Origin of the sequence: Pseudomonas sp. PSPC3-2, assembly GCF_049897085.1 — a bacterium.
GTDB lineage: Bacteria > Pseudomonadota > Gammaproteobacteria > Pseudomonadales > Pseudomonadaceae > Aquipseudomonas > Aquipseudomonas paraveronii.
Map to the genome: position 1 here is coordinate 1 of NZ_JAFCVO010000010.1, position 56,601 is coordinate 56,601.

Below are 56,601 nucleotides of genomic sequence, written 5' to 3' on the forward strand. Positions count from 1 at the left end.
CACCTTTTTGACCGCGCTCGGCTTCCAGTACCAGGTCAGCTATAGGGCCGCCTCGCCAATATCAAAAGCCAAATGAGATCTATCTGATCCATGGAGATCCAAATGTGGGAGGGGGCTTGCCCCCGATGGCGGTGGATCAGTTACAAACAAGCGGACTGACCCACCGCCATCGGGGGCAAGCCCCCTCCCAGAGGGGAATTCCTTCTACCTAGGGGTCTTCACAAAGCCGGGTTTTAGCCCGAATACCTCGACGCCCTGCGGCGTCGATTGCCCGGTGGTCACGGTCACACGTTCTACCGGCTTGTCCATCGCCGGCCGATATTCGACCGTCATGTCCGGCTGGATCGCCTGGCTCGGGATCACGATCGCCTGTGCATTGTTGTAAGTGACGATGGTCAGTCGCGCGCTCATCCCCAGCCGCACCCGCTGCAATTGCTGCGGGGTCAGCTTGGGGATCGACAGAGTCACCGGAAACTGCGCGCTGCCCTGGGTATCACCGGTAATCGCCAAGCCGCTGACCACACTCACCGAGCCGTTCAGCCGCTCGCCGTCGAAGCCATCGCCCATCACTTCCACCGCCTGGCCCTGGTGCAGTTGGTTGATGTCCAGCTCGGAGACTTTGGCGATGATTTTCAGCCGTTCGATATTGGCCAGGCCGAACAGCACCTGGCCCTGGCTGACCTTGCTGCCGGCCTGCACCGGGGCGTTGGTGTTGCCAGCGCCTTGTGCCGCGTTGCCGCTTCCGGGCGCGGGCACCACGATGCCGGAGAAGGGCGCCTTGACCTCCTTGCCTTCGAGCTGCTGATACAGGGCGTCGTACTTTACCGTGGCATTGGTCAGCTCCATATCCGCGATCTGTCGGTATTCGCCCTTGCCTTGCTCCAGTGCATGTTGCAGTTCATCGCGTGCGGCGATCAGGTCCAGCTGTTGTTGCTGGGTCTGTTGCTTGAGGTCGTCCAGTTCGTTGCGCGGGATGATGCCGCGCTGAAACAGGTTTTCGCTTTCGGTGAGTTTGCGCTGGGTGTTGCCGGCGCTCATTTGCGCGGTGCGCAGGCTGCGGCGCGCACGGCTGACGGTGGGGCTGTTGTCCCAGTCCTGCATGTCCTGCACGGTGCGCCGGGCCTTGAGTTGCGCGGAGAGCGCATCGCGCAGTTGCACTTCGAGCAGGGCCGGGTCCATGCGCAGCAACACTTGCCCGGCGTCGACCCGCTGGCCTTGCTCCACCAGGTTAGCCTGCACATTGCCGTCGAACGGCGCGGTGAGGATGAGGGTAGTGTCGGGCTCGATTTTGCCCACCAGGCCGATCTGGTGCACCAGCGCGTCAGGCTTCACCGCCAGCCACTGCTCGGTCGTGTTCAGCGGTTCGGCGGCGCTGCGATGGCTTTGCACGGCAATTCCCGCGCCCGCCAGCAGCACGATCAATCCAGCCGCCAGCAGGCGTTTTTGGTTAGTAGTCATTGAGGGCGATTTCCCAGCTTTCCAGCGTCATGCCCAGGGTCAGATCGAGCTGGGTCTGGGCGTTCAAATAAGCGATCAGCGCATTGAGGCGCGCGTTTTCGGCGTTGCGCAGGTCGGTTTCGAAACTCAGCACCTGGAAGTTGGTGGAGCGCCCGGCGCTGAGCTTTTCGCGCTCGATCTCGATCTTGCGCCGCGACAACTCCACGGCGCGCTGGGAGATTTCATACTGGCGCCAGCGCGTGCCGAGGTCGCGTACCACGTTATTCACGCTGCGTTCCAGTTCCTGGCGGGCGTCGGTGATGCGGATGGCCTGATCCTCCACATTTACCCGCGCCCGCACTTCGGCCTGGTGCGTGCTGATGTCGCCGATCGGGATTTGCACCTGCACCCCGGCGTAGCTGTCCCAACTGCGGTTGTTGCCGCTGCCGGCGTCGTTGTTGTAGTTGTCGCGTAACTGGTTCGCCCCGGCCACCAAGTCCACTTGCCAGCGCCCGGAGTCTTTGGCGATCACCAGGTTGAGGTCGGCCTGCTGGCTGCCGAGCAGGGCGGCGAGGTATTCCGGTTGCTGGTTCTGCGCCAGGTTGAACGCCTCGCGCTTGTCGACCTGCATGGGCTTGGCCTCCAGGGCCTCGGTGGCGCGGATCGGTGTCGACAGGTCGAGGGCCAGCAGGCGCAGCAAGGCCAGGCGGTTGCTGTCGAGTTGGTTCTGCGCTTCTTCCACGCCCAGTTGCTGGGTGGCGATGTCGGCTTCGGTCTGCACGATCTCGAACTCGGCCATGCGCCCGGCGCTGATCAGCGCCTTGTTCACGTCCAGTAAGGTGCCGGAGCGTTTCAGTGCGTCCTGGACGATGTTCAGTTGCTCCTGGGCGCGCAGCAATTCGCGGTAGGTGGCGATGATCTGGCTGATGGTTTGCGCCACGGTGGCCTTGAGGTTCAGGCGGTTGGCCTGCTCCGACAGGCGCGACAGGCGCAGCGGCGCGGTGGTCGCATCCCAGCCAGCGCCGCGCATCAGCGGTTGGATGAGCGCCAGGTCGAGGCCGTCGCTGCGGTAGCGACCGGCACGGTTGGCGTTATTCAGTTGCTGGGTCCAGGCCATGCTCAGGCGCGTGCCGTACTCACCCAGCAGGCTGGTGGCCGGTGCCACGTTGGCATTGCGTGCGTTGTCGGCGGAGCCGCGGGTGCTGCGGTAATAGCTATTGAGGCTGAGCTTGGGGTTGAACACGTCTTCGGCCACGCGCAGGTCGAACTTCTGCGCGACCCGCTGCAGGTAGGCGCTGCGAATCGCCGGGTTGTTGCGCAGGCCCAGGTATACCGCGTCGCCCAGGGTGAGGGCGGTGACCTGGGCATTCAGCGAGACGCCGCGATCGTAGCCACTGCGCGTGGTGCTGGGCGCTGCGGGGCGGATCACCACGTCGGCGGCGATACTCGGCAGGCTGAACAGGGCCAGGAGCAGCAGCAGGCGTTTATTCATCGCGCAACGCCTCCACCGGCTGCAACCGCGAGGCCGAGACCGCCGGGTAAATGCCAAAGAACAAGCCCACCAGCAATGTGCTGCCCACCCCCAGGGGTAGGGCGGCGACCGCCAGGGCAAAGGCCCAGCCCGACAGCCAGGCATAGAGCCAGGCGGCGGTCATGCCGAGCACCGCGCCGCACAGCGCACCGACGGCGGTGAGGGTGATGGCTTCGAGCAGGAACAGGTTGCGAATATCCCGTTGGCGCGCGCCGAGGGCCATGCGAATGCCGATCTCGCGGCGACGTTCGGAGACGTTCATCAGCATCACGTTCATCACCCCGACACCGCCGCCCACCAGGGAGATTGCGCCCAGTGCCAGCAGCAGGTAGGCGAAGGTGCGGGTTTGTCGGGTCATGCCGTCGATCATTTGCTGGGGCACCGTGATGTCGACGGTGTGCTCGGTCAATTGGCGTTGCAGCGCGGCAGCGGCGTCCCGTGCGATGCGTTCCATGTCCTGCCCTGGCGCGGCGCGAATGATCACGTTGCCGATTTGCGGGCTGGCGTAGATGCGGCGCATGCCGTCGGCGGGAATGAACAGCGATTCGTTGGCTTGCACCGGCATCAGCATCGCCCGGGGCTGGTTGTGCAGGATGCCAACCACCAGGAACAGGTAGTCGTTGATGCGCACGCGGTCGCCCAGTTTCAGCGGCTCACCGGGGGCACCAAGGGCTTGGGCGATCTGGTCACCGATCACGCCGTAGGTTTCATTGGCGTCGAACGCCGACAGGTAGCGCCCCTCGTGCAGCACCAGGCGCAGGGCGGCCGGGATATCCGGCGTGCTGCCGACGAAGTTGGCGTTGACACTGCGGCCGTGGAACACGACGGGGCCGCTGAACAGGCTCAGCGCGCCGATGTGCGCGATCCCGGGCACGGCCTGGCGCACGGCGTCGAGGTCGAGGCGCGAGCGCATCGGTGCGCGGCTGTCGCCTTTGGGCGGAAACTGCGCGATCAGGGTGTCGGTGCCCATTTCCTTGAAAATCAGCGCGGCGTCCACCGCCGCGTTATGGCCGATATTGATCAGCGCCACCACCGACGAACTGCCGATCACGATGCCCAGCAGCGCGAGGATCGAGCGTTTACCCAGGGTGCGCAGGCTGACGAATGCTTCATGCAGCAATTGGCTCAGGCTCTGCTCGACGCGCAGGCTCATGGGCGGCCGGCCTCGTGCACCACGCCGTTACGCACCAGGATTTTGCGCTCCAGGCGCTCGGCGATGTGCGCGTCGTGGGTGACGATGATCAGCGTGACCTGTTGCTCGCGGTTCAGCGCCAGGAGCAGGTCCATGATGTCCTGGGCGGTGCTGCTGTCGAGGTTGCCGGTGGGTTCGTCGGCCAGGATGACCGAGGGCTTGCCCACCAGCGCACGTGCAATCGCCACACGCTGGCGCTGGCCGCCGGAGAGGTCGGCGGGGCGGTGGTGGGCGCGCTCGGCCAGGCCGACCTGCTCGAGCATACGCAGCGCCTGTTCCACCGACTCATGGCGCGACACCCCGCGATAACTCAGAGGCAGGGCGACGTTGTCCAGGGCACTGAGGCGCGGCAGCAGGTTGAAACTCTGGAATACGAAGCCGATCTGCTGGTTGCGGATTGCCGCCAGTTCATCGGGGCTGGCACTGAAAATATCGTGGCCGGCAAAGCGGTACTGGCCGCCGTCGGGCAAGTCCAGCAGGCCGAGGATGTTGAGCAGGGTACTTTTGCCGGAGCCGGAGGCGCCGAGAATGCCGCAACTGTCGCCGCGGGCGATGGACAGGCACACATCATTGAGGATGGACAGGTGCTGACCGGCGAGCTGATAGCTTTTGCCGATGCCTTGCAGGGAGATCAAGCCTGGGTGCGCGGGGGTGTCTGTCATCATGACTACGCCTGCAGTCTCGACGCCGTCGTGCCGCCCCGGTAAAAATTTGTAACAAGTTCGGGGGTTGCCTGGAACGCGTCACGGACTGGTTTGATTTCTTGTTTTTAAAATATTGTTTGAATACTAACCGCGTTCAACCAGCTCCGCCAGCCATCGTTGTAGAGGGTTTTTACCCTTTGAAATAAATCTACCGGGGGCGAAATCGACGGCTCAAAAACCCGTTGGCGAGCTTCAACGAGCCGGGCTGCAAGGGCTTGCGATGCTATGGTGGCGTGTCACTGCTTGCTTTCGAACGATGGCCCCGGTATAAAAAATCAAATTTATTTTTAAAACAATATTTCCCGCGTGGAACTTTTATGGTCGTGAAGAAAGTCAGCTCTCCAAACATTACCAAGACTCGATTGCTGGATGCGACAGAGGCTCTCTTCATCAAATATGGTTATGACGCCGTTTTGTTACGGCAGATTACCGAACGTGCCCAGGTGAACCTGGCCGCCGTGAACTATCACTTCGGGGACAAGGATTCCCTGATGAAAACCCTGCTGATGCAGCGCCTTGAGCCGCTCAACGAGCAGCGCCTGGAATTGCTGGCACGCTGTGAAGCCGAATCCGACGGCCCCCTCGATTGCGACACGCTGCTCGGCGTACTGTTCGCTCCGGCCATGGGCCTGGAGCGCAGTGATCCGGCGAGCGGGGAAGGGCGTTCGTTCATTCGTTTCCTCGGGCGGGTCTACAGCGATACGTCGCCGTTTATCCAGGAATACCTCAAGGTGCATTACCAGCCGGTGTTCCAGCGCTTCTTCGAAGCCTTCGCCCTGGCCTTGCCGGACTTGCCGCGCAACGAACTGGGGGTACGCCTGCAGTTTGCCCTGAAGGCAATTTCCGGCGTGATGGCCGGTACCGAACTGCGCCTGTTGATGAACTCCATGAGCCTGGGCCGCCCGGCCACGGATGCCGAAGTGATGGCCAAGTTGATCACGCTGGTCTCGGCGGCGATTCGCGTGCCGCAGCAAAGCCCTGAGGCGCAAACGGCGTTGGCCAAGGTGCTCGACACCCAGCGCGCGATTCGCGAGCAAGCGACAGCGCCCGTCGGCAAGGCGGCGCGCTAGCCCGAATCCGGGGCAAAAAAAAGCCCGCTGGGGCGGCGGGCTTGATGTGCAACGTTTGTAACGGATGAGGCTTCACCCTACGGCTCGCCATGTGAATAAATCGTGAAAAATATGTAAGAGAAAGTGTGAAAGTGTTGTCGCGGGTAAACGCGTTAAAACCCCTGAGGATTAGATCTTCCAATGGCCAGCGCTTTTGGCCAACCGCTGGCGCATCTCATCCACATTCGCCGCCAATTGCACGGTCAACAACCGATACCCATCCAATGCACTGTAGACCGGCGCATCCAATGTCGGCTCGCTGGCAACGGCTTGGCTAGGCCGCTCCAACCGGGGTGTCACGCCAGACCTCAGCGCTCGCGCCATCCCCACCAATTGCACCCGAATCTGCCGGTGCTCGGCTTTCAACATCACCTGCATCCGCGCCATTGCCTGTTCGTCGCGAGGGTCCGGCCGGGTGTTGCCAAGAATCTCCAGGGTGCTGATGCACATGCGCAAATGCCGCTGGATCGTGTCCAGTTCGGTCATGGAGATCCGCACCTCCTTGGACACCGAGGGCATCAGCGAACGCAATTGCAGCATCGCCGTATTCACGCGGCTGAGCAGTTTGAGGTGTTCGTCGTCGGTGACCGATTGGCCGCTGATGATGCGGCTATAAATCGCGGCACAGTCGCGCAAGGCGCTGGCCAGGTTGTAGCGCCAGGAGTACACGGCATACAGCGGCAGAGCGAAGGAAAACGCCAGGGCCAACGCAATACCGATCAGGATGTCGACCGTGCGCCACAACCCGTCCGACAGCGGATTGTCGCCATGCCCGGCGACGATAAACACGGTGATCGCCGACAACAACGCGGTGTACCCGCCCTTGCCGATGGCGTGATAGGAGAAGAACCCGCACACCACCGACATTAACAGGTAGGTCAGCAGCGGCTGCCCCACATACGCCTCCTGCACCACCAGCAGCAAACCGACGCTGGCGCCGATCAGCGTACCGTAGGCGCGCTCCATGGCTTTCTTGCCGATATTGCCGTGGTGCTGCAGGCCGCCGATCACCACCAGCATGGTCACCGACGCCCACTCGCCGTGGGGCAGGTTGATGCCGGTGGTCAGCAGGATCGTCGCCAGCAAGCCGATGGACACGCGCACGGCGTGGATCAGCTTGGCGTGGCGATAGCGGCGGTAAGGGTCGAGCAGCGGGCGCAGTAAGCGCCGCGCAAACACAGGCAAATGCAGGTTAATCAACGGCAAGCCGTCCTCTAGAAAATGTAGTCAGTGGTCAAGAAGTTCGAGTCGCGGTTGCGCAGGATCTCGCTGAGCAGCGCCTTGTTATTGTCCTGGAACTTGGTCGCCACCAGGGTGCGGATCGAGAACACGCGCAAGGCGTCATGTACCGACAGCGTGCCTTCGGCCGAGTTCTTGCGGCCGTTGAAGGGGAACGCGTCCGGGCCACGCTGGCACTGTGCGTTGATATTGATGCGGCCGACCTGGTTGGCAAAGGCGTCCACCAGCCGTCCGATTTCGGCCGGGTCGGTGCCGAACAGGCTCAGTTGCTGGCCGAAATCCGAGTCCAGTACGTAATTGATCACTGTTTCCAGGTCACGGTAGGGCACGATCGGCACCACCGGGCCGAACTGTTCCTCGTGGTACACGCGCATCTGCGGGTTTACCGGGTACAGCACCGCCGGGTAGAAAAATGTACCGCGACTGACGCCGCCATTGGCATTCACCACGCGGGCGCCGTGTTGGGCCGCATCGGCCACCAGCGCGTTGAGGTAATCGACCTTGCCGGCTTCCGGCAGCGGCGTCAGTGCCACGCCGTCTTCCCACGGCATGCCGGGCTTCAATGTCGCCAACTTGGCGTTGAATTTCTGGATGAAGCTGTCGACCACGTCTTCATGCACAAACAGGATTTTCAACGCGGTGCAGCGCTGGCCGTTGAACGACAGTGAGCCGGTGACGGCTTCGCTGACGGCATTGTCCAGGTCGACCTGGGGCAGCACGATGCCTGGGTTCTTCGCGTCCAGGCCCAGCGCAGCACGCAGGCGGTGCGGACGTGGGTGCAGTTTTTTCAGGTCGCTGGCGGCCTTGTTGGTGCCGATGAACGCGAAAATATCGATCTTGCCGCTGGCCATCAGTGCGCTGACGGTTTCGCGGCCGCTGCCATAGATCACGTTGATCACCCCGGCCGGGAAGCTGTCGCGGAACGCTTCCAGCAGCGGGCGGATCAACAGCACGCCGAGCTTGGCCGGCTTGAATACCACGGTGTTGCCCATGATCAGCGCCGGGATCAGCGTGGTAAACGTCTCGTTCAACGGGTAGTTATAAGGCCCCATGCACAGCGCCACGCCCATCGGTACGCGGCGGATCTGGCCGAGCGTGTCCTGTTCCAGCTCGAAGCGGCTGCTGCGACGGTCGAGTTCCTTGAGGGCATTGATGGTGTCGGTGATGTAGTCGCAGGTGCGGTCGAACTCTTTCTGCGAGTCCTTGAGGTTTTTGCCGATTTCCCACATCAGCAGCTTGACCACCGCATCACGCTGTTCGCGCATGCGCCGCAAAAACGCTTCGACGTGCCGGATGCGGTCAACCACGCGCATTGTCGGCCATTCACCCTGGCCACGGTCATAGGCGCGCACGGCGGCGTCGAGGGCGGTGAGGGCGGTGTCGGCATCCAGCAGCGGCGTGCTGCCGATGTTCACGCGTTCGTCCCCCAGTTGCACCGGGCTGAGGACCTGGGCCAAGGGGCCGTTCCAGACCTGCAACTGGCCGTCGACCAGGTAATCACGCTGTTCGATGGGCGCGGCCAGGCGAAATTGCTCTGGAATATCGGCGGCACGGGTGGGAAACAGTTGGGCGAGCAGGTTATCGGTGGTCATGTTGCTACCCCTGGAATAGTTGCAAAACATGACTAGAGAGTCACCCAACAACGGGTTCTGTGGCAAGGCTTGCGCGCTTTCTTGTACGCACGGCGGCGCGTGGCGGGTAAACTGCGCGGCTTACTTGAAGGAGTTCACATGAGTCAGTACCAGCCGGGCATTCTTGCCGCACCGGTGCCTTTGCAGGCACGCCATCTGTTTTTTGCCGTGGACTCCCTGGCCGCTGTCCCTGCCGCGTTGGACGCACTGGTGCAGTGGGCGGATTCGGCGGCAGTGGTCGGCCTGGGTGAGCCGCTGGTCAACGCACTGGGCGCGCAGATTGAAGGGCTGCGCGCCTTTCCTGCCGTCAGCGGGCCGGGCGCGCATAACCCCTCCACCCAGCAGGCGTTGTGGGTGTGGCTGCATGGCGTGGATCGCGGTGAATTGCTCTTGCGTAGCCGTGCGCTCGAGAAAGCCCTGGCCCCGGCGTTCCGCCTGGTGCAGTCGACCGAAGGCTTCCGCTACAAGAGCGGTTTTGACCTGACCGATTACGAAGACGGCACCGAAAACCCCCACGACGATGCCGCCGTCGAAGCCGCACTGACCGACAGCGGCGCCAGCTTCGCCGCGATCCAGCAATGGCAGCACGACCTCGATGGTTTCGCCGCGTTGCCTGCCCAGGAACGCGACCACATCATCGGTCGCCGCCATGGCGACAACGAAGAACTGGAAGATGCGCCCGAATCCGCCCACACCAAACGCACCGCCCAGGAAAGCTTCACCCCGGAAGCGTTTGTGGTCCGCCGCTCGATGCCGTGGGCGGAAAACGGCCAGGCCGGCTTGATGTTCCTCGCGTTCGGGCATTCCTTCGATGCGTTTGAAGCACAACTGCGCCGCATGAGTGGGTTGGAAGACGGTATCGTCGACGGCCTGTACCGCATCAGCACACCGTTGACCGGCGGCTATTACTGGTGCCCGCCGCTCAAGGACGGGCGCCTGGACCTCAGCACCGTGTTGATGTAATCACGCCTCAGGCCTGGCACTTGCCTGCGTCGGCGATTCTGTCGGTCGCGGGCTGGCACTGGCTGTACCTGATCAATGTGCCGCTGGGGTTGCTGGCGCCGATGTTGGGCCTACGCACATTGCCGGTCATTTCCATGGCTGCGCATACCTTCGATCGCCTTGCAGGTCCCTGGCCAGCGGCCTGCGGTTGTTGCCTTATGACAAAAAGGTTTAATGGATCGTTGTAAAAAGCCATTCGAGAAGGCTACGGTGGCGACCTGAATATTTCGGGATGTTTCAGATTTATGTCAAGCCAGGCCCAACGCACTGCCGACATTACCTCCCGCCGCGCCGCGCTGACCTTGGCTTTATGCCTACCCAGTGATGTGTTGCTTTATCTGCTGCTGCCTATGGAATCCCAGGCGTTCGGTATCACGTTGGCCCAGGCCGGGGTGCTGCTGGCGGCCAACCGACTGGTGCGGATTTTCGGTTACCGGCATGTGCTTAATTTCTATGCCCGCCACGGCGATCGTCTGACCTGCATGATCGCCGCCGGTGCCGCGATGCTGTGTGCCCTGGGTAACTCGATGCTGTCGGGCTTCGCTGCATTGTTGGGGTTGCGGCTGGTCTGGGGCCTGTGTTTTGCGGCGTTGAACCTGTCGACCCAAGTGCTGGCGACCGCCGAGCCGACGGGCGCCGCGCGCCGGGCGGGGCGCTCGCGGGCATTGATCGCCCTCGGGCCGATGCTTGCATTGCCACTCGGGGGCTGGCTGACCTTATCGGTCGGGCCGCGTCCGATCTTTCTGATTCTCGCCGCGTGCTGCCTGCTGGGCTTGTGGATGGCGCGGGGGTTGCCTACTGTCGGCCACGATTTGCACAGCAGTCCGGGGCGCCGTTTCAAGTGGCCCGACAGTGTCGCGCTGTGGTCGTTTATCGAAGGTGTGGCGCTGGATGGGCTGTTTATCTTTGGCCTGTCGATCCAGGCACAGAAACTCCTCGGTGGCGACGCAGTGTTGATCGCCGGTGGCTTGATGGCTTTGCGTTATGTCTCGGAAATGCTCTTGAGCCCGTTGGGCGGTCGCGCGGCGCAACGCTTCGGTGCAACGTCGATGCTGTTGCTGTTTTCATTCCTGAGCGCGTTGGCCCTGGCGGCTTTCGGCAGTTATTGGGTGATCGTCGGCGCGGCTGCAGTGCTGGTGTTGCGGGCGTTGCAATTGCCCCTGGTGACGACCTTGGTGGCCGAGCGCAACCCCGGTTCGATGCGCGTGTCGGCATTGGCCTCCAACGCGGTGTGGCGCGATATTGGCGCCGGCCTCGGGCCGCTGCTGGCGGGGCTGTTACTGCCGGTCGCCGCAGCTCCTTGGGTGTTTGGCCTGGCGGGCGCAGCGATAGCCGTCAGCGCCGTGTTTTGCTGGCGGGCAAAGCGTTCCAACTGACAATGAGAGGTAGAGTGTGAGCCGACAAGAAGACTTCGTGCGCGTGCTGGATGACGCCTACCGACACTGGACCGGCCAGGGCTTGCCGGCCCCCGAGCATCTGGACGCACAGCAACGCCTGAGCTGGCTGCACGCTGATGCGCCCTACAGCCTGCTGGCCCATGACGGCGCGGCGGACCCGCGGTTTACCTACGCCAATGCGTGCGCCCTGCAGTGCTTCAAATACCCGCGCGAGACCTTCATCGGCATGCCGTCACGCTTCAGTGCGTCGGAACTTGACCGCGCCGCGCGCCAGGTATTGCTGGAGCACGTCAGCGCCAACGGCATCGCCGATGGCTACAGCGGCTGGCGGGTGGATGCGCATCAGCAGCCGTTCATGATCCATGCCGGTGTGGTGTGGACGTTGCTCGATGCCGCCGGCCTGCCGTGTGGGCAGGCGGCGCTGTTCTGGCCGGATGCGCAGCGCATTGGGGTGTTGGCTTAAGCGCCTTTGAAACTGACCAGCCAGGACGGGTCGAAACGGGTTTGCTCGGTATCGAGCCCCAACGCTTGCATCTTCGCCTTATGTGCCTCGATCTCGCCGACCAACTGCGCCTGGGCGCTGGAGTTGGCGTCCAGCTCATGCATCTGCGTCAACCCTAGGTGATAGAAACGCAGGACCTTGAGCGCCATCGGGTCATTGGCCTGCACGCGGTCGGTGACCTTGTGCATCACGTTGGTCACGCGCATCAGGTTGCGCTTGAGCTGCCAGCCATACACCGCCGGCGCCAGCCATGGCTGGGTCCAGAACGGGCCGCGTACCAGGGCGAGGGTGATCAACACCCCGGCAAACACCCCACCCACGTTGTAGCGAAAGTTGTCGCCGCCAGCTTCGCCGAACAGCATCACCGCCAGGCTCGACAACAGCATCGCCAGGGCCACGAACAACACAGCCACGATTAACGTACTGCGGCGGGTCTGCTGGCGGTAGGTGATGGGGTCGCAGGGTTTGAGCTCGAACATCCGGGGGGAATCTCCTTGGCGTTTGTAGGGGATAGAGCAGGGCGGCATCTTCTCATGCTTGACGACGCGGTGTGCGCTAAACAAGTTGAACGATGGTTGATGCGGCGTTCTCTAAATCGGTGTAGGCCACAATCCCCATGGGGTCTAACGCCTTTTTAACCAGACAGAAACACGCAATCCGCTCTGCTTCACTTCATCTGAAAAGCTCAATTGGATGCGTGCTCCGGTACGATCCGCGATCGCCATGACGATGGATAAACCCAGCCCGGAACCCGTTTCGTCGGTACCCAGGCTGCGGTAAAACGGGTCGAATACTAGAAGTTGTTCCGCAACGCTGATGCCCGGCCCCGAATCCTTGATTTCGATAATGACTGTCCCCCGATCCAATCCGACCTTAAGGTCGACACGGCCACCAGAAGGGGTATAGCGAATGGCGTTGTCGACCAGGTTCTTGAGGAGGATGAACAGGTCCATCTCGTTGATGATGATCTGAACATCCATGAGACTTTCAACACCGATATCAATGTTCTTGTGCTCTGCCAATGGCAGCAAGTTCTCCAGCACCCGGCGAAAAACGGCATGTATGGATACCGATGCTTGTGGTCGCTCGGTAATCGATTGTGCGGCTGCCAAGGCCAGCAGTTGTTCGATCAGTTTTCTGCTGCGCTCGATCCCCTGAGCCAATGGCAAAAAGCGTTCTGCGGCGTCGGCTGACATTTGCGTAGCCTTCAATCGCTCCGCTTGGAGTGACAGCGCCGTCATTGGCGATCGTAATTCGTGGGCTGCGTCGGCAATGAAACGCCGTTGTGCTTCCATGGCCTGCTCGACGCGCTTGAGCAATCGATTGATCGCCACAACGAAAGGCCGGATCTCCGTCGGCAGGTGACTCTCGTTGATAGGATGCAACGCCTGTTTATCGCGCTGATCGATTTCTGCCGAAAGCGTCGCGATCGGACGGAACAGCTTGCGCACCAAGTCGCCCACCACCACCAGCAGCACCGGAAAGAGAATGAGGAAGGGCAAAAGACTGCGCCACGCGCTTTCGCGTGCTTCCTTGTCGCGCACGTCTGCTTCTTGGGCTACCGCGATACGTCGGCCTTCAGCAGTGGTTCTGACCAGTACCCGAAACTGTTCGCCCGCGATGGTCAACGTCGATAAACCATCGGCCAGCGTTGTGGGAAAGGGCAGGGGTATGACGGCGTCGTTATTGCCGCTCGCTTTCTCGCTGTCGGCCAGGTATTGCACGATGACCTTGGCGTCGTCGTCGTCGCTGACGATCGGGTCTGCGCTGGGATACTGCAGCGTCATGTGCTGTCGATCAAACAATGCCGCTACTTGACGTAGGACGTCGTCCTGCATTTCGTGCGCCTCATCGAAGGCGGAGACAAACGCGAATGCACCGGCCAGGACGGCGACGATCAGGATGGCGAGTGACAGCGTTATAGAGAGCCTTAACTGTACCGAGTCCCTCAAGCGCCTTTTGAAACCATCCATCCCATACCCCTGACGTTTTTAATGACGTGGCTGCCCAGCTTGCGTCTCAATGAATGGATAAGAAACTCTACTGCGTTGCTTTCCACTTCATTGCCCCAGCCGTAAATACGGTCCTCGAGTTCGCTGCGAGACAGAATGGCGCCAGGCCTTATCAAAAGTGCCTGCAATAGCGCGAATTCTCGACTGGAGAGTTGCACGTCGGTGGTTTCGGCGGTGGTTGCTTGCTTAGAGACGAGATTTAACGACACCGTTCCGTTATTCAGTACCGATTGAGCATTACCGCCCCGGCGGCGCAATACCGCGCGCATGCGCGCCAACAACTCGGCCATCGGGAACGGTTTGAGCAAGAAGTCATCAGCGCCGCCATCGAGGCCACGCAAGCGATCGTCGAGGTCATCCCGTGCGGTGATAATGATCAATGGAACGGGGTTGTTACGCGCACGAATGGCGTCCAGCACATCAAGCCCGTCTTTGCCGGGAAGACCCAGGTCGAGCAGCACCAGATCATAGGTCTGGGTGTCCAGAGCCGCCAAGGCGGTGAGGCCGTTTTTCACCCAGTCGGTGGCGTAGCTCGCATCGTTGAGCGCACCCTCGATGGCATCACCAATCATCAGGTCATTTTCGACCAGTAAAGTCCGCATGCACGCTCCGGCAGAAAAAGGCGCGACGCTCACAACCATCGCCGCTGTATTGAAGCACTTGAACCGGTGTTTGTCCGCCACCGGTTCCGTGCATGCTCACGGTTTGCCTTTCATCGAATCGAAGGTTTTGAGCAGATCACCCATTGCCGCCGTGCATTCGTTTTGCTTCGCAGGATTGCTTCGCAGCGCATCGAGTGCATGGTCTATTGCTTTGTCGAGTACATGCCAATCGCTGGCCGCACGCGGTTTGATGCCTGCTTCGGCGGAGTCCCAGGCGGTTTCCAGATCCTTGATGCGGGCCTTGGCACCGGGCAGGTCGTTCTTCTCGACGAGCGCGGCAACGTCGACGGCGATTGCCCGGAACTCGCTCAGGTCACCCAGTTTTGAGCCTGCCTGAGCAGGCACGCTGACAGACGTGGTGGGTGCGCCGGTGCCGGGTTTGTCGGCGGGTTTCGAGCAGCCGGCCATGCTGCCGAGCAGCACCAGAGACGAGATGATCGCTACGTGGCGAAGAGCTGTTTGGAACGAGCGCATGTTGATTCCTTTGAGAGATGTCTGAACGGTTATTGAGTGACGGTTTTACGATTGCCGAGGCTGATTTGCGCGACGGCCACCAACAGCACGATGACCGTCAGGAAGATGGCGCTGGTCCAGGCCGCGCCCATACCCAAACCACCATAGGTCTTGGCTTGGGTCAGCAAGTCACCGAGGGAAGCTCCGAACGGGCGGGTCAGGATGTAGGCGATCCAGAACGTCAGCACTGCATTGGCCCTTAGGCGCCAGGCCAGCAGCGTCGCGCCAATCAGTGCGCCGAAAATCACGCTGCCGACGGTGAAACCCAACCCCAGCGCTTCAGTGGCCAGGTCCCCGGCGGCGGTGCCTAGGGCAAAGGTGCAGAGTACGGTGGTCCAGTAAAAAAACTCGCGCCGTGGGGTGTCGATGTCGCGGATCGACAGGCTGTGCTCCACGCGGTACCAGAGCAGGAAATTGATCGCCAACAGGACCGAGAAGACCGCCGTGCTGACGTACAGACTGATGTCGAGCATGTCGGTCATGATGTCAGTGATCTGCGTGCCAACGACGCTCACCAGCACCACGGTCAACCAGTAGATCCAAGGCGAATAAGCTGTTTTACGCATCTGAAAAAATACTGCGCCCGCCAGTAACAGCGCCATGCCAATGCTGGTCCAGCCCGCGCCGAAACCTGCATCTACTGCCAGGAAGTCAGCGCCGGTTTCACCCACGGTCGTCGACAGAATCTTGATGACCCAGAAAGACAGTGTCACTTCGGGCACTTTATTGAGCCATCCGGCTTTTATGTGATTCATGTGCGAGTAGCCTCTGCTGATCTGCGCTGAACTTGCGTAGAGGGGAAGATACGCAGAGACACTTAGCTGAGACTGAGGGGCTGTGGTGGAAGTCGGGACACAAAGCACTACATGAGTATGAAAGCCGTAATAAAAAGCGCCGACATCGCTGTCAGCGCTTAGACGTTGCAATGGCTTGCGATGTGTTTTTGCAGCGCAAGGTGTCGGTGTTCGAAAGCCTCCGCCTGCTAGACCTCCTGTACCTATCCACAAAACTATGTGCCATTAGGGTACAGGTCGCATTGAAGGGGCTTTTGCTTATTTGGGCGGTGTCCAGGTGACGTCGCTGATGCCGTACTTCTCGGCCCAGGGCCGGGTGGTTTTTTTCACTTGTTCATGGCCGACCCGACCAATGCGGCTGACGTGCGCAATATCGGCATCAACCGCTGCCCAGTGCCAGGCCTCGGCGTTATTCATCACTTCGGCACGCACTACGAAGGACTTCGGTTGACCGTGCAGTTGGTAGGTAATGGTGTAGATTTTTGCGGTAATCATGTTGCCTCCCTGTCTTGTTATAGATGGATAGGAAAGCGTTCAAAAAGGTTCATTCAAAATGACAAATTACTGCGCCGGGCGTCATAGTGAGGCCTTCGCCACGCGCCCAAGGATCGCGTTATGTCCCGCCTGACCCATAGCCAGCTGTACCTGCAACGCCTGGGCTACGATGCACCGCCGCCGCCGACCCTGCAAACCTTGCAAGACCTGCAATTGCGGCATGTGTGTACGTTCGCCTTTGAAAGCCTGTCGACCCTGCTGCACTTGCCAGTGCCGATCGACCTGCCCAGTGTCGAGCAAAAAGTGTTGCTCGATGGCCGTGGTGGGTATTGCTATGAACTGAATCAACTGTTCCTGGAACTGCTGCAAGAACTGGGCTTCGACGCACGCGGTATCACCGGACGGGTTGTGATGGGCGGGCCGCCGGACGCACACACCGCGCGCACCCATCGCCTGAGTCTGGTGACGGTGGACGGTGTGCGCTATATCTGCGACGTCGGCTTTGGCGGCATGGTGGCGAGCAGCCCGTTACGCCTGGACAGCGAAGCGATCCAGGCGACTGCCCACGAACCCTATCGCCTGACCTGCAAGCAAGGCAGCTACACCTTGTGGGCCCAGGTCGGCGGGGAGTGGCGTGGCTTATATGTGTTCGACCTGCTGGTGCAGGCAGACATCGACTATGAAATCGGTAACTGGTATGTCTCCACGCATGCGGGTTCGCCGTTTCTCGGTCAGTTGAAAGTGGCGCTGTTAGCGCCGGGTAAGCGTCATACCTTGAACAACGGCCACTACGCGGTGCACTCCCTGGAAGGTCCGAGCGAAAAACGTGCGATAGCGAGTGCCGATGAACTGCTTGATTTGCTGCGCGGCACCTTTGGCCTTCGCCTGCCGGTGCATCAGCGACTTCGCGAAACGCTCGATGGTTTAGTGTTGGCCGATCTTTAGAATCTTTGAGATAGCGTGTTCTCTGCCCCATAAATGCAAAAACGGCACCCAAAGGTGCCGTTTTTGTTTACCACATACCGCTAAGCGATCAAACGCCCAGTACCGCGTGCTGCACCAGCGTGAGCAACGGTTGTGGGTACACGCCGAGGAAGAAGGCGAGCAGGGCGATAGCCAGCAGCATCACGCCGCCGGCTTTCTGTTCCCAGTGCAGCTCAGCATCCACACGGCGCAGGTTTGGCTCGATCAGGAACAGGGTGACCATCACGCGCAGGTAGTAGAACACGCCGATGGCGCTACCCAAGATGAGTGAGGCAACCAGCCACCATTGATGCGCTTCAACCCCGGTCGCGATGATGTAGAACTTGCCGATAAAGCCCGCAGTGAGCGGGATACCAGCCAGGGACAGCATCATCAGGGTCAACACGGCGGTCAGGTACGGACGGCGCCAGAACAGGCCGCGATACTCGTACAGGGCGTCGGCGTCACGGCCTTTGTAAGGCGAGGACATCAGGGTGATGACCCCGAAGGCGCCGAGGCTGGTGATCACGTAGGTGACCAGGTACACGCCGATCGCTTCCAGGGCCAGACCTTTGCTCGCCACCAGGGCGATCAGCAGGTAGCCGAAGTGGGCGATGGACGAGTAGCCCAGCAGACGCTTGAGGTTGTTCTGGGTTAGCGCCAGCAGGTTACCGAACAGGATCGATGCAACGGCGATCACGCTCAGTACGTCGCTCAACACGCCGGTATTGGCCGCCGGGGAGATCTGGAACAGACGCACCACCACCGCAAACACCGCCACTTTCGTCGCCGTGGCCAGGAACGCAGCCACCGGCGCCGGAGCGCCTTCGTACACGTCCGGCGTCCACAGGTGGAAAGGCACCAGCGACAGTTTGAAGGCCAGACCGATCAGCATCATCGCCAGGCCCAGTTGGGCGATCGGCGCAGGCATGCTAGTGGCCGCCAGGGCGTGGCCGATACCGGTGAAGCTCAGGCTGCCGGCTTCGGCGTAGAGCAGGGCCATACCAAACAACAGGAACGCGGAACCGGCGGCCGACAGCACCATGTACTTGATGCCGGCTTCCAGGGAACGCTTGTTGAAGAAGGCGTAGGCCACCAGGCCGTAGGTCGGGATCGACAGCAGTTCCAGGCCGATGAACAAGCCCGCCAGGTGCTGCGCGCTGACCAGCACGATACCGCCGGCTGCAGCCAGCAGGATCAGCAGGTACAGCTCTTCGCGGTTGCCCGGGTAGCCGGTGCCGCCCTCGCCGAGGTAGGCGTGGGCGAGGGTGACGCAGGCCAGGGTGGCGACGAGGATCAACGCGATATACAGCAGCGCGAAGTCATCGATCATCATCAGCGGGGTCACCGCCAGGGGTGCGACCTTGAGTGCCGGGATGATCGACAGCAAAGCCAGGTTCAAACCCGCGCAGGACAGCAGGAAGGTTTGCGCGTGATTGCGACGCCAGGCGATCGCCAGCATCACCACCACAATGGTGAGACTGGTGATCAGCAGCGGCGCAAGCGCGATAAAGTGTTGGATCGTGAATTCCATAGCGCTCTTACCGGGCCGAAGCGAGTTGAGAGAAGGCGGTGCCGAACCACTGCTGCACGCCATGCATCGTTGCGGCAGAAGTGTCCAGGAACGGTTGTGGGTACACGCCGATGTAGATCAGCAGGACCGCCAGACCGAGCACCATGATCAGTTCGCGAGTATCCATCCCGTGCAGGACGGTGTCGGATTTGGCCGCACCGAAGTACGCACGGTGGATCATGATCAGCGAGTAAACCGAACCGAATACCAGGCCGGAAGTGGCGATGGCGCTGATCCACGGCGTTTGTGCGAAGGTACCCATCAGGATCAGGAACTCGCCGATGAAGTTACCGGTGCCCGGCAAGCCCAGGGACGCGGCGGCAAAGAACAGGCTGATCGCCGGTAGGTAGGCGATGCGCGACCACACGCCACCCATCTCACGCATGTCACGGGTGTGCAGGCGTTCGTACAACTGGCCGCTGAGGATAAACAGCGCGGCGGCCGAAATACCGTGGGCCAACATCTGGATCACGGCGCCTTGCAATGCCAGTTGGCTGCCGGAGTAGATGCCGATCAGTACGAAACCCATGTGGGAAACGGACGAGAAGGCAATCAGGCGCTTGATGTCGGTTTGCGCGAAGGCCAGGAACGCACCGTAGAAGATCCCGATCAGACCCAGGGTCATGGCGATCGGCGCAAACTCGGCCGAGGCATTCGGGAACAACGGCAGCGCGAAACGCAGCAGGCCGTAGGCCGCCGTCTTCAACAGGATACCTGCCAGGTCCACGGAACCGGCGGTCGGCGCCTGGGCGTGAGCATCCGGCAGCCAGGAGTGGAACGGCACCACCGGCAGCTTCACCGCGAAGGCGATGAAGAAGCCCAGCATCAGGATGTACTCGGTGGTCAGGGACATCTTGGTTTTCAACAGGTCGGCGTAGTTGAAGGTAATCACGCCAGTGCTGTTGAAGTTGACCAATACCAGACCCAGGATCGCCACCAACATGATCAGGCCGGAAGCCTGGGTGAAGATGAAGAACTTGGTCGCCGCGTAGATCCGGGTTTTCTTGCCGTCCGAAGAACTATGACCCCAGAGCGCGATGAGGAAGTACATCGGCACCAGCATCATTTCCCAGAAGAAGAAGAACATGAACAGGTCGAGGGCGAGGAACACGCCGACCACGCCGCCCAGGATCCACATCAGGTTCAGGTGGAAGAAGCCCACGTGACGCTGAATCTCTTTCCAGGAGCAAAGTACCGAGAGGACACCCAGCAGGCCGGTCAGCAGGATCATCAGCAACGACAGGCCGTCGAGGGCCAGGTGTACGTTGATGCCGAAGCGCTGAATCCAGACGTGCTTGAACTCGAGCGCCCAGGTCGGATCGGCGCCAGGCGCCGGAGCAAATGAATAGTCGCCATGGGCCCACAGCCAGAGGCCGAGAGCGAGTTCCAGGGACATGGTCAGCAACGCAATCCAGCGGGGGAGGGTGGCGCCGAAGCGTTCACCCATCCAGCAGAGCAGGCCGCCGATAAAGGGGATCAGGATTAGCCAGGGCAGAATCATGACGGGCTCGTTTCCTTTCGCAAGTTCGCAAAGTTCGCAATGTACTTAGACATGGTCAGACCGCTACCACAACGATGGCGCCGATCACCAGAACGGCACCCGCCGCCATGGAAGCTGCATACCAACGCAATTGGCCAGTCTCGCTGCGGCTCAGGGCGGTGTGGCCAGCCTTGGCGGCGCGCGGGATCAAACCGATGGTCTGGTCGAGCGGGTCTTTGCGCAGTACGTGGCTGATCGCAAGGTAAGGCTTGACGAACAGTTTGTCGTAGATCCAATCGAAGCCCCAGGCGGCGAACCACCAGGCCGACAGGAAGCGACCAATGCCACTGTTGGCGACGGCGGTGACGAAACGACGCTTGCCGAGGAACAGCAGGGCTGCGAGCATGATACCGGCCACCGCGATGGCGCCTGAGGCGAGCTCCAGGCTGTGCTTGGCGTCGCCGCCGGCATGGCCGACGCTTTCCGGCAGTACACCGGCCAGTGGCGGAGTGATCAAGGCGCCGATGAAGGTCGACAGGATGATCAGCACCGACAGCGGCAGCCAATGGGAGATGCCGTGGCCTGCGTGTGCTTCGGTCTTGGCTTCACCGTGGAAGGCGATGAAGATCAGGCGGAAGGTGTACAGCGAGGTCATGAACGCACCCACCAGGCCGGCGTACAGCAGGCCTTGGTTACCGCTGGCAAAGGCTTCCCAGAGGATTTCGTCTTTCGAGTAGAAGCCGGCGGTCACCAATGGCAGGGCCGAGAGTGCGGCACCACCGACGATGAAGCTGGCGTAAGCCAGTGGCAATTTCTTCCACAGACCGCCCATCTTGAAGATGTTCTGCTCGTGGTGGCAGGCAACGATCACCGCACCGGAGGCCAGGAACAGCAGGGCCTTGAAGAAGGCGTGGGTCATCAGGTGGAAGATCGCCGCGTCCCAGGCACCGACGCCCAGAGCCAGGAACATGTAGCCGATCTGGCTCATGGTCGAGTAGGCGAGGATCCGCTTGATGTCGGTCTGTACCAGCGCGGCGAAGCCGGCCAGTACCAGGGTCGCGCCGCCGACCAGGCCCACCAGGTGCAGGATGTCCGGCGCCAGGGTGAACAGGCCGTGGGTACGGGCGATCAGGTAGACACCGGCGGTCACCATGGTGGCGGCGTGGATCAGTGCCGACACCGGGGTAGGACCGGCCATCGCATCCGCCAGCCAGGTTTGCAGCGGCAGTTGTGCGGATTTACCGACGGCGCCGCCCAGCAGCATCAGGGTCGCCAGGGTGATCCAGAAGTCACCGACCTGGAACTTCTGCGGTGCCAGCACCAGCAGTTCCTGGATGTTCAGCGTGCCCACCTGTTGGAACAGGATGAACAGGCCGATGGCCATGAACACGTCGCCGATCCGGGTGACGATAAAGGCCTTGAGTGCTGCGTTACCGTTGTTGCGGTTGCTGTAGTAGAAACCGATCAACAAGTACGAGCACAGGCCCACGCCTTCCCAGCCGAAGTACAGGAACAACAGGTTATCGCCCAGCACCAGGAACAGCATGCTGGCGATAAACAGGTTGGTGTACGCGAAGAAGCGCGAGTAACCGGCTTCACCGCGCATGTACCAGGACGCGAACAGGTGGATCAGGAAGCCTACACCCACCACCACGCCGAGCATGGTGATCGACAGGCCGTCGATGTAGAGGGCGAAGTTGGGCTTGAAGCCCTCCACCGACATCCACTGCCACAACACCAGGGTGTAGTGACCGCCTTCGGGCGGTGCGACGTTGAATTGCCAGATGACGTAGGCGGTGACAATCGCCGACAGGCCGATGGAGCCCACGCCGATCAGGGCCGAGAGGTTTTCCGACCAGCGTCCGCGAGAGAACGACAGCAGCAGGAAACCGATCAGGGGAAATACGAAAGTCAGAAAGATCATGTTCATCCGCGCATCTCACTGGCAGCGTCGATATCAAGCGTATGGAAGCGACGATACAGTTGCAGCAGGATCGCCAGGCCGATACTGGCCTCGGCGGCTGCCAGGCTGATCACCAGGATGAACATGACTTGTCCATCCGGCTGGCCCCAACGGCTACCCGCAACAATGAACGCCAGTGCCGCAGCGTTCATCATGACTTCCAGGCTCATCAACACGAACAAAATGTTACGGCGAACCATCAGGCCGACCAGGCCAAGGCAGAACAGGATGCCGGCGACCGCCAGACCATGCTCCAAAGGGATAGCAGGCATCGTCATTGCTCCTTGGCTTCGTTACGGCCCAAGTGGAAGGCGGTGATGGCTGCGGCGAGCAGCAGCATCGAAGCCAGTTCGACCACCAGCAGGTACGGGCCGAACAGGCTAACGCCCACGGCCTTCGCGTCAACGGTGGTGTGGCCGATGGCCTGGCCGCTCTGGTGAGCGAACAGTACATACAGCAGTTCAGCCAGCAGCAGCGCGGCGAGGATCACCGGGCCGAGCCAGATGCCGGGCTTGAGCCAAACGCGTTCCTGGGCGACCGAGGCCGGCCCGAGGTTTAGCATCATCACCACAAACACGAACAGCACCATGATGGCGCCAGCGTAGGCGATCACTTCCAGTACACCGGCGAACGGTGCGCCGAGGCTGAAAAAGGTCATGGCCACGGCGATCAGCGAAATGATCAGGTAGAGCAGGGCGTGCACGGGGTTGGTGTTGGTGACCACGCGAAGCGTGGACACCACTGCAATACCCGATGCGAAATAGAAAGCGAATTCCATCTTTCTTCCTTAAGGCAGCAAGCTCTTCACGTTGATCGGTTCGGCTTCGTTTTGTGCGGCGCCTTTCGGCTTACCGGCAACGGCCATACCTGCAACACGATAGAAGTTGTAATCAGGGTTTTTACCGGGACCAGAGATCAGCAGATCTTCTTTCTCGTACACCAGGTCCTGACGTTTGAACTCGGCCATCTCGAAATCCGGTGTGAGCTGGATCGCGGTGGTCGGGCAAGCTTCCTCGCAGAGGCCGCAGAAAATGCAGCGCGAGAAGTTGATGCGAAAGAAGTCCGGGTACCAGCGACCGTCTTCGGTTTCAGCTTTCTGCAGGGAGATACAACCCACCGGGCATGCCACGGCGCACAGGTTGCAGGCTACGCAACGCTCTTCGCCATCGGGGTCGCGAGTCAGTACGATGCGGCCGCGATAGCGCGGCGGCAGGTACACCGCTTCTTCCGGGTATTGCAGGGTGTCGCGTTTGCGAAAGCCGTGACCGAACACCATCACCAGGCTTCGCAACTGGGTACCGGTACCCTTAACGATGTCGCCAATATATTTGAACATGGGTCAAATCCTCACTGAACCGCGCCCGCTGGCGTGTTCAACAACACAACGGCAGCAGTCACCAGCAAATTGATCAGGGTCAGCGGCAGGCAGAAGCGCCAGCTGAAATCCATCACCTGGTCATACCGTGGACGCGGAATGGAAGCGCGCAGCAGGATAAACAGCATGATGAAGAACGCGGTCTTCAGGAAAAACCAGAAGAACGCCAGCTGCGGCAGGATGCCGAACGGACCGTGCCAGCCGCCGAAGAACAGCGTGACCAGCAGGGCCGAGATCAAGATGATGCCGATGTACTCACCGACGAAGAACATGCCCCACTTCATGCCGGCATATTCAATGTGGTAACCGTCGGCCAGTTCCTGTTCCGCTTCCGGCTGGTCGAACGGGTGACGGTGAGTCACGGCGACGCCAGCGATGAAGAACGTACAGAAGCCAAAGAACTGCGGAATGATGAACCACAGGTTCTGCGCCTGGTACTCGACGATGTCGCGCATGTTGAACGAGCCGACCTGCACCACGATGCCCATCAGCGCGAGGCCCATGAACACTTCGTAGGACACGGTCTGGGCCGAGGCCCGCAAGCTGCCCAGCAGGGCGAACTTGTTGTTACTGGCCCAACCGGCGAACAGTACCGCGTAGACCGACAGACCGGCCATGGCGAAGAAGAACAGCAGGCCGATGTTCAGGTCCGCCACGCCCCAGGTCGGGGTGATCGGGATGACCGCGAAGGCGATCAGCAAGGCGCTCATGGCCACCACCGGTGCCAGGGTGAAGATCACCTTGTCGGCAAACGGTGGCGTCCAGTCTTCCTTGAAGAACATTTTCAGCATGTCGGCAGCGATCTGGAACATGCCGAACGGGCCAACGCGGTTCGGACCGTAACGGTCCTGCCACCAGCCGAGCAGACGACGTTCGACGAAGCTGAGCAAAGCGCCCGCCACGACCACGGCCAACAGGATCACGATGGCCTTGACGACCGCAATGATCACGTCGATGACTTCAGGGGTGAACCAGGTCATTGCGCTGCCTCCTGCAGACCGTCAACGGTTTGGCCAAAGATCGACGGTGGAATACCGGCGATGCCTTTTGGCAGTGCAACCAGGCCGGCGCCTAACTCGTCGTTGATGCGCAGCGGCAGACGCAGGGTCTGACCGGCCACGGTCAAGCTGAGCAGGGCACCGTCGTTGACGCCCAGGCGGTCGGCTTCGGACTTGGCCACGGACACGTAGGCTTCCGGGATGCGCTCTTGAACCGGTGCGGCTTTGGACGAGGTCTCGTCGCTGCCGAACAGGTGGAAGAACGGTACAACCTGCCAGGTGCCCTGGGCTGGGTTGAACGGACGCGGTACGGCGGCGAACCAGTTCAACGCGTCGCCCTGGGTTTCGATCAGGCGGGTGCCCGGGTCGCCAGCGCGGATATGACCACCGACTTCGTCCTGGAACTTGTTCCAGGCCTGCGGCGAGTTCCAGCCCGGCGACCAGGCAAATGGCACCTGCTGACGTGGCTCGACCGAACCCGAGTAACCTTCCATGGAGAAGGCGAACGCGGTGTCGTTGTCTTGCGGAGTACGCGGTTCATGCACGCTGATGTCAGCGCGCATGGCGGTACGACCGGAGTAACGCAGCGGCTCACGGGCGAGTTTCATGCCCTTGATGCGGAACGCGGCGGACGGTGCTGCGTCAACGATGCGCGCCAGTTGCGGGGCGCTCGCAGCGACGGCTGCAGTGACGTGGTCGAGCTGGGTCCAGTCGATCGGCTGATTCAGCAGGGTCGAGCGCAGGGCATGCAGCCAGCGCCAGCCTTCGTGAACCAGGATGCTGGCGTCCATGTACTTCGGATCGAACACCTGGAAGAAGCGCTGGGCGCGGCCTTCCTGGCTGACCAAAGTACCGTCGCCTTCAGCGAAGGTCGCAGCCGGCAATACCAGGTCAGCACGCTCGCTGGTGGCGGTCTTCTGGTGATCGGCAACGATCAGTACTTTGGCGGCGTTCAGCGCGGCGTCGACCTTGGCCGAATCCGTGCGGGTGTACAGGTCGTTTTCCAGCACCACAAGGGCGTCGGCTTTGCCATCGATCACGGCTTGCAGGGCGCTGTCGACGGACTCGCCACCGAGCATGGCCAGGCCGAGGCTGTTGGCTTCCGGCACGATCAGGCTGATGGAACCGTTCTTCTCGCGCAGCTTCAAGGCCTTGGCGATGTTGGCCGCCGCTTCGATCAGCGCCTTGGAACCCAACGAGGTGCCGGCAATGATCAATGGGCGCTTGGCCGCCAGCAGGGCGTCGGCGATGCGCTGGGCAAGTGCCACGGCTTCAGCGTCCAGGCCTTCAACGGCAGGCGCGCTGGCGTCGAGGGCGTGGGCCACGGCGAAACCGAGGCGGGCCAAGTCATCTGGCGCTGCGTGTACGCATTCTTCGGCGATGTCGTCGAGCTTGGTTTCGGCCAGGCTGGCGATAAACAGCGGGTTCAGCGCGTGCTGGCCGATGTTTTTCACTGCGGCGTCGAGCCAAGGCTGCACGCGCATGGCGTCGGCCATGGCTTCGGCCTTGCCTTTGACCGACTGGCGCAGCGACAAAGCCATACGCGCGGCGGTCTGGGTCAGGTCTTCACCGAGCACGAAGATCGCATCGTGGTCTTCGATGTCGCGCATGTTCGGCACCGGCAGCGGGCTGTCGTTCAGCACTTGCAGGACCAGGCGGATGCGCTCCAGTTCAGCGGCTTCGATACCGCAGTAGAAGTGTTCGGCGCCGACCAGTTCGCGCAACGCGTAGTTGCTTTCGAGGCTGGCGCGTGGCGAACCGATGCCGACGATGTTGCGACCGCGCAGCAGGTCGGCGGCTTTATCCAGGGCTTCGTCGGTGTTCAGCTTCGCGCCGCCGGCCAGCAGTGGCTGACGTGGGCGGTCTTCGCGGTTGACGTAGCCATAGCCGAAACGGCCACGGTCGCACAGGAAGTACTGGTTGACCGAACCGTTGAAGCGGTTTTCGATGCGACGCAGTTCGCCGTAGCGCTCGCCCGGGGAGATGTTGCAACCGCTGGAGCAGCCATGGCAGATGCTCGGGGCGAACTGCATGTCCCACTTACGGTTGTAGCGCTCGGAGTGAGTCTTGTCGGTGAACACGCCGGTTGGGCAAACCTCGGTGAGGTTGCCGGAGAATTCGCTTTCCAGTACGCCGTCTTCAACGCGACCGAAGTACACGTTGTCGTGGGCGCCGAATACGCCGAGGTCGGTGCCGCCGGCGTAGTCTTTATAGAAACGCACGCAGCGGTAGCAGGCGATGCAGCGGTTCATTTCGTGGGAAATGAACGGGCCCAGCTCCTGGTTCTGGTGGGTGCGCTTGGTGAAGCGATAGCGGCGCTCGTTGTGGCCGGTCATCACCGTCATGTCTTGCAGGTGGCAGTGACCGCCTTCCTCGCAGACCGGGCAGTCGTGCGGGTGGTTGGTCATCAGCCATTCGACGACACTGGCGCGGAACGCCTTGGATTCATCATCCTCGATGGAGATCCAGGTGTTGTCGGTGGCTGGGGTCATGCAGGACATGACGATACGACCACGGGTGTCGTTCTCGTCGGTGTACTGCTTGACCGCACACTGGCGACAGGCACCGACGCTACCAAGAGCGGGGTGCCAGCAGAAATAAGGGATGTCGAGGCCTAGTGACAGACACGCCTGTAACAGGTTGTCCGCCCCATCGACTTCGAGCGCTTTGCCGTCTACGTGGATAGTGGCCATGGTTCAAAGTTCTTCGTTGGCCCGTTGTCAGCGGGCGTGGCTAATGGAATCTTGTTATTCATGTGCATCAACACAGCCTTGACGGCGTCAGCACATGACGAGGCGAGGGGCACGGACCCTTCGCCGGTTTAAGCGTTACGCGCCGACTACGATCGGCCTCGCCAGAGGCGGGACGGCGGCGCTGGTGGGCGCGATGCCGGCTTCGAACTCCGAGCGGAAATATTTGATTGCGCTGCCCAATGGCTCCACGGCGCCCGGTGCGTGAGCACAGAAGGTCTTGCCTGGGCCGAGGAAGCCGACCAGCCCCAGCAGGGTTTCGATGTCACCCTCGCGGCCTTCGCCTTTTTCCAGGGCCATCAGCAGCTTGACGCTCCACGGCAGACCGTCGCGGCACGGGGTGCAGAAACCGCAGGATTCGCGGGCAAAGAACTGCTCCATGTTGCGCAGCAGCGAGACCATGTTCACGGTGTTGTCCACCGCCATCGCCAGGCCAGTACCCATCCGGGTACCCACCTTGCCGATGCCGCCGGCATACATCTGTGCGTCGAGGTGCTCGGGGAGCAGGAAGCCGGTGCCGGCGCCGCCTGGCTGCCAGGCCTTGAGGGTGTAGCCGTCGCGCATGCCGCCGGCGTAGTCCTCGAACAGCTCGCGCGCGGTCACGCCGAATGGCAGTTCCCACAGGCCAGGGTTCTTGACCTTGCCAGAGAACCCCATGAGCTTGGTGCCCATGTCTTCACTGCCTTCGCGGGCCAACGATTTGTACCAGTCCACGCCGTCGGCAATGATCGCCGGCACGTTGCACAGGGTTTCGACGTTGTTCACGCAAGTCGGCTTGCCCCACACGCCAACGGCGGCAGGGAAGGGCGGCTTGGAGCGCGGGTTGGCGCGGCGGCCTTCGAGGGAGTTGATCAGTGCGGTTTCTTCACCGCAGATATAACGCCCGGCGCCGGTGTGTACGAACAGTTCGAAGTCGAAACCCGAACCGAGGATGTTCTTGCCCAGCAGGCCTGCAGCCTTGGCTTCTAGCACTGCTCGATTGAGGTTCTTGGCGGCGGTGGTGTATTCGCCACGCAGGAAGATGTAGCCCCGGTAGGTTTTCAGCGCGCGTGCACTGATGAGCATGCCTTCGATCAGCAGATGGGGCAGTTGCTCCATCAGCATGCGGTCTTTCCAGGTGTTCGGCTCCATTTCATCCGCGTTGCACAGCAGGTAGCGGATGTTGATGGATTCGTCTTTGGGCATCAGGCCCCACTTCACGCCAGTGGGGAAGCCTGCACCGCCGCGGCCCTTGAGGCCGGCGTCCTTCACGGTCTGGACGATATCGTCCTGAGCCATGTCGGCAAACGCTTTGCGCGCAGCCGCGTAACCGTTCTTGGCCTGGTACTCCTCGAGCCATACAGGCTCGGCATCGTCACGCAGGCGCCAGGTCAGCGGGTGAGTCTCGGGCGACCGCTTGATGCGGTTGGCCGGGCCGAAGGAAGTCAGGGTCATGGGTAGCCCTCGAGCAATTGGGTCACGCCAGCAGGCTGCACGTCACCGAATGTGTCGTCGTCGATCATCAACGCCGGCGCCTTGTCGCAGTTGCCCAGGCAGCACACCGGCAGCAGCGTGAAGCGGCCGTCCGGGGTGGTTTGGCCGAGGCCGATGCCCAGCTTGTTCTGGATCTCGCTGACCACCGACTCGTGACCACCGATGTAGCAGACCATGCTGTCGCATACGCGAATGATGTGGCGGCCCACGGGTTGGCGGAAGATCTGGCTGTAGAACGTGGCCACGCCTTCAACATCGCTGGCGGGGATGCCGAGTATCTCGCCGATGGCGTAGAGGGCGCCGTCCGGCACCCAGCCACGTTCCTTCTGGACGATCTTCAGGGCTTCGATCGACGCCGCGCGCGGGTCTTCGTAGTGATGGAGCTCGTGCTCGATGGCCGAGCGCTCGGTTTCACTCAAGGTGAAACGGTCTGTCTGGATAAGCGTGTTATTCATGCTTAGCGGTCCACGTCGGCCATAACGAAATCGATACTACCCAGGTACGCAATCAAGTCCGCGACCATCTCGCCTTTGATCACCGAAGGGATCTGCTGCAAGTGCGGGAAGCTTGGAGTACGAATCCGGGTGCGGTAGCTCATGGTGCCGCCATCGCTCGTCAGGTAATAACTGTTGATACCCTTGGTCGCTTCGATCATCTGGAAGGATTCGTTGGCCGGCATGACCGGGCCCCACGAAACTTGCAGGAAGTGCGTGATCAGGGTTTCGATGTGCTGCAGCGTGCGCTCTTTCGGCGGCGGCGTGGTCAGCGGGTGATCCGCCTTGTACGGGCCGGCCGGCATGTTGCGCATGCACTGCTCGATGATTTTCAGGCTCTGGCGCATTTCTTCGACGCGCACGATGCAACGGTCGTAGGCATCGCCGTTGGCCGCCAGCGGGACTTCGAATTCGAAGTTCTCGTAGCCGGAGTACGGACGCGCTTTACGCAGGTCGAAATCGCAACCGGTGGAACGCAAGCCTGCACCGGTGACGCCCCATTCCAGGGCCTCTTTGGTGTTGTAGGCCGCGACGCCGATGGTGCGGCCCTTGAGGATGCTGTTGTCCAGGGCGGCTTTCTGGTACTCGTCCAGACGCTTGGGCATCCAGTCGATGAATTCCTTGACCAGGCGCTCCCAACCATTGGGCAGGTCGTGGGCGACACCGCCAATGCGGTACCAGGCCGGGTGCAGGCGGAAACCGGTGACGGCTTCGATGACCTTGTAGGCGCGCTGACGGTCGGTGAAGGTGAAGAACACCGGGGTCATGGCGCCGACGTCCTGGATATAGGTACCCAGGAACAACAGGTGGCTGGTGATCCGGAAGAACTCGGCCATCATGATGCGGATGGTATCGACGCGGTCCGGTACCTTGATGCCGGCCAGCTTCTCGACCGAGAGCACGTAAGGCAGGTTGTTCATCACGCCGCCGAGGTAGTCGATACGGTCGGTGTACGGGATGAAGCTGTGCCAGGACTGGCGCTCGGCCATCTTCTCGGCACCACGGTGGTGGTAACCGACGTCGGGCACGCAGTCGACGATTTCTTCGCCGTCCAGTTGCAGGATGATGCGGAAGGCACCGTGCGCTGAAGGGTGGTTCGGGCCCAGGTTGAGGAACATGTAGTCCTCGTTGGTGCCGGAACGCTTCATGCCCCAGTCTTCCGGACGGAAGCGTGCGGCTTCTTCTTCAAGCTGCTGCTTGGCAAGCGTCAGGCTGAACGGATCGAATTCGGTGGCGCGGGCAGGGAAGTCCTTGCGCAGCGGGTGACCTTCCCAGGTCGGCGGCATCATGATGCGCGACAGGTGCGGGTGGCCCGGGAAGTCGATGCCGAACATGTCCCACACTTCGCGCTCGTACCAGTTGGCGTTTGGCCAGATACCGGTCACGGTCGGGACGCTCAGGTCGCTCTCGGACAGGGCGACCTTGATCATCACGTCGCTGTTACGTTCCAGCGACATCAGGTGGTAGAACACGGTGAAATCGGCGCCGCTCGGCAGTCCCTGGCGTTTGGTGCGCAGGCGCTCGTCCACGCCATGCAGGTCATAGAGCATGACGTATGGCTTGGGCAGGTTGCGCAGGAAGGTCAGGACTTCGACGAGCCTGGCACGCGCCACCCACAGCACCGGCATGCCGGTACGTGTGGCCTGGGCGGTGAAGGCGTCAGGGCCAAAACGGTTATTGAGTTCGACGACCACATCCTGGTCGTCTGCCTTATAAGGCGGGATGCGTCGAGCACTGCCTGTAGTCATGGTTTTTTATCGCTTTCGGTCAACGTAAAGAATGAAGCCAGGTTTTCGTTCTATAAAAGAAGCGGCTCTGGATCAAACTTCGTCGGGGCTGCGCAGGTTGGTGACCTGAATACGCTGTTCGCGGCGCTGTTCCTTTTGTGACGGCATCTCGGCGCGGTAAACGCCTTGATCTCCGACAACCCAGGAAAGTGGGCGACGCTCCTTGCCAATCGATTCCTGCAACAGCATCAAGCCTTGCAAAAATGCTTCAGGGCGGGGCGGGCAGCCAGGCACGTAGACGTCCACGGGCAGGAACTTGTCCACCCCCTGAACAACGGAATAGATGTCGTACATGCCACCGGAGTTGGCGCACGAACCCATGGAGATAACCCACTTTGGCTCGAGCATTTGCTCGTAGAGACGCTGAATGATCGGCGCCATCTTGATAAAGCAGGTTCCGGCGATAACCATGAAATCCGCCTGACGCGGCGATGCCCGGATCACTTCGGCGCCAAAGCGCGCGATGTCGTGGGGCGCCGTGAAGGCGGTGGTCATTTCCACGTAGCAGCAGGACAGACCGAAGTTGTACGGCCACAGGGAGTTTTTACGCCCCCAGTTGACCGCACCGCTCAGCACGTCTTCCAGCTTGCCCATGTAGATGTTTTTGTGGACTTGGTCTTCTAACGGATCGGAAACGGTTTCCCGTTCGCCGATGGGGTACTGCTCGTTAGGAGCATCCGGGTCGATCCTGGTGAGATTGTATTGCATCGCCAAAGCCTCATTGTTTCAGCTTCGCTTGCCGCTTGCGACGAGCTTCCGGAGCCCAATCAAGGGCGCCCACTCGAAATAGGTAGACAAGGCCTGCCAACAGAATTGCTATGAAAACGAGGGCTTCGACGAATCCGGTCCAGCCGCTTTCGCGGACGGACACAGACCAGGCAAAGAGAAAGAGGGCTTCGATATCGAAGATCACGAACAGCATCGCGACCAGATAGAATTTGGCTGAGAGCCGCAAGCGGGCGCCACCTGTGGGCAGCATGCCGGACTCGAACGGTTCGTTTTTGCTGCGGCCCCAGGCTTTTGACCCGAGTAGGCTGGAGACGCCGAGCATGAAGGCACAGAGGCCGACAACACCGAGGAGGAAAATGGCAAAGCCCCAGTTGTGGGCCATGAGTCCTGTCGCTTCGGTCATGCTGGTAATCCTTAACAGAGAGCAAAGGTCTCTGAGCTCGAAAAAGTAACAATGCAGTGACGATATGTCGCAGCGGAATCAATCGCGGTGATTTTATGGCTAAACACCGGGCAAGTAAAATTCCTATAGCGAAATTATTCGGTGGAATAAGCACATAGTACACCTCCTTGAGGCTGCAGCCCTTGATTTACGGGCATTAGCGGGCTTTTTATCAAATATGTTTTGTTTAACCTGTAACGACGCTTTCATGGTCCAAATGATAATGAATGTTGTTTGGGTGAGCGTTAAGCGGATGGTCATGGTTCGGCACAGGAAGTTGTCGTTACTTGCTTGAATACCGCTAGTTGCCGGAGCGGATCTTTTATCCGATTTATCTGAACAAAATACCGCTTTGGATCAATGTTTTGCCCAAAATTTTAGGTTGGGCACATTTCCCAATGTGGGAGGGGGCTTGCCCCTGATTGCGCTGGATCAGCAACGAAGTATTGACTGACACACCGTAATCGGGGGCAAGCCCCCTCCCATATTTTTGATTTGCGTGGTGTCAGGGGGAGTTTTTTCGGGCAAAAAAACGCCCCGAACCAGTCGGGGCATAGATCGAGCGGCATTGCGGTTAGCTTTTCATAGGGCCCGCAATGGCCGTTTGCTCAGTCACTCAGTGGAACTGTTCTTCTTCGGTCGAGCCGGTCAGCGCGGTCACGGACGAGCTGCCGCCCTGGATCACGGTGGTCATGTCGTCGAAGTAGCCGGTGCCCACTTCCTGCTGGTGAGCCACGAAGGTGTAACCCTTGGAGGCGTCAGCGAATTCCTGCTCCTGCAGCTTCACGTAGGCGGTCATGTCGTTGCGGGCGTAGTCGTGCGCCAGGTTGAACATGCTGTGCCACATGTTGTGGATGCCGGCCAGGGTAATGAACTGGTGCTTGTAGCCCATGGCGGACAGTTCGCGCTGGAACTTGGCGATGGTTGCGTCGTCCAGGTTTTTCTTCCAGTTGAAGGAAGGCGAGCAGTTGTAGGACAGCAGTTGGTCCGGGTATTCCTTTTTGATCGCTTCAGCGAAGCGACGGGCTTCTGCCAGGTCCGGCTTGGCGGTTTCGCACCAGATCAGGTCAGCATAAGGGGCATAGGCCAGGCCGCGAGCGATGGCCTGGTCGAGACCGGCGCGCACTTTGTAGAAGCCTTCCTGGGTACGTTCGCCAGTGACGAACGGTTGGTCGTATGGGTCGCAGTCCGAAGTCAGCAGGTCGGCAGCGTTGGCGTCGGTACGGGCCAGGATGATGGTCGGTGTACCGGCAACGTCAGCAGCCAGACGGGCAGCGGTCAGCTTCTGTACGGCTTCCTGGGTCGGTACCAGTACTTTGCCGCCCATGTGGCCGCATTTTTTTACCGAGGCCAGTTGGTCTTCGAAGTGAACGCCGGCAGCGCCTGCTTCGATCATGCTCTTCATCAGCTCGTAGGCGTTCAGCACGCCGCCGAAACCGGCTTCGGCGTCAGCCACGATCGGTGCGAAGTAGTCGATGTAGCCTTCGTCGCCCGGGCCTTTACCGGCTTTCCACTGGATCTGGTCGGCGCGACGGAACGAGTTGTTGATGCGCTTGACCACGGTTGGCACGGAGTCCACCGGGTACAGCGATTGGTCGGGGTACATGGATTCGGCGGAGTTGTTGTCCGCAGCCACTTGCCAGCCGGACAGGTAGATCGCCTGGATACCGGCTTTTACCTGTTGGACTGCCTGGCCACCGGTCAGGGCGCCCATGCAGTTGACGAAATCTTTGTCGGGACGGAAGGAAGGCTTGGCGCCCTGGGTGACCAGGTTCCACAGCTTCTCGGCGCCGAGTTTTGCAAAAGTGTGCTCAGGTTGAACCGAGCCACGCAGGCGGACGACGTCAGCAGCGGAGTAAGCGCGGGTCACGCCTTTCCAGCGTGGGTTTTCAGCCCAGTCTTTTTCAAGGGCTGCAATTTGCTGTTCGCGTGTCAGTGCCATGGAGATAAACCTCGTCGCATAGGTCTGGGTGGAAAATTCCGTTTGCCAGCCACGTATACAGTGCGTGGGGATGGCTGCTCGCTGACCAGAAGCACCGGTGTTCAAGTCAAGTCTGGCGGGGAGGCGACGGGATGAACGAAGGGCGAGAGGGGAGTTGGGCAGGTAAGGGCAAACTGCGAACGGTCTTCGGGCATCGTGGGCCTTTGGGCGATCCATCAGTGTGTAGCCGCGTTACCTGGTTAGCTTCCGTCCCTCGGGACAACTTCGTTCCAGTCGCAACCTCGTCAAACACACCTTGTGGGCGGTACAGACACGAATCGGCTCAGGTGGGTAACTTAGAGTGACGATCCGAAGGCCCTTGCCAGGGCCTCTGATTAGCGGGAGCGACGCCATCATGCCCATGCTTTTTTGGATCGTCAAATGTTTTGTAGTGCTTTTTTTCTGGCACTACATCTTTAGTCTCATACGACTCGTCAGTCAGTTATTGGTGCTTCAGTTCAAGGTCTCGACTTTAACGCGTAAAGTCAGGTCGTCGCGGCCCTGGGTAGTGTAGGTGCGGGTTGTAGAGGATTTGTCGGCCTGGGTTTCGCGATTGATGCCGGCCAGCGGAATCCACTCGCCCAGGCGGCCGCTGACGCTTGTGTCGGTGCTCTGCACGTTCACTACATCGGGACGTTCCTGGCTCATACGGTCACGGTTGGTACTGATCGCCAGGTGTACGGTGTCGCCTGTCACGCTGGCGGTCACGTAGAAGCCTTGAGTGACGTTGCGGTACTGGGTCTGGTTTTGCGGGCGGCCATAGGCGTCGGGCTGGGTGGTGGTCAGCGGCACGCTCTGGCCCACCTGGATCAGTGCGGGCACGCCTTCACTGGCCTGGATCTGCTGGATCCCGCCGTCGCGGCTGGCGGTACCGTAGCTGATGATGCGGGTTTGACTGTCGCCACTGTTTTGCTGGTTGTTTTCGTTGGTGTCGACGGTGATCAGCAGGCGCTTGGCCGGTGTGTCCAGTTGCGCGAGCAGGGCGCGCAGGCCCTGGATCTTGGCAGGGTCGGCATTGACGATCAGTTGATTGCCGTAGGCGCTGACGGTGCCATCCTTGCCGAGGAAGTTCTGCGCCACGGGCAGCAGGTCGGCGCTGGTGCGGTTGCTCAGGTTGACGACTTCGGTGTCGGCCACTGCCGTGAAGCTGGCGGTCAGGAGGAGGGCGGTGAGCAGGGTGCGTAGGGACATGTCCGTTATCTCTGCGAGTCATAAGGCTTGATAGTGCCAGTTTATCGGCCTGGCGGGTCGCAAGTTGAATCGTAGACGGCAAAACACCCTGGCATCGATGGATGGCAGGGTGTGTGGTGCTGCTGAAATAGCTATTGGGGGCAAGTCGAATCGTCGCACCGCCCCTCCCACATTTTGACCGAGACATCCCTTGGAATGCGGTCAAGTGTGGGAGGGGCGGTGCGACGATTCGACTTGCCCCCGATAGCCGCGACGCGGTCTAGGATCAGCCCTCGCGCACCATGTCGACATGCGGAATCCCGACTTCAAGGAATTCCTCGCTGACAGTCTTGAAGCCCAGTCGCTCATAGAACGGCGCAGCATAGACCTGTGCGCTGAGGAACTGTTTGCGCTGGCCGCGTTTTTCGGCTTCGCCAATCACCGCTTCCATCAGCTTGTCGCCGACTTTCAGCCCGCGCCAGTCCTTGAGGACCGACACGCGGCCGATCTCGCCGCTGGGCAGCAGGCGTGCGGTGCCAATCGGAAAGTCGCCCTCGAACGCGAGGAAATGCACGGCGTCCGCGTCATCTGCATCCCATTCAAGTTCCGGTGGAACCGATTGTTCGGCGATAAATACCGCTTCACGAATGCGCCGAATCTCGGCGATATCCTTATGCCAGTCCGCGACACTTACGTGAATCCTATTCATCGGCAAACCCCAGGCTTCCTTGCTTGACCAGTTCGCACAGCAGGTCGCGGGCATCTTCGTCCGCCAGCCATTCACCGAGGTTGTCGATGTGCAGGGCTTCGGCTGCGCAGATCATTTTCAGCAGTTCGCGCAATTTGCCGGGCAGGTAACGGCTCTGGCCGCTGGCAAACAGCAGCAGGTCGTCGTCCACTTCGGACCAGGCCATGCGCGCGCTTGGGTTGCGGATCAGTACGCCGCCGTCTTCCAGGCTGCCGACCACGTCTTCTTCCTGCAGCTCTTCTGGGCCTGCGACCAGTTCCGGGTAGCGCGGCTCGGTCATGAACTGGCCGAACCAAGTCAGCAGCATGCGCTCGTCGCTCATGTGCTCGGCCAGCAGGCTTTTGAGACGGTCGAGGGCGTCGCTCTGGATCTGGTGCGGGTCGCTGGCCGGCTGAATGTCGGCGTCCGTGTAGCGCTCTTCGTCGGTCAGGTACTGGCTCAGGAAGTCGGTGAAGTGGGTTAGCACTTCGGCAGCGCTAGGCGCGCGGAAGCCTACCGAGTAGGTCATGCAGTCATCTTCTGCAATGCCGTAGTGGGCCAGGCGTGGCGGCAGGTAGAGCATGTCGCCCGGTTCCAGCACCCATTCGGCGCTCTCTTCGAATTCGGCGAGGATGCGCAGGTCGGCGTGTTGCAGCATCGGGCTTTCAGAGCTGCACATCTGGCCGATCTTCCAGTTGCGCTTGCCATGGGCTTGCAGCAGGAACACGTCGTAGTTATCGAAGTGCGGGCCCACGCTGCCGCCGGGCGCGGCGAAGCTGATCATCACGTCGTCGATGCGCCAGCTAGGCAGGAAGCGGAACTGCTCGAGCAGTTCGGCGACTTCCGGCACGAACTGGTCGACCGCCTGCACCAGCAGGGTCCACTCGCGCTCGGGCAGGGTGCTGAAGGTGTCTTCGGCGAACGGACCGCGGCGCAGTTCCCACGGACGCTCGCCGTGTTCGATCACCAGGCGCGACTCGACTTCTTCTTCCAGGGCCAGGCCGGCCAGTTCATCGGCATCGATCGGGCTTTCGAAGTCAGGAATGGCCTGGCGGATCAGCAGCGGTTTTTTCTGCCAGTAGTCGCGCAGGAATTCCCGTGCCGTGATGCCGCCCAGAAGTTGAAGAGGGATATCAGGATTCATGTGTAACCTATTGAAAAAAAGCACTTTTAAGACTGAAATAAAAACGCCCGGCGCGGCCGGGCGTCTCAAAGGGGCTTGCTATGATCAGATGCGTTTGGCTTGGGCCACGGCGTTGCCGATGTAGTTGGCCGGGGTGAGCAGTTTCAGCTCGGCCTTGGCAGCGGCGGGCATGTCCAGGCCGTCGATGAAAGTTTGCAGTGCTTGAGGGCTGATGCCTTTGCCGCGCGTCAACTCTTTGAGCTTCTCGTAGGGGTTTTCGATGTTGTAGCGGCGCATCACGGTCTGGATCGGCTCGGCCAGTACTTCCCAGCATGCATCCAGGTCAGCGGCGATTTTCTGCTCGTTGAGTTCCAGCTTGCTGATGCCTTTGAGGCTGGCTTCGTAGGCGATCACGCTGTGGGCAAAGCCCACGCCGAGGTTGCGCAGTACGGTGGAGTCGGTCAGGTCTCGCTGCCAGCGGGAGATCGGCAACTTGCTGGCCAGGTGCTGGAACAGCGCGTTGGCGATGCCGAGGTTGCCTTCGGAGTTCTCGAAGTCGATCGGGTTGACCTTGTGCGGCATGGTCGACGAACCGATTTCACCGGCAATGGTGCGCTGCTTGAAGTAGCCCAGGGAGATGTAGCCCCAGACATCGCGATCGAAGTCGATCAGGATGGTGTTGAAGCGCGCAATCGCGTCGAACAGCTCGGCGATGTAGTCGTGCGGTTCGATCTGCGTGGTGTACGGGTTGAAGCCCAGGCCCAGTTCGTCTTCGATGAAGGCGCGGGCGTTGGCTTCCCAGTCGATCTCCGGGTAGGCCGACAGGTGGGCGTTGTAGTTGCCTACGGCGCCGTTGATCTTGCCCAGCAGCGGGACGGCAGCGACTTGAGCGATCTGGCGCTCCAGGCGGTACACCACGTTGGCCAGTTCTTTGCCCAGGGTGGTCGGCGAGGCTGGTTGACCGTGGGTGCGCGACAGCATCGGCACAGCGGCGAAGCGGATCGCCAGTTCGCGGATGGCTTCGGCGGTCTGGCGCATCAGCGGCAGCATCACGTCATCGCGGCCTTCGCGCAGCATCAGCGCGTGGGACAGGTTGTTGATGTCCTCGCTGGTGCAGGCAAAGTGGATGAATTCGCTGACCTTGGCCAGTTCCGGCAGCTTGGCCGCTTGCTCTTTGAGCAGGTATTCGATGGCTTTGACGTCGTGGTTGGTGGTGCGCTCGATCTCTTTGACACGCTCGGCGTGCTCCAGAGAGAAGTTTTCCGCCAGCGTGTTCAATGCAGCGTTGGCCTCGGCGGAGAACGCCGGCACTTCACTGATGGCAGGGTGAGCGGCCAGGCGCTGGAGCCAGCGCACTTCAACCAGTACGCGGGCACGGATCAGGCCGTATTCACTGAAAATCGGGCGCAGGGCCTGGGTCTTGCCGGCGTAGCGGCCGTCAACAGGGGAAACCGCAGTGAGCGAAGAGAGCTGCATGGGGTGTTCTCGGACAGTCGGGCAACGAAATGGGGCGCGTATCATACATGAAAAAATCCGCCGGTCCGTTGCCAACTGACCGGCGTATTACGCGTAACGGCTTGAAAATAGCCCGTGGCTGCGACTTATTCGTTGCGCATCAACGGGTAAAGCTCTTTGAGCAATTTGCGACGGCTGATGACCAACTGCCAACGATGACCACCCAATTGGCGCCACAACCGCGCCGAACGAATACCGGCCAGGAGCAGGGCGCGGATCTTCGAGGCGTTGTTCGGTTGTTGCAGGTTGCGCATATCGCCATGCACCTGGATGCGCTGGCGCAATGTGCTCAAGGTGTCCTGGTACAGCGCGCCGCAAGCGGCGATGACGTTTTCGTGGGCCGGGCCGAAGTGTTCAACCTGGGACTGGATCTGCGGCAGGCGCTTGCCGATGGTCTCGAGCAGGTCGTCACGCTTGGCCAGTTGGCGCTCGAGGCCGAGCATCGACAGGGCGTAGCGCAGTGGTTCGCGCTGCAAGGTACTCGGGTCGCGTTCCAGTGCGCCGACCAGCGCACGGTAGCCTTCGCGCAGCGCCAGGTCGTCACCGCCGTAGACTTCCAGGGTGTCCTTGGGGTCGCGAATCAGCAGGCTGCCGAGCATGCAGGTCAGGCCGGCCTCGGTGACCTGGCCGGTCTTGGCGATCTTGTCCACCAGCACTGCGGCGAGGAATACCCCGCCAAGCGCCGTCAATTGCTCCTGGGTCGGGCTCATGCCTGGCTGCTCCAGGGTTCGGCGATTTCAATCACGCCGCCCCCCAGGCACACCTCGCCATCGTAGAACACCACGGACTGGCCAGGCGTGACCGCGCGCTGCGGGTCATCGAAGGTAGCGCGGTAGCCGTCGGCGGTTTTTTCCAGGGTGCAGGGCTGGTCGCTCTGGCGATAGCGTACCTTGGCGGTCAGGCGGCGCGGGGCGCTCAGGTCCACCGGGTTGACCCAGTAGATGTCTGAAGCGAGCAGCGCGCGGGAGAACAACCATGGGTGCTCATTGCCCTGGCCCACGATCAGTTCGTTGTGTTCCAGGTCCTTGACCAGCACGTACCACGGCTCGTCACCGGCGTCTTTCAAGCCGCCGATGCCCAGGCCCTGGCGCTGGCCGATGGTGTGGTACATCAGGCCGTGGTGGCGGCCGATGACCTCGCCTTCGGTGGTTTTGATCTCGCCCGGTTGCGCCGGCAGGTATTGCTTGAGGAAGTCGCTGAAGCGGCGCTCGCCGATAAAGCAGATCCCGGTGGAATCCTTCTTCTTGGCGGTGGCCAGGTCGTGCTGCTCGGCGATCCTGCGCACTTCGGGCTTTTCCAGTTCGCCTACGGGGAACAGGGTCTTGGCGATCTGTTCGCCGCCGACGGCGTGCAGGAAGTAGCTCTGGTCCTTGTTGGGGTCCAGGCCCTTGAGCAGTTCGGTGCGCCCGTCGATATCGCGACGGCGCACGTAGTGGCCAGTGGCGATCAGGTCGGCGCCGAGGATCATGGCGTAGTCGAGGAACGCCTTGAACTTGATTTCGCGATTACACAGGATGTCCGGGTTCGGCGTGCGGCCGGCCTTGTATTCGGCCAGGAAGTGCTCGAACACGTTGTCCCAGTACTCGGCCGCGAAATTGGCGGTGTGCAGCTTGATACCGATCTTGTCGCACACGGCCTGGGCATCTGCCAGGTCGTCCATGGCGGTGCAATATTCCGTTCCATCGTCTTCTTCCCAGTTCTTCATGAACAGGCCTTCCACCTCATAACCCTGCTCCATGAGCAGAACGGCGGAAACGGAAGAATCCACGCCGCCGGACATACCGACGATGACGCGCTTCTTTTGTGTGTCAGAAGGGGCTGGATCACGCATAGGGTTTCAACGGGTGTCTTGAAAAAGGACGCGATTCTAACAGGCCCAAGCCTTCAAGGCTAAAGAGAAGGTCGGATCAATTCGAGACTGTGGCGAAAGCCTGCCAGATAATCATCGATACAGCGGATGATCAGCTCGCTGCGCCAGGTGTCACGCAGGGCCATCAGCTCCTCACGGGTCAGCCAGCGGGCGCGCACGATGCCGTCGTCTAGTTGATAGTCCGGGTGGTGTTTTAGCGCCTTGGCGGTGAAGCAGACCCGCTGGTAGGTCACGCCGTTGCTCGGGGCAGTGTACAGGTAGATGCCGACGATGCCGGTGGCTTCGACGTCCCAGCCGGTTTCTTCAAGGGTTTCGCGCACGGCGGCTTCGGTCAGGGTTTCGTGCGGGTCGAGGTGGCCGGCGGGCTGGTTGAGCACGGCACGGCCGCCTTTGAGTTCTTCGACCATCAGGAAGCGGCCGTTGTCTTCGACGATGGTGGCGACGGTGATGTGGGGTTGCCAGGTCATTGGATGCCTCTCGATTCTGAGTACGGTGCGGTCTTCAAGCAGGATTACAGTCAGTGTGGGAGGGGGCTTGCTCCCGATGGCGGTGGGGCGGTCGACTTATTGGTAACTGACTCAGCGCGATCGGGAGCAAGCCCCCTCCCACATTTGGATTCGGTTTCTTCAGTTGAACGCTGGAAACAGAAACCCCGGCACTGGGCCGGGGCTTGTTTGCAGCGTTACAACCTTACTTCAGCTTGGCAATCGCCGCATTGAGCGTGTTGCTTGGGCGCATGACCTTGCTGATCAGCTCCGGGTTCGGCGCGTAGTAGCCGCCGATGTCCACTGGCTGGCCCTGTACGGCGTTGAGCTCGGCAACGATGGTTGCCTCGTTCGCGGCCAGGGTCTTGGCAAGTGTGGCGAATTGCGCTTGCAGTGCGGTGTCTTCAGTCTGCGCGGCCAGGGCTTGGGCCCAGTACAGCGCCAGGTAGAAGTGGCTGCCGCGGTTGTCGATGTTGCCGACTTTGCGCGATGGCGACTTGTTGTTGTCGAGGAACTGGCCGGTGGCCTGGTCCAGGGTCTTGGACAGTACCAGGGCTTTGGGGTTGTTGTATGTCACACCCAAATGCTCAAGCGATGCGGCCAGGGCCAGGAACTCGCCCAGGGAATCCCAGCGCAGGAAGTTTTCTTCCAGCAACTGCTGCACGTGTTTCGGTGCCGAACCGCCAGCGCCGGTTTCGAACAGGCCACCGCCGTTCATCAGCGGCACGATCGACAGCATCTTGGCGCTGGTGCCCAGTTCCATGATCGGGAACAGGTCGGTCAGGTAGTCGCGCAGTACGTTGCCGGTCACCGAGATAGTGTCCAGGCCCTTGCGGGTGCGCTCCAGGGTGAACTTCATCGCGTCGACCGGCGACATGATGCGGATGTCCAGGCCTTCGGTGTTGTGGTCTTTCAGGTAGGTCTGGACTTTCTCGATCACCGCACCGTCGTGGGCGCGTTGTGGGTCGAGCCAGAAGATGGCCGGGGTGTTGCTGGCGCGGGCACGGTTGACGGCGAGTTTGACCCAGTCCTGGATCGGCGCGTCTTTGGCCTGGCACATGCGGAAGATATCGCCGGCTTCGACGGGCTGTTCCATCAGCAGGTTGCCCTTGCTGTCGGTGACGCGGACGACGCCGTCAGCTTTGACCTGGAAGGTCTTGTCGTGCGAGCCGTACTCTTCGGCTTTCTGTGCCATCAGGCCAACGTTCGGCACGCTGCCCATGGTGGTCGGATCGAAAGCACCATGAGCCTTGCAGTCTTCGATGGTGGCTTGGTAGATGGTGGCGTAGCAGCGATCCGGGATCACGGCCTTGGTGTCGTGCAGTTGGCCGTCGGTGCCCCACATTTTGCCGGAGTCACGGATCATGGCTGGCATCGAGGCGTCGACGATGACGTCGCTCGGCACGTGCAGGTTGGTGATGCCTTTGTCGGAGTTGACCATCGCCAGGGAAGGGCGCGAGGCGTAGACCGCCTGGATATCGGCTTCGATCTGCGCTTGCTGCTCGGCCGGCAAGGCCTTGATGCGTGCGTACAGGTCGCCGATGCCGTTGTTCAGGTTGAAGCCGATCTGCTCCAGCACGGTGGCGTGCTTGGTCAGGGCGTCTTTATAGAACTCGGCAACGATCTGGCCGAACATGATCGGGTCGGAGACCTTCATCATGGTGGCTTTCAGGTGAACCGACAGCAGTACGCCTTGTTTCTTAGCGTCTTCGATTTCGGCGGCGATGAAGCTGCGCAGGGCGTTCTTGCTCAGCACGGAGCTGTCGATGATTTCGCCAGCTTGTACCGAAGTTTTTTCCTTCAGTACGGTCGCGGTGCCGTCTTTAGCGATCAGTTCGATTTTGACCGCGTCGGCGGCCTCGATCTGTACGGCTTTTTCGCTGCCGTAGAAGTCGCCGTGGCTCATGTGAGCAACGTGGGACTTCGAGTCGGCAGCCCAGGCGCCCATCTTGTGCGGGTGCTTGCGTGCATAGTTCTTGACCGACAGCGGTGCGCGGCGGTCAGAGTTGCCTTCGCGCAGTACCGGGTTCACGGCGCTGCCCTTGATCTTGTCGTAACGTGCGCGGGTTTCTTTTTCCGCGTCGGTGGTTACGGTTTCCGGGTAGTCCGGCAGGGCGTAGCCCTGGGCCTGCAGTTCCTTGATCGCCGCCTGCAGTTGAGGGGTCGAGGCACTGATGTTAGGCAGCTTGATGATGTTGGCTTCAGGCGTAACGGCCAGGGCGCCCAGTTCGGCGAGGTGGTCCGGTACGGCTTTGGCGCCCAGTTGCTCGGGGAAGCTTGCGAGGATGCGCCCGGCGAGGGAGATGTCGCGGGTTTCCACGGCAATATCAGCGGAAGCGGTGAAGGCCTCTACGATAGGCAGCAGTGAATAGGTGGCGAGGGCTGGTGCTTCGTCGGTGAAGGTGTAGATGATCTTCGAGCGGGTGGGCATATTCGGATTAACTCTCTTCTTTGCTGAAAGCGTGCGCAGAAACTCGAGATGCGCCGGGTAGAGCGCGTTCGTTCAAAGTCATCCATGAGCGAAAGGTCGAGATTTCTTCGCGGTGATGTTGGGTTGCATCAGTCGAGCGTCAAGCGGGTGGACTATTGTTTAGTCCGGCTTTTTCAGGCGGAGGGCGATGCTTTCTATTGAAGAAGCAAGCGGTCGGCCATCGTGACTCTTTGGTCAGCGGCGGCATTATACATAGGTCGCTATGCTTACGCCGAGCTCTCATACAAAAGGTGGGGCGTCCATTGGTCTAAAGGTCGCAGGGACCCCGTTACATCTAAAGTCGCATGATGTGCTCAAGATTGGCGCTTTTCCCTTTGCTTTCAAGCTAGTAGGCAACTAAATATGCTGTTTTCGATGCAAATGAGCGTGGCGTGAGGTTTCAGTCGTCATTTATCTGGAGTAGGCTCGAACGCAGCCAGATGTTCAATCCATAGATGGAGTTCAGCATGGGATACAAGAAGATTCAGGTTCCGGCAGTCGGCGACAAAATCACCGTCAATGCAGACCATTCTCTCAATGTTCCTGACCAACCGATCATCCCTTATATCGAAGGTGACGGTATTGGCGTCGACATCAGCCCGGTGATGATCAAGGTGGTCGACGCAGCTGTTGAAAAAGCCTACGGCGGCAAGCGCAAAATTTCGTGGATGGAAGTGTTCGCCGGCGAAAAAGCGACCCAAGTCTACGACCAGGACACCTGGCTGCCCCAAGAAACCCTGGACGCGGTCAAGGATTACGTGGTGTCCATCAAGGGGCCTCTGACCACCCCGGTCGGTGGTGGCATCCGTTCGTTGAACGTGGCCCTGCGCCAACAGCTCGACCTCTATGTGTGCCTGCGCCCGGTGCGCTGGTTCGAAGGCGTGCCAAGCCCGGTCAAGAAGCCTGGCGACGTGGACATGACCATCTTCCGCGAAAACTCCGAAGATATTTACGCCGGGATCGAGTGGAAAGCCGGTTCGCCAGAAGCGATCAAAGTGATCAAGTTCCTCAAGGAGGAAATGGGCGTTACCAAGATCCGTTTCGACCAGGATTGCGGCATCGGTATCAAGCCGGTCTCCAAGCAGGGTACTGAGCGTCTGGTGCGCAAAGCCCTGCAATACGTCGTGGATAACGATCGTGAGTCGCTGACCATCGTGCACAAAGGCAACATCATGAAGTTCACCGAAGGTGCCTTCAAGGAATGGGCCTACGGCATCGCCGAGAAAGAATTCGGCGCGACGCTGCTCGACGGCGGTCCATGGATGCAGTTCAAGAATCCAAAAACCGGCAAGAACGTAGTGGTTAAAGATGCAATTGCCGATGCCATGCTTCAGCAGATCCTGCTGCGCCCGGCCGAATACGATGTGATCGCCACGTTGAACCTCAACGGCGACTACCTTTCTGATGCGCTGGCGGCGGAAGTAGGGGGCATTGGCATTGCGCCGGGGGCCAACCTGTCCGATACCATCGCCATGTTCGAGGCTACCCACGGTACTGCGCCCAAGTATGCGGGCAAGGACCAGGTCAACCCGGGCTCATTGATTCTGTCGGCGGAAATGATGCTGCGCCACATGGGCTGGGCCGAGGCGGCTGACTTGATCATCAAGGGCACCAATGGCGCGATCTCGGCCAAAACCGTGACCTATGATTTCCATCGCTTGATGGACGGTGCCAAGTTGCTGTCTTCGTCGGGGTTTGGCGATGCGTTGATTTCGCATATGTAAGCAAAGTGGCATAAAAAAACGGCCACCCTGGATTGACTGGGGTGGCCGTTTTCGTATTGCAAGACTGCATGCTCGGCGGCGAATCAGGCCGTTTGTTTCTTTTCTTTATGAGCGTGCGATGCTGCGGGCTTTTCAGGTGTTCCAACTTTCACTGCATCAATGTTCACGGCGTGCAGCCCTTTCGGTCCTTGAATGATTTCAAAGCTCACAGCTTGTCCCGCCTTCAGCGTTTTGTACCCATCCATGATGATCGCCGAATAGTGCGCAAAAAGGTCCTCGCTTTTACCTTCTTCGTTAATAAAACCATATCCCTTGGCGTTATTGAACCACTTGACCTTGCCACTGATCTTGACGCCAGACATACCCATATCCCTCTGCACCAGACTCCATCACTGGAGTATCATCCAGTTTATCCGTCCTAACCCGAATAATAAGGTTGACTGCGCGGACCTTTTTTACCCACTGTGGGTTCTATTGGTTGTAACACCGATTTACCGATAGTCAAGGTGACCGAACGGTCAGAGTTGAAATTCTGACAGGTCGCCCCCACCACTGTATTTGAACCACTGACGAACCTTTCTTTCCATGCATGCAATCAGCCAGATTCGACTAACATTCAATCAGGATCGCCCGGATCACGAACACGATGACGACGGTTCTGCAGGCATTGCTGTTCAGGAGGCTAAGCCTGCTCTACAGGCGCCGCCGATGTACAAGGTGGTTTTGTTCAACGATGACTACACACCGATGGATTTCGTCGTCGAAGTGCTCGAGGTGTTTTTTAACCTGAACCGCGAGTTGGCGACCAAGGTAATGCTGGCCGTTCACACAGAAGGACGGGCAGTATGTGGAGTGTTTACCCGCGACATCGCCGAGACAAAGGCCATGCAGGTCAACCAGTACGCCAGGGAAAGCCAGCATCCGCTACTCTGTGAAATCGAGAAGGACGGTTAACGCCGACCACTTGGGTATGAGGTGAAGCTATGTTAAACCGCGAGCTCGAAGTCACCCTCAATCTTGCCTTCAAGGAGGCTCGTTCGAAGCGTCATGAATTCATGACCGTCGAGCACCTGCTGCTGGCACTTTTGGATAACGAAGCTGCCGCCACCGTTCTGCGTGCGTGCGGCGCCAACCTCGACAAACTCAAGCATGACCTGCAGGAGTTCATCGACTCCACGACGCCACTGATCCCCGTGCATGACGAGGACCGTGAAACCCAGCCGACCCTAGGCTTTCAGCGGGTATTGCAGCGTGCTGTTTTCCACGTGCAGAGCTCCGGTAAGCGTGAAGTCACGGGCGCCAATGTGCTCGTCGCCATCTTCAGTGAACAGGAAAGCCAGGCAGTGTTTCTGCTTAAACAGCAGAGCGTTGCCCGTATCGATGTCGTCAACTATATCGCCCACGGTATCTCCAAAGTGCCTGGGCACGGCGAACATTCCGAGGGTGAGCAAGATATGCAGGACGACGAGGGCGGTGAGTCTTCTTCTTCGAGCAATCCATTGGATGCCTATGCCAGCAATCTCAATGAGCTGGCGCGCCAGGGGCGGATCGATCCGCTGGTGGGGCGCGAGTCTGAGGTTGAGCGTGTGGCGCAGATCCTAGCGCGTCGTCGCAAGAACAACCCGTTGCTGGTGGGCGAGGCAGGCGTGGGTAAAACCGCGATTGCCGAAGGCCTTGCCAAGCGTATCGTCGACAACCAGGTGCCGGACCTGTTGGCCAACAGCGTCGTCTACTCCCTTGACCTTGGCGCGTTGCTCGCCGGGACCAAGTACCGTGGCGATTTCGAGAAGCGCTTCAAAGCGTTGCTCGGCGAGCTGAAAAAACGCCCGCAGGCGATCCTGTTTATCGATGAGATCCACACCATCATTGGTGCTGGTGCGGCGTCTGGTGGGGTGATGGATGCTTCCAACCTGCTCAAGCCGTTATTGTCGTCCGGTGATATCCGCTGCATCGGCTCGACCACATTCCAGGAGTTTCGCGGGATCTTCGAGAAAGACCGCGCCCTGGCGCGTCGTTTTCAGAAAGTCGACGTGTCCGAGCCTTCGGTTGAGGACACCATCGGTATCCTGCGTGGCCTCAGGGGGCGTTTCGAAGCGCACCATGGCGTTGAGTACACCGATGAAGCGCTGCGTGCCGCTGCCGAGTTGGCGTCGCGCTACATCAATGATCGGCACATGCCGGACAAGGCCATCGATGTGATCGACGAGGCGGGTGCCTATCAGCGCCTGCAGCCGGTCGAGAAGCGTGTGAAGCGCATCGATGTGTCTCAGGTCGAGGCGATAGTGGCCAAGATCGCGCGGATTCCGCCAAAACACGTCAGCAGTTCCGACAAAGAGCTGCTGCGTAACCTGGAGCGCGACCTCAAGCTCACCGTGTTTGGCCAGGATGCGGCCATCGACTCGCTGTCCACTGCGATCAAGTTGTCGCGGGCGGGCCTCAAGTCGCCGGACAAGCCGGTCGGTTCGTTCCTGTTCGCCGGTCCGACCGGCGTTGGCAAGACCGAAGCGGCCCGGCAGTTGGCCAAGGCCATGGGTATTGAGTTGGTGCGGTTCGACATGTCCGAATACATGGAGCGTCACACCGTGTCGCGCCTGATCGGTGCGCCTCCGGGCTATGTCGGGTTTGACCAGGGCGGTCTGTTGACCGAGGCGATCACCAAGCAACCGCATTGCGTATTGCTCCTCGATGAAATCGAGAAGGCACACCCGGAAGTCTTCAACCTGCTGCTGCAGGTCATGGATCACGGCACGCTGACCGACAACAACGGGCGCAAGGCGGACTTCCGCAACGTGATCGTGATCATGACCACCAACGCCGGTGCTGAAACCGCCGCGCGGGCTTCGATCGGCTTTACGCATCAGGATCACTCTTCCGATGCGATGGAAGTGATCAAGAAGAGCTTTACGCCGGAGTTCCGCAACCGCCTGGACACCATTATCCAGTTTGGTCGCCTCAGTCATGAGGTCATCAAAAACGTGGTGGACAAGTTCCTCACCGAGCTTCAAGCGCAGTTGGAAGACAAGCGCGTGCAGTTGGAGGTGACGGACGCGGCGCGCAACTGGCTGGCCGAGGGTGGTTACGACGCGGCAATGGGCGCTCGCCCGATGGCGCGTCTGATCCAGGACAAGATCAAGCGGCCATTGGCCGAAGAGATCCTGTTTGGCGAACTTGCCGACCACGGTGGCGTGGTGCATATCGACCTGAAGGACGGCGAGCTGACCTTCGAGTTCGAAACCACGGCCGAAATGGCCTGATTGTTCTGCAGCTACGCAAAAGGCGCCGAAAGGCGCCTTTTTGCTGTCTTGAGATGCAATTTCCAGAACAATGGAAGTCCAGTGTGGGAGGGGGCTTTCTCCCGATAGCGGTGGGTCAGGCAGCTAAATTTGTTGTTGAGTGACCGCTATCGGGAGCAAGTCCCCTGCTACATTGGGTTTTGGGTGTCAGGTAAATCCTGCGCGCACACAAAAACGCCCGGCATAACCGGGCGTCTTGTATTGACTTGATTAACGGGCGCGGTAAGTGATGCGCCCTTTGCTCAGGTCATAGGGCGTCAGCTCGACGCGCACTTTGTCACCGGTAAGAATACGAATGTAGTTCTTGCGCATCTTGCCGGAGATATGCGCGGTTACGACGTGCCCATTTTCCAACTCCACACGAAACATGGTGTTGGGCAGGGTGTCGACGACAGTGCCTTCCATTTCGAAGCTGTCTTCTTTCGACATGCAGTAAAGCCCTCGGTATCCAGTGAATGGCCCGGTGCAACTGCGCCAGGCAAAAGCGGCGTGCATTGTGCCCGAAAAAGGGTGTTTAAGCCAAGGGGTTCTAGTTAAGCGTGACCCATCTTTGATTAATCAGCAGTTCAATGGGGCGATATTGGGTCTTGTAGTTCATCTTTTTGCAGTTTTTGATCCAGTATCCAAGGTACACCGCCTCCAGTTCCAGGCGCAGGGCCTCGCTGATTTGCCAGAGGATCGCGAAGCGTCCCAGGCTGCGCCGCTCTTCGGCCGGTTCATAGAAGGTGTACACCGCCGACAGGCCATTGGGCAGCAAATCGGTCACGGCGACGGCTAGCAAGCGCCCGTCGAGTCGAAATTCGTAGAAGCGTGAGAAGGGCAGTTCACGCACCAGAAAGGTGGAAAACTGGTCGCGACTGGGTGGGAACATGTCGCCGTCGGCGTGGCGCTGTTCGATGTAGCGCTGGTAAAGGTCGAAATACTCTTCACTGAACCTGGGATTGGCCGCCGTGACAGTCAGGTCCGCGTTGCGCTTGAGGATGCGCTTCTGGTTGCGGTCTGGCACAAACTGCGCCGCCGGAATTCGGGCCGGTACGCAGGCATTGCAGTTTTGGCAGTGCGGTCGGTATAGGTGATCGCCGCTGCGCCGAAACCCCATTTCCGAGAGGTCGGCATACACATGCACATCCATCGGCTGGCTGGGATCGAGGAACAGCGTGGTGGCCTGCTCGTCGGGCAGATAGCTGCAAGCGTGGGCTTGAGTGGCATAAAACTTCAATCGCGCCAGCTCGGTCATGATCAACCCTCGGATAAGCTTTGAAATAAGTGTAAGCCAGGTGCGAGGAAGTCGCCTAGGAAACCCACGGTCCAGTGCTGGGTTGGTCCAGATAATCGCGCAGGAAGCCGGCGAAGTCGCTGCGCGGTATGGCGCGCGCACCCAGGCTGTGCAGGTGATCGTTGGGCATCTGGCAGTCGATCAGCACAAATCCCCACGCCTGTAGCTGTCGGGTCAGTGTGGCAAAGCCGAACTTCGAGGCGTTGTCGGCGCGGCTGAACATGGACTCGCCAAAAAACAACCGGCCCATCGCCAGCCCATACAGGCCGCCCACCAGTTCGCCGTTGTCCCATACCTCTACCGAATGCGCGTAACCCCGTGCGTGCAGCTCCTGGTAGGCGCTCTGGATGCCCTCGGTGATCCAGGTGCCATCTGCGTAGGCGCGTGGCGCAGCGCAGGCCTGGATGACTGCGGCGAAGTCCTGGTCGAAGGTCACGCTGTAGCGCTGCTGGCGCAATAATTTGCCGAGGCTGCGGGATACGTGCAGTTCGTCGGGGAAGATCACGGTGCGTGGGTCCGGTGACCACCAGAGAATCGGCTGACCTTGCGAAAACCACGGAAAGCAGCCGTGGCGATAGGCCTGGATCAGTCGCTCGGCCGACAGGTCGCCACCGGCGGCGAGCAGGCCATTGGGTTCGCGCATGGCTTTGGCCAGCGGGGGGAAGGTCAGAGTGTCGCGTTGTAACCAGGTCAGCATGGCATCCAGGCTTACGGAAGGGGAGGGGAGTGGCAGGTACGGGGCCTGCCCTGTAGATGATTGATTATTGTCGACCCGGCGCCAGGGAGCCAGCCCGAATCGGGCATTGGTGTGGATTAGCGTGAACGGGTGTTTCTGCAACTCTCTCTTAGAGACGTGGTCGTATTCGGGATTGCCCCATGCAGGCCAATTGCCAACCTTGCCTGGATTGCTATAAACAGCGCATAAGCCTTTGTCAGCAAAGACAATGCGTGCTCAAATTGAACAGTATGTGACACTTGAATTGTTCAGGCTGCCGCGCAAGGGGCAAGTGCGTGGCATCAGGGACACAAACCCGTACAATGCGGGCATTCTGGCGTTATCGCCGTTTCACTCGTCAATCGCTCGGTGTTAAAGGTAGATTTAACGACGTTCGTATATTTTTTCAGCTGCTCGGATTGGGCGGCAGTGTGCAGTCATTCAACAGATGGACGCGCTAAAGGCGCAGGAAAAGACCCGTTTTGAAGAAATCCACCGCGACACAAAAAACAGTCGTGCCGGCCTGGCGTCAGCACCTGCATTATCGGCTCAAGGAAGGTGCACTGATCGCCATCGGCGCCCTGTGCCTGTTCCTGATGATGGCCTTGCTCACCTATGGCAAGGACGATCCGGGCTGGAGCCACAACAGCAAGATCGAAGACGTGCAGAACTTCGGTGGGCCTGCCGGTTCCTACAGCGCCGATATTCTGTTCATGGTGCTGGGTTATTTCGCTTACATCTTCCCGTTGCTGCTGGCGATCAAGACCTGGCAGATCTTCCGCCAGCGTCATGAGCCGTGGCAGTGGAGCGGCTGGCTGTTTTCCTGGCGCCTGATCGGCCTGGTGTTCCTGGTGCTGTCCGGTGCGGCGTTGGCGCATATCCATTTCCATGCCCCAACCGGCCTGCCGGCGGGAGCCGGCGGTGCGTTGGGTGAGAGTCTCGGTGACCTGGCCCGCAAGACCCTGAATATCCAGGGCAGCACGCTGATGTTTATCGCGCTGTTCCTGTTTGGCCTCACCGTGTTCACCGACCTGTCGTGGTTCAAGGTGATGGATGTGACCGGCAAAATCACCCTCGACCTGCTGGAACTGTTCCAGGGCGCCGCCAACCGCTGGTGGTCGGCTCGGGTCGAGCGCAAGCGCATGGTGGCCCAACTGCGCGAGGTGGACACCCGCGTCAACGAGGTCGTGGCCCCGAGCACGCCGGACCGGCGTGAACAAGCCAAGGCCAAGGAACGCCTGATCGAGCGCGAGCAAGCCCTGAGCAAGCACATGTCGGACCGCGAGAAGCAAGTGCCGCCGGTCATCGCCCCGGCACCGATCAAGGCTCCCGAGCCGAGTCATCGCGTGCAGAAAGAGAAACAGGTGCCGTTGTTTGTCGACAGCGCGGTCGAAGGCACATTGCCGCCGATCTCGATTCTCGACCCGGCCGAGAAGAAACAACTCAACTACTCCCCTGAATCCCTGGCGGCCGTCGGCCATTTGTTGGAAATCAAACTCAAGGAATTCGGCGTCGAAGTCTCGGTGGACTCGATCCACCCCGGCCCGGTGATTACCCGTTACGAAATCCAGCCAGCGGCCGGGGTCAAGGTCAGCCGTATCTCCAACCTGGCCAAAGACCTCGCCCGTTCCCTGGCCGTGACCAGCGTGCGCGTGGTGGAAGTGATCCCCGGCAAAACCACTGTGGGCATCGAGATTCCCAACGAAGACCGCCAGATCGTGCGCTTCTCCGAGGTATTGTCGACCCCGGAATACGACAACTTCAAATCGCCGGTCACCCTGGCCCTGGGCCACGACATCGGCGGCAAGCCCGTGATCACTGACCTGGCGAAAATGCCTCACCTGCTGGTGGCCGGTACCACCGGCTCGGGTAAGTCGGTAGGTGTCAACGCGATGATCCTGTCGATCCTGTTCAAGTCCGGCCCGGAAGACGCCAAGCTGATCATGATCGACCCGAAGATGCTCGAATTGTCGATCTACGAAGGCATTCCGCACCTGCTGTGCCCGGTCGTCACCGACATGAAGGACGCCGCCAACGCCCTGCGCTGGAGCGTTGCCGAAATGGAGCGGCGCTACAAGCTGATGGCGAAGATGGGCGTGCGCAACCTGTCGGGCTTCAATGCCAAGGTCAAGGAAGCCCAGGACGCCGGCACGCCGCTGACCGACCCGTTGTACAAGCGCGAAAGCATCCACGACGAAGCGCCATTGCTGACCAAGTTGCCGACCATCGTCGTGGTGGTCGACGAATTTGCCGACATGATGATGATCGTCGGCAAGAAGGTTGAAGAGTTGATCGCACGTATCGCCCAGAAGGCCCGTGCCGCCGGTATCCACTTGATTCTCGCTACCCAGCGGCCGTCGGTGGACGTGATCACCGGTCTGATCAAGGCCAACATCCCGACGCGCATGGCGTTCCAGGTATCGAGCAAGATCGACTCGCGGACCATCATCGACCAGGGTGGAGCCGAACAGCTGCTGGGCCACGGTGACATGCTCTACATGCCGCCGGGCACCAGCCTGCCGATTCGCGTGCATGGCGCGTTCGTTTCCGACGAAGAAGTCCATCGCGTGGTGGAAGCCTGGAAACTGCGCGGCGCGCCGGAATACAACGACGACATTCTCGCGGGCGTTGAAGAGGCCGGCAGCGGCTTCGACGGCGGCAGCGGTGGCGACGATGATGCCGAAACCGACGCGCTGTACGACGAGGCCGTGGCTTTCGTATTGGAAAGCCGCCGCGCCTCGATCTCGGCCGTGCAGCGCAAGCTGAAAATCGGCTACAACCGCGCCGCCCGCATGATCGAATCCATGGAAAATGCCGGTGTCGTCACCGCAATGAACACCAACGGCTCGCGCGAAGTCATCGCTCCCGGGCAGATGCGCGACTGATCACGCGCCGCGTGGCAGCACGCGGCGCGCCCTAACGACTCAATGAGGACTCCCATGCGTCTTATCCGCATGCTGTTGTTGCCGGTACTGGCCCTGACGGCTGTTTCTGCTCACGCTGATCCGGCCTCCGTCGCCAGCCTGACCAACCTGCTCGACAAATCCAAGACCCTGACTGCGCGCTTCTCCCAGTTGACCCTGGACGGCGGCGGCACCCAGTTGCAGGAAACCGCCGGTGAAATGGCCGTGCAGCGCCCAGGGCTGTTCTACTGGAAGACCGACGCGCCGAATGAGCAGACCATCGTCTCGGACGGCCAAAAAGTCACGTTGTGGGACCCGGACCTGGAACAGGCGACCATCAAGAAGCTCGACCCGCGCCTGAACCAGACCCCGGCGCTGCTGCTGTCGGGCGATGTATCGAAAATCAGCGACAGTTTCGACATCACCTCCAAGCAAGCCAGTAATGTGATCGACTTCACCCTCAAGCCGAAATCCAAGGACACGCTGTTCGACAGCCTGCGCCTGTCGTTCCGCAACGGTGTGATCAATGACATGCAACTGGTCGACAGCGTTGGCCAGCGCACCAATATCCTGTTCACCGGGGTCAAGGCCAACGAGCCGGTGCCCGCCTCCAAGTTCAAGTTCGACATCCCCAAGGGTGCCGACGTGATCCAGGAATAACCTGCCTAGAGGTTTCAAACGCTGCCCATGGACCTGTTTCGAAGTGATCCGATCGCTCAACCCCTGGCCGCACGCTTGCGTTCGACCAACCTGGATGAGTACGTCGGTCAGGAACACCTGCTCGCTCGCGGCAAGCCTTTGCGCGAAGCCCTGGAGCAGGGTGCGCTGCACTCGATGATTTTCTGGGGGCCGCCGGGGGTGGGTAAAACCACCCTGGCGCGGCTGCTGGCGAAAGTCTCGGATGCCCACTTCGAAACGGTCTCGGCGGTGCTGGCCGGGGTCAAGGAGATCCGCCAGGCGGTGGAAGTGGCCAAGCAGCAGGCCGGGCAATATGGCAAGCGCACCATCCTGTTCGTCGACGAAGTGCATCGCTTCAACAAGTCGCAGCAGGATGCGTTCTTGCCGTATGTCGAAGACGGCACGCTGATTTTTATCGGTGCAACCACCGAGAACCCGTCCTTCGAATTGAACAACGCCTTGCTCTCGCGGGCGCGGGTGTATGTGCTCAAAAGCTTGGATGACGCGGCGATGCGAAAGCTGCTGCAGCGCGCCTTGAGCGAAGACAAGGGCTTGGGCAAGCGCCAGTTGAGCCTCAGCGATGAAGGCTTCAAGATCCTGTTCAGCGCCGCCGATGGCGACGGGCGACGTTTTCTCAACCTGCTGGAGAACGCGTCCGACCTGGCCGAGGACGGCAGCGAGATTGGCGTCGAGCTCCTGCAAAGCCTGCTCGGCGACACACGCCGGCGTTTCGACAAGGGTGGCGAAGCGTTCTACGATCAGATTTCGGCGCTGCACAAGTCGGTACGCGGCTCCAACCCCGACGGCGCGTTGTACTGGTTCGCGCGCATGATCGACGGTGGCTGTGATCCGCTGTACCTGGCGCGCCGCGTGGTGCGCATGGCCAGTGAAGACATCGGCAACGCCGACCCGCGCGCCCTGAGCCTGTGCCTTGCGGCGTGGGAAGTTCAGGAGCGCCTCGGCAGCCCGGAAGGCGAGTTGGCGGTGGCTCAGGCGATTACCTACCTGGCGTGTGCGCCGAAAAGTAACGCGGTGTACATGGGCTTCAAGTCAGCACTGCGCGCGGCGGCCGAACATGGCTCCCTCGAAGTGCCGCTGCACCTGCGCAATGCACCCACCAAGCTGATGAAGCAACTGGGTTACGGTGATGAATACCGCTACGCCCACGATGAGCCGGACGCCTATGCCGCCGGCGAAGATTACTTCCCCGACGAGCTTGAGCCGCAGCCGTTCTACCAACCGGTGCCCCGTGGCCTGGAGCTGAAGATCGGTGAAAAGCTCAATCACCTCGCTCAACTCGATCGCCTCAGCCCCAAACAGCGGAGAAAGTAGTGCTCAAGACGATTCTTGCCGTGTCCGTTGCCGGCATCGCTGGTACATTATTGCGTTTCGCCACCGGTACTTGGGTAAACGCCAACTGGCCAAAGCATTTTTATGCGGCGACCCTGGCGGTCAACCTGGTGGGCTGCTTGATCATCGGGCTGCTGTACGGCTGGTTCCTGCTGCGCCCGGAAGTGCCGATTGAAATTCGTACCGGCTTGATTGTCGGCTTTGTAGGCGGTCTGACGACCTTTTCATCCTTTTCACTGGATACGCTGCGCCTGCTGGAAAGCGGGCAAGCCCTGGTCGCTTTCGGGTACCTAGGCATCAGCATATTCGGCGGGCTGCTCGCCACCTGGGCCGGCCTGTCCTTGACCAAACTTTGATAAACGAGAGACCGACATGCTCGATTCCAAACTGTTACGTAGCAACCTTCAGGACGTAGCGGACCGCCTGGCATCCCGTGGCTTTGCCTTGGATGTTGCGCGCATCGAAGCGCTGGAAGAACAGCGCAAGACCGTCCAGACCCGCACCGAAGCACTGCAGGCTGAGCGTAATGCGCGTTCCAAATCCATCGGTCAGGCCAAGCAGCGCGGCGAAGACATCGCGCCGTTGATGGCGGACGTCGAGCGCATGGGCACCGAGCTGTCCGACGGCAAAGTCGAACTGGACAAGATTCAAGGCGAGCTGGATTCAATCCTGCTAGGCATTCCGAACCTGCCGCACGAGTCGGTGCCGGTCGGTGCGGACGAAGAGGGGAACGTCGAAGTGCGCCGCTGGGGCACGCCGAAGGCCTTTGATTTCGAGATCAAGGACCACGTCGCCCTGGGCGAACTCAGCGGTGGCCTGGATTTCGAAACCGCCGCCAAGCTGTCCGGCGCGCGCTTTGCCTTGCTGCGTGGTCCGATTGCCCGCCTGCATCGCGCCCTGGCGCAGTTCATGATCAACCTGCACACCGGCGAACACGGTTACGAAGAGGCTTACACGCCGTACCTGGTTCAGGCCCCGGCCCTGCAGGGTACCGGCCAGTTGCCGAAGTTCGAGGAAGACCTGTTCAAGATCAGCCGCGATGGCGAAGCCGACCTGTACCTGATCCCGACCGCC

51 protein-coding genes and 1 pseudogene (1 of these 52 only partly in view) are annotated in these 56,601 nt (G+C 60.5%); 14 read left to right on the forward strand and 38 right to left on the reverse strand.

All coding sequences use genetic code 11. From position 1 onward, the window contains the following. Positions 1-204: 204 nt before the first annotated feature. Genes ACP7CJ_RS17410 through ACP7CJ_RS17425 form a run of 4 tightly spaced genes read right to left on the reverse strand, consistent with a single transcriptional unit; the run spans position 205 to position 4,825 of the window. Positions 205-1,458 carry an efflux RND transporter periplasmic adaptor subunit gene (locus ACP7CJ_RS17410; RefSeq protein ID WP_276197491.1) on the reverse strand — a complete coding sequence of 418 codons (1,254 nt, stop codon included), beginning with the start codon at positions 1,456-1,458 and terminating at the stop codon, positions 205-207. Next, positions 1,448-2,929 (reverse strand): TolC family protein, encoded by a 1,482-nt coding sequence (locus tag ACP7CJ_RS17415; RefSeq protein ID WP_276197492.1) that lies wholly within the window; start codon positions 2,927-2,929, stop codon positions 1,448-1,450. Before ACP7CJ_RS17415 ends, ACP7CJ_RS17410 begins: the two co-directional genes overlap by 11 nt. After that, positions 2,922-4,121: an ABC transporter permease gene (locus ACP7CJ_RS17420; RefSeq protein ID WP_276197493.1), complete on the reverse strand. Its 1,200-nt coding sequence runs from the start codon at positions 4,119-4,121 to the stop codon at positions 2,922-2,924. The genes ACP7CJ_RS17415 and ACP7CJ_RS17420 overlap by 8 nt, the downstream gene beginning before the upstream one ends. Next, on the reverse strand, positions 4,118-4,825 hold the full coding sequence (locus ACP7CJ_RS17425; RefSeq protein ID WP_276197494.1) for an ABC transporter ATP-binding protein: 708 nt from the start codon (positions 4,823-4,825) through the stop codon (positions 4,118-4,120). The genes ACP7CJ_RS17420 and ACP7CJ_RS17425 overlap by 4 nt, the downstream gene beginning before the upstream one ends. A 356-nt stretch (positions 4,826-5,181) precedes the next feature. Between ACP7CJ_RS17425 and ACP7CJ_RS17430 the strand changes: the two genes are divergently transcribed. Then, the gene (locus tag ACP7CJ_RS17430; RefSeq protein WP_247406090.1) at positions 5,182-5,934 is read left to right on the forward strand and encodes a TetR/AcrR family transcriptional regulator; all 753 of its coding nucleotides are present in this window, start codon (positions 5,182-5,184) and stop codon (positions 5,932-5,934) included. A gap of 168 nt (positions 5,935-6,102) precedes the next feature. On the opposite strand, the gene ACP7CJ_RS17435 is transcribed toward ACP7CJ_RS17430, so the two are convergent. Together ACP7CJ_RS17435 and ACP7CJ_RS17440 are read right to left on the reverse strand one after the other, a co-directional pair. Then, positions 6,103-7,164: an FUSC family protein gene (locus ACP7CJ_RS17435; protein ID WP_276197926.1), complete on the reverse strand. Its 1,062-nt coding sequence runs from the start codon at positions 7,162-7,164 to the stop codon at positions 6,103-6,105. A gap of 23 nt (positions 7,165-7,187) precedes the next feature. After that, a complete protein-coding gene (locus ACP7CJ_RS17440) occupies positions 7,188-8,804 on the reverse strand; it encodes an NADP-dependent glyceraldehyde-3-phosphate dehydrogenase (protein ID WP_426100836.1) in 1,617 nt (538 codons plus the stop codon). A gap of 138 nt (positions 8,805-8,942) precedes the next feature. On the opposite strand from ACP7CJ_RS17440, the gene ACP7CJ_RS17445 reads away from it, so the two are divergent. The 4 genes and pseudogenes from ACP7CJ_RS17445 to ACP7CJ_RS17460 all read left to right on the forward strand — a co-directional run bounded on the left by ACP7CJ_RS17445 (position 8,943) and on the right by ACP7CJ_RS17460 (position 11,705). After that, complete coding sequence (locus tag ACP7CJ_RS17445) at positions 8,943-9,806, forward strand: Dyp-type peroxidase (protein ID WP_276197496.1); 864 nt, start codon at positions 8,943-8,945, stop codon at positions 9,804-9,806. Between the two features lie 26 nt (positions 9,807-9,832). Next, a pseudogene (locus tag ACP7CJ_RS17450) lies at positions 9,833-9,970 on the forward strand (MFS transporter); the annotation flags it as partial. Positions 9,971-10,090: 120 nt separating this feature from the next. Beyond that, positions 10,091-11,221: an MFS transporter gene (locus tag ACP7CJ_RS17455; protein ID WP_276197497.1), complete on the forward strand. Its 1,131-nt coding sequence runs from the start codon at positions 10,091-10,093 to the stop codon at positions 11,219-11,221. 16 nt (positions 11,222-11,237) lie between these two features. Continuing rightward, positions 11,238-11,705, forward strand: coding sequence for an MEKHLA domain-containing protein (locus ACP7CJ_RS17460; RefSeq protein ID WP_276197498.1), 468 nt, complete (start codon positions 11,238-11,240; stop codon positions 11,703-11,705). On the opposite strand, the gene ACP7CJ_RS17465 is transcribed toward ACP7CJ_RS17460, so the two are convergent. From ACP7CJ_RS17465 to ACP7CJ_RS17490, 6 genes are all read right to left on the reverse strand, one after another. After that, a complete protein-coding gene (locus tag ACP7CJ_RS17465) occupies positions 11,702-12,223 on the reverse strand; it encodes a DUF3087 domain-containing protein (RefSeq protein ID WP_276197499.1) in 522 nt (173 codons plus the stop codon). The genes ACP7CJ_RS17460 and ACP7CJ_RS17465 overlap by 4 nt on opposite strands. A gap of 144 nt (positions 12,224-12,367) precedes the next feature. Beyond that, complete coding sequence (locus ACP7CJ_RS17470; RefSeq protein ID WP_426100838.1) at positions 12,368-13,717, reverse strand: ATP-binding protein; 1,350 nt, start codon at positions 13,715-13,717, stop codon at positions 12,368-12,370. Further along, the gene (locus tag ACP7CJ_RS17475; RefSeq protein ID WP_276197502.1) at positions 13,693-14,358 is read right to left on the reverse strand and encodes a response regulator; all 666 of its coding nucleotides are present in this window, start codon (positions 14,356-14,358) and stop codon (positions 13,693-13,695) included. Before ACP7CJ_RS17475 ends, ACP7CJ_RS17470 begins: the two co-directional genes overlap by 25 nt. Before the next feature lie 96 nt (positions 14,359-14,454). Continuing rightward, positions 14,455-14,892 carry a hypothetical protein gene (locus ACP7CJ_RS17480; protein WP_276197503.1) on the reverse strand — a complete coding sequence of 146 codons (438 nt, stop codon included), beginning with the start codon at positions 14,890-14,892 and terminating at the stop codon, positions 14,455-14,457. Positions 14,893-14,921: 29 nt separating this feature from the next. Beyond that, a complete protein-coding gene (locus ACP7CJ_RS17485) occupies positions 14,922-15,686 on the reverse strand; it encodes a COG4705 family protein (protein WP_276197504.1) in 765 nt (254 codons plus the stop codon). A gap of 297 nt (positions 15,687-15,983) precedes the next feature. Continuing rightward, a complete protein-coding gene (locus ACP7CJ_RS17490) occupies positions 15,984-16,220 on the reverse strand; it encodes a DUF6555 family protein (RefSeq protein WP_276197505.1) in 237 nt (78 codons plus the stop codon). Between the two features lie 120 nt (positions 16,221-16,340). Between ACP7CJ_RS17490 and ACP7CJ_RS17495 the strand changes: the two genes are divergently transcribed. Next, positions 16,341-17,165, forward strand: coding sequence for an arylamine N-acetyltransferase family protein (locus ACP7CJ_RS17495; protein WP_276197506.1), 825 nt, complete (start codon positions 16,341-16,343; stop codon positions 17,163-17,165). 88 nt (positions 17,166-17,253) lie between these two features. Here ACP7CJ_RS17495 and nuoN read toward each other — a convergent pair whose 3' ends face one another. From nuoN to ACP7CJ_RS17605, 22 genes are all read right to left on the reverse strand, one after another. Then, positions 17,254-18,717: an NADH-quinone oxidoreductase subunit NuoN gene (gene nuoN, locus ACP7CJ_RS17500; protein ID WP_247396845.1), complete on the reverse strand. Its 1,464-nt coding sequence runs from the start codon at positions 18,715-18,717 to the stop codon at positions 17,254-17,256. A 7-nt stretch (positions 18,718-18,724) separates the two neighbouring features. Next, positions 18,725-20,257, reverse strand: a complete 1,533-nt coding sequence (gene nuoM, locus ACP7CJ_RS17505) for an NADH-quinone oxidoreductase subunit M (protein WP_276197507.1) — start codon at positions 20,255-20,257, stop codon at positions 18,725-18,727. A 55-nt stretch (positions 20,258-20,312) separates the two neighbouring features. Beyond that, on the reverse strand, positions 20,313-22,166 hold the full coding sequence (nuoL, locus tag ACP7CJ_RS17510) for an NADH-quinone oxidoreductase subunit L (RefSeq protein WP_276197508.1): 1,854 nt from the start codon (positions 22,164-22,166) through the stop codon (positions 20,313-20,315). After that, complete coding sequence (gene nuoK, locus ACP7CJ_RS17515) at positions 22,163-22,471, reverse strand: NADH-quinone oxidoreductase subunit NuoK (protein ID WP_026140165.1); 309 nt, start codon at positions 22,469-22,471, stop codon at positions 22,163-22,165. The genes nuoL and nuoK overlap by 4 nt, the downstream gene beginning before the upstream one ends. 2 nt (positions 22,472-22,473) lie before the next feature. After that, the gene (gene nuoJ / locus ACP7CJ_RS17520; RefSeq protein ID WP_247396832.1) at positions 22,474-22,977 is read right to left on the reverse strand and encodes an NADH-quinone oxidoreductase subunit J; all 504 of its coding nucleotides are present in this window, start codon (positions 22,975-22,977) and stop codon (positions 22,474-22,476) included. A gap of 9 nt (positions 22,978-22,986) precedes the next feature. Then, positions 22,987-23,535 (reverse strand): NADH-quinone oxidoreductase subunit NuoI, encoded by a 549-nt coding sequence (gene nuoI, locus ACP7CJ_RS17525; RefSeq protein ID WP_003174725.1) that lies wholly within the window; start codon positions 23,533-23,535, stop codon positions 22,987-22,989. 11 nt (positions 23,536-23,546) lie between these two features. Next, complete coding sequence (nuoH, locus tag ACP7CJ_RS17530) at positions 23,547-24,554, reverse strand: NADH-quinone oxidoreductase subunit NuoH (RefSeq protein ID WP_088426354.1); 1,008 nt, start codon at positions 24,552-24,554, stop codon at positions 23,547-23,549. After that, the gene (gene nuoG, locus ACP7CJ_RS17535) at positions 24,551-27,265 is read right to left on the reverse strand and encodes an NADH-quinone oxidoreductase subunit NuoG (RefSeq protein ID WP_426100840.1); all 2,715 of its coding nucleotides are present in this window, start codon (positions 27,263-27,265) and stop codon (positions 24,551-24,553) included. The genes nuoH and nuoG overlap by 4 nt, the downstream gene beginning before the upstream one ends. Positions 27,266-27,400: 135 nt before the next feature. Continuing rightward, a complete protein-coding gene (gene nuoF / locus ACP7CJ_RS17540) occupies positions 27,401-28,756 on the reverse strand; it encodes an NADH-quinone oxidoreductase subunit NuoF (RefSeq protein WP_276197510.1) in 1,356 nt (451 codons plus the stop codon). Continuing rightward, positions 28,753-29,250: an NADH-quinone oxidoreductase subunit NuoE gene (nuoE, locus tag ACP7CJ_RS17545; RefSeq protein ID WP_017848059.1), complete on the reverse strand. Its 498-nt coding sequence runs from the start codon at positions 29,248-29,250 to the stop codon at positions 28,753-28,755. Before nuoE ends, nuoF begins: the two co-directional genes overlap by 4 nt. A 2-nt stretch (positions 29,251-29,252) precedes the next feature. Then, positions 29,253-31,037, reverse strand: coding sequence for an NADH-quinone oxidoreductase subunit C/D (nuoC, locus tag ACP7CJ_RS17550; RefSeq protein WP_276197511.1), 1,785 nt, complete (start codon positions 31,035-31,037; stop codon positions 29,253-29,255). A gap of 72 nt (positions 31,038-31,109) precedes the next feature. Then, on the reverse strand, positions 31,110-31,784 hold the full coding sequence (locus ACP7CJ_RS17555; protein ID WP_003219572.1) for a NuoB/complex I 20 kDa subunit family protein: 675 nt from the start codon (positions 31,782-31,784) through the stop codon (positions 31,110-31,112). Positions 31,785-31,794: 10 nt separating this feature from the next. Beyond that, positions 31,795-32,208, reverse strand: coding sequence for an NADH-quinone oxidoreductase subunit A (locus ACP7CJ_RS17560; protein ID WP_003219575.1), 414 nt, complete (start codon positions 32,206-32,208; stop codon positions 31,795-31,797). A gap of 655 nt (positions 32,209-32,863) precedes the next feature. Next, positions 32,864-34,189, reverse strand: a complete 1,326-nt coding sequence (gene aceA / locus ACP7CJ_RS17565) for an isocitrate lyase (protein WP_276197512.1) — start codon at positions 34,187-34,189, stop codon at positions 32,864-32,866. A gap of 492 nt (positions 34,190-34,681) precedes the next feature. Next, the gene (locus ACP7CJ_RS17570; protein WP_426100842.1) at positions 34,682-35,419 is read right to left on the reverse strand and encodes a secretin N-terminal domain-containing protein; all 738 of its coding nucleotides are present in this window, start codon (positions 35,417-35,419) and stop codon (positions 34,682-34,684) included. A 265-nt stretch (positions 35,420-35,684) separates the two neighbouring features. Continuing rightward, complete coding sequence (locus tag ACP7CJ_RS17575) at positions 35,685-36,107, reverse strand: GNAT family N-acetyltransferase (RefSeq protein WP_426100844.1); 423 nt, start codon at positions 36,105-36,107, stop codon at positions 35,685-35,687. Continuing rightward, positions 36,100-37,269, reverse strand: a complete 1,170-nt coding sequence (locus ACP7CJ_RS17580) for a cupin domain-containing protein (RefSeq protein WP_276197514.1) — start codon at positions 37,267-37,269, stop codon at positions 36,100-36,102. Before ACP7CJ_RS17580 ends, ACP7CJ_RS17575 begins: the two co-directional genes overlap by 8 nt. A gap of 84 nt (positions 37,270-37,353) precedes the next feature. Next, positions 37,354-38,724 (reverse strand): adenylosuccinate lyase, encoded by a 1,371-nt coding sequence (gene purB / locus ACP7CJ_RS17585; RefSeq protein WP_247397111.1) that lies wholly within the window; start codon positions 38,722-38,724, stop codon positions 37,354-37,356. A 125-nt stretch (positions 38,725-38,849) separates the two neighbouring features. Continuing rightward, the gene (hflD, locus tag ACP7CJ_RS17590; RefSeq protein ID WP_010172715.1) at positions 38,850-39,473 is read right to left on the reverse strand and encodes a high frequency lysogenization protein HflD; all 624 of its coding nucleotides are present in this window, start codon (positions 39,471-39,473) and stop codon (positions 38,850-38,852) included. Next, on the reverse strand, positions 39,470-40,594 hold the full coding sequence (mnmA, locus tag ACP7CJ_RS17595) for a tRNA 2-thiouridine(34) synthase MnmA (protein ID WP_426100846.1): 1,125 nt from the start codon (positions 40,592-40,594) through the stop codon (positions 39,470-39,472). Before mnmA ends, hflD begins: the two co-directional genes overlap by 4 nt. Positions 40,595-40,653: 59 nt before the next feature. Further along, positions 40,654-41,100, reverse strand: a complete 447-nt coding sequence (locus ACP7CJ_RS17600; RefSeq protein ID WP_276197516.1) for an NUDIX hydrolase — start codon at positions 41,098-41,100, stop codon at positions 40,654-40,656. A gap of 223 nt (positions 41,101-41,323) precedes the next feature. Continuing rightward, entirely contained in the window at positions 41,324-43,549 is a 2,226-nt protein-coding gene (locus ACP7CJ_RS17605; RefSeq protein WP_276197517.1) for an NADP-dependent isocitrate dehydrogenase, read from the reverse strand. Between the two features lie 506 nt (positions 43,550-44,055). Here ACP7CJ_RS17605 and icd point away from each other — a divergent pair. After that, positions 44,056-45,312, forward strand: coding sequence for an NADP-dependent isocitrate dehydrogenase (gene icd, locus ACP7CJ_RS17610; protein ID WP_276197518.1), 1,257 nt, complete (start codon positions 44,056-44,058; stop codon positions 45,310-45,312). An 83-nt stretch (positions 45,313-45,395) separates the two neighbouring features. Here the strand turns inward: icd and cspD are convergent, their stop codons facing one another. Further along, positions 45,396-45,674, reverse strand: coding sequence for a cold shock domain-containing protein CspD (gene cspD / locus ACP7CJ_RS17615; protein WP_276197519.1), 279 nt, complete (start codon positions 45,672-45,674; stop codon positions 45,396-45,398). A gap of 223 nt (positions 45,675-45,897) precedes the next feature. Between cspD and clpS the strand changes: the two genes are divergently transcribed. Further along, positions 45,898-46,266 carry an ATP-dependent Clp protease adapter ClpS gene (gene clpS / locus ACP7CJ_RS17620; protein ID WP_010567912.1) on the forward strand — a complete coding sequence of 123 codons (369 nt, stop codon included), beginning with the start codon at positions 45,898-45,900 and terminating at the stop codon, positions 46,264-46,266. 29 nt (positions 46,267-46,295) lie between these two features. Further along, entirely contained in the window at positions 46,296-48,566 is a 2,271-nt protein-coding gene (gene clpA / locus ACP7CJ_RS17625; RefSeq protein WP_276197520.1) for an ATP-dependent Clp protease ATP-binding subunit ClpA, read from the forward strand. Between the two features lie 249 nt (positions 48,567-48,815). Here clpA and infA read toward each other — a convergent pair whose 3' ends face one another. The 3 genes from infA to aat all read right to left on the reverse strand — a co-directional run bounded on the left by infA (position 48,816) and on the right by aat (position 50,578). Continuing rightward, positions 48,816-49,034 carry a translation initiation factor IF-1 gene (gene infA, locus ACP7CJ_RS17630; RefSeq protein ID WP_002553999.1) on the reverse strand — a complete coding sequence of 73 codons (219 nt, stop codon included), beginning with the start codon at positions 49,032-49,034 and terminating at the stop codon, positions 48,816-48,818. A gap of 100 nt (positions 49,035-49,134) precedes the next feature. Then, entirely contained in the window at positions 49,135-49,842 is a 708-nt protein-coding gene (locus ACP7CJ_RS17635; RefSeq protein ID WP_276197527.1) for an arginyltransferase, read from the reverse strand. Positions 49,843-49,897: 55 nt separating this feature from the next. Then, positions 49,898-50,578, reverse strand: a complete 681-nt coding sequence (gene aat / locus ACP7CJ_RS17640) for a leucyl/phenylalanyl-tRNA--protein transferase (RefSeq protein ID WP_276197528.1) — start codon at positions 50,576-50,578, stop codon at positions 49,898-49,900. Positions 50,579-51,078: 500 nt separating this feature from the next. On the opposite strand from aat, the gene ACP7CJ_RS17645 reads away from it, so the two are divergent. The 5 genes in view from ACP7CJ_RS17645 to serS are tightly spaced (at most 54 nt apart) and all read left to right on the forward strand, a layout consistent with a single transcriptional unit that may run on beyond the window. Beyond that, on the forward strand, positions 51,079-53,481 hold the full coding sequence (locus tag ACP7CJ_RS17645; RefSeq protein ID WP_276197529.1) for a DNA translocase FtsK: 2,403 nt from the start codon (positions 51,079-51,081) through the stop codon (positions 53,479-53,481). A 54-nt stretch (positions 53,482-53,535) separates the two neighbouring features. Then, positions 53,536-54,159: an outer membrane lipoprotein chaperone LolA gene (gene lolA, locus ACP7CJ_RS17650; protein WP_276197530.1), complete on the forward strand. Its 624-nt coding sequence runs from the start codon at positions 53,536-53,538 to the stop codon at positions 54,157-54,159. Positions 54,160-54,186: 27 nt separating this feature from the next. Next, positions 54,187-55,509, forward strand: coding sequence for a replication-associated recombination protein A (locus ACP7CJ_RS17655; protein ID WP_276197531.1), 1,323 nt, complete (start codon positions 54,187-54,189; stop codon positions 55,507-55,509). Continuing rightward, positions 55,509-55,883, forward strand: coding sequence for a fluoride efflux transporter CrcB (gene crcB, locus ACP7CJ_RS17660; RefSeq protein ID WP_276197532.1), 375 nt, complete (start codon positions 55,509-55,511; stop codon positions 55,881-55,883). The genes ACP7CJ_RS17655 and crcB overlap by 1 nt, the downstream gene beginning before the upstream one ends. A 16-nt stretch (positions 55,884-55,899) precedes the next feature. Then, a protein-coding gene (gene serS, locus ACP7CJ_RS17665; RefSeq protein ID WP_276197533.1) for a serine--tRNA ligase crosses the window boundary here: on the forward strand, positions 55,900-56,601 show its 5' portion. 579 nt of this gene lie beyond the right edge of the window; only the first 702 of its 1,281 coding nucleotides appear in the window; its start codon is at positions 55,900-55,902; the stop codon falls past the right edge of the window.

Bases quoted from the DNA above. Each gene is read 5' to 3' on its own strand.
- ACP7CJ_RS17655 (WP_276197531.1), top strand. From the start codon at position 54,187: ATGGACCTGTTTCGAAGTGATCCGATCGCTCAACCCCTGGCCGCACGC.
- ACP7CJ_RS17465 (WP_276197499.1), bottom strand. From the start codon at position 12,223: ATGTTCGAGCTCAAACCCTGCGACCCCATCACCTACCGCCAGCAGACC.
- nuoH (WP_088426354.1), bottom strand. From the start codon at position 24,554: ATGACCTGGTTCACCCCTGAAGTCATCGACGTGATCATTGCGGTCGTC.
- aat (WP_276197528.1), bottom strand. From the start codon at position 50,578: ATGCTGACCTGGTTACAACGCGACACTCTGACCTTCCCCCCGCTGGCC.
- purB (WP_247397111.1), bottom strand. From the start codon at position 38,724: ATGCAGCTCTCTTCGCTCACTGCGGTTTCCCCTGTTGACGGCCGCTAC.
- nuoG (WP_426100840.1), bottom strand. From the start codon at position 27,265: ATGGCCACTATCCACGTAGACGGCAAAGCGCTCGAAGTCGATGGGGCG.
- ACP7CJ_RS17455 (WP_276197497.1), top strand. From the start codon at position 10,091: ATGTCAAGCCAGGCCCAACGCACTGCCGACATTACCTCCCGCCGCGCC.
- ACP7CJ_RS17635 (WP_276197527.1), bottom strand. From the start codon at position 49,842: ATGACCGAGCTGGCGCGATTGAAGTTTTATGCCACTCAAGCCCACGCT.
- aceA (WP_276197512.1), bottom strand. From the start codon at position 34,189: ATGGCACTGACACGCGAACAGCAAATTGCAGCCCTTGAAAAAGACTGG.
- lolA (WP_276197530.1), top strand. From the start codon at position 53,536: ATGCGTCTTATCCGCATGCTGTTGTTGCCGGTACTGGCCCTGACGGCT.
- ACP7CJ_RS17570 (WP_426100842.1), bottom strand. From the start codon at position 35,419: ATGTCCCTACGCACCCTGCTCACCGCCCTCCTCCTGACCGCCAGCTTC.
- ACP7CJ_RS17490 (WP_276197505.1), bottom strand. From the start codon at position 16,220: ATGATTACCGCAAAAATCTACACCATTACCTACCAACTGCACGGTCAA.
- nuoL (WP_276197508.1), bottom strand. From the start codon at position 22,166: ATGAACATGATCTTTCTGACTTTCGTATTTCCCCTGATCGGTTTCCTG.
- nuoK (WP_026140165.1), bottom strand. From the start codon at position 22,471: ATGCCTGCTATCCCTTTGGAGCATGGTCTGGCGGTCGCCGGCATCCTG.
- ACP7CJ_RS17425 (WP_276197494.1), bottom strand. From the start codon at position 4,825: ATGATGACAGACACCCCCGCGCACCCAGGCTTGATCTCCCTGCAAGGC.
- infA (WP_002553999.1), bottom strand. From the start codon at position 49,034: ATGTCGAAAGAAGACAGCTTCGAAATGGAAGGCACTGTCGTCGACACC.
- nuoC (WP_276197511.1), bottom strand. From the start codon at position 31,037: ATGACTACAGGCAGTGCTCGACGCATCCCGCCTTATAAGGCAGACGAC.
- mnmA (WP_426100846.1), bottom strand. From the start codon at position 40,594: ATGCGTGATCCAGCCCCTTCTGACACACAAAAGAAGCGCGTCATCGTC.
- nuoI (WP_003174725.1), bottom strand. From the start codon at position 23,535: ATGTTCAAATATATTGGCGACATCGTTAAGGGTACCGGTACCCAGTTG.
- clpA (WP_276197520.1), top strand. From the start codon at position 46,296: ATGTTAAACCGCGAGCTCGAAGTCACCCTCAATCTTGCCTTCAAGGAG.
- ACP7CJ_RS17440 (WP_426100836.1), bottom strand. From the start codon at position 8,804: ATGACCACCGATAACCTGCTCGCCCAACTGTTTCCCACCCGTGCCGCC.
- hflD (WP_010172715.1), bottom strand. From the start codon at position 39,473: ATGAGCCCGACCCAGGAGCAATTGACGGCGCTTGGCGGGGTATTCCTC.
- ACP7CJ_RS17485 (WP_276197504.1), bottom strand. From the start codon at position 15,686: ATGAATCACATAAAAGCCGGATGGCTCAATAAAGTGCCCGAAGTGACA.
- ACP7CJ_RS17410 (WP_276197491.1), bottom strand. From the start codon at position 1,458: ATGACTACTAACCAAAAACGCCTGCTGGCGGCTGGATTGATCGTGCTG.
- ACP7CJ_RS17600 (WP_276197516.1), bottom strand. From the start codon at position 41,100: ATGACCTGGCAACCCCACATCACCGTCGCCACCATCGTCGAAGACAAC.
- ACP7CJ_RS17420 (WP_276197493.1), bottom strand. From the start codon at position 4,121: ATGAGCCTGCGCGTCGAGCAGAGCCTGAGCCAATTGCTGCATGAAGCA.
- ACP7CJ_RS17560 (WP_003219575.1), bottom strand. From the start codon at position 32,208: ATGACCGAAGCGACAGGACTCATGGCCCACAACTGGGGCTTTGCCATT.
- ACP7CJ_RS17415 (WP_276197492.1), bottom strand. From the start codon at position 2,929: ATGAATAAACGCCTGCTGCTGCTCCTGGCCCTGTTCAGCCTGCCGAGT.
- ACP7CJ_RS17470 (WP_426100838.1), bottom strand. From the start codon at position 13,717: ATGGATGGTTTCAAAAGGCGCTTGAGGGACTCGGTACAGTTAAGGCTC.
- nuoJ (WP_247396832.1), bottom strand. From the start codon at position 22,977: ATGGAATTCGCTTTCTATTTCGCATCGGGTATTGCAGTGGTGTCCACG.
- nuoN (WP_247396845.1), bottom strand. From the start codon at position 18,717: ATGGAATTCACGATCCAACACTTTATCGCGCTTGCGCCGCTGCTGATC.
- ACP7CJ_RS17430 (WP_247406090.1), top strand. From the start codon at position 5,182: ATGGTCGTGAAGAAAGTCAGCTCTCCAAACATTACCAAGACTCGATTG.
- nuoF (WP_276197510.1), bottom strand. From the start codon at position 28,756: ATGACCCTGACTTCCTTCGGCCCGGCCAACCGCATCAAGCGGTCGCCC.
- nuoM (WP_276197507.1), bottom strand. From the start codon at position 20,257: ATGATTCTGCCCTGGCTAATCCTGATCCCCTTTATCGGCGGCCTGCTC.
- ACP7CJ_RS17605 (WP_276197517.1), bottom strand. From the start codon at position 43,549: ATGCCCACCCGCTCGAAGATCATCTACACCTTCACCGACGAAGCACCA.
- ACP7CJ_RS17495 (WP_276197506.1), top strand. From the start codon at position 16,341: ATGTCCCGCCTGACCCATAGCCAGCTGTACCTGCAACGCCTGGGCTAC.
- ACP7CJ_RS17580 (WP_276197514.1), bottom strand. From the start codon at position 37,269: ATGAATCCTGATATCCCTCTTCAACTTCTGGGCGGCATCACGGCACGG.
- nuoE (WP_017848059.1), bottom strand. From the start codon at position 29,250: ATGAATAACACGCTTATCCAGACAGACCGTTTCACCTTGAGTGAAACC.
- ACP7CJ_RS17575 (WP_426100844.1), bottom strand. From the start codon at position 36,107: ATGAATAGGATTCACGTAAGTGTCGCGGACTGGCATAAGGATATCGCC.
- icd (WP_276197518.1), top strand. From the start codon at position 44,056: ATGGGATACAAGAAGATTCAGGTTCCGGCAGTCGGCGACAAAATCACC.
- clpS (WP_010567912.1), top strand. From the start codon at position 45,898: ATGCATGCAATCAGCCAGATTCGACTAACATTCAATCAGGATCGCCCG.
- cspD (WP_276197519.1), bottom strand. From the start codon at position 45,674: ATGTCTGGCGTCAAGATCAGTGGCAAGGTCAAGTGGTTCAATAACGCC.
- ACP7CJ_RS17475 (WP_276197502.1), bottom strand. From the start codon at position 14,358: ATGCGGACTTTACTGGTCGAAAATGACCTGATGATTGGTGATGCCATC.
- ACP7CJ_RS17480 (WP_276197503.1), bottom strand. From the start codon at position 14,892: ATGCGCTCGTTCCAAACAGCTCTTCGCCACGTAGCGATCATCTCGTCT.
- ACP7CJ_RS17445 (WP_276197496.1), top strand. From the start codon at position 8,943: ATGAGTCAGTACCAGCCGGGCATTCTTGCCGCACCGGTGCCTTTGCAG.
- ACP7CJ_RS17555 (WP_003219572.1), bottom strand. From the start codon at position 31,784: ATGCAATACAATCTCACCAGGATCGACCCGGATGCTCCTAACGAGCAG.